Source organism: Kitasatospora sp. NPDC092948, assembly GCF_044754805.1.
GTDB lineage: Bacteria > Actinomycetota > Actinomycetes > Streptomycetales > Streptomycetaceae > Kitasatospora.
In genome coordinates this window covers 676,703-734,373 of record NZ_JBIVPU010000003.1, presented here as the reverse complement: position 1 = coordinate 734,373, position 57,671 = coordinate 676,703, and the positions used below count along the sequence as shown (strand labels likewise).

The 57,671-nt window shown below is 72.8% G+C and carries 46 protein-coding genes (2 of these 46 running past the window's edge); 24 read left to right on the top strand and 22 right to left on the bottom strand.

Going from position 1 to position 57,671, the window contains the following annotated elements; genetic code table 11:
• Nucleotides 1-1,303, top strand: partial view of an ABC transporter ATP-binding protein gene (locus ACIQF6_RS12805; protein WP_400893605.1) — the 3' portion only. It extends 419 nt beyond the left edge of the window; only the last 1,303 of its 1,722 coding nucleotides appear in the window; its start codon lies beyond the left edge, outside the window; it ends in the stop codon at nucleotides 1,301-1,303.
• Between the two features lie 181 nt (nucleotides 1,304-1,484).
• Here the strand turns inward: ACIQF6_RS12805 and glgP are convergent, their stop codons facing one another.
• Nucleotides 1,485-4,160, bottom strand: a complete 2,676-nt coding sequence (gene glgP, locus ACIQF6_RS12800) for an alpha-glucan family phosphorylase (protein ID WP_400893603.1) — start codon at nucleotides 4,158-4,160, stop codon at nucleotides 1,485-1,487.
• Nucleotides 4,161-5,134: 974 nt separating this feature from the next.
• Here glgP and ACIQF6_RS12795 point away from each other — a divergent pair.
• The 7 genes from ACIQF6_RS12795 to pyk all read left to right on the top strand — a co-directional run bounded on the left by ACIQF6_RS12795 (nucleotide 5,135) and on the right by pyk (nucleotide 18,230).
• Nucleotides 5,135-7,090, top strand: coding sequence for an alpha-1,4-glucan--maltose-1-phosphate maltosyltransferase (locus tag ACIQF6_RS12795; RefSeq protein WP_400893601.1), 1,956 nt, complete (start codon nucleotides 5,135-5,137; stop codon nucleotides 7,088-7,090).
• Nucleotides 7,087-8,805 carry a maltose alpha-D-glucosyltransferase gene (gene treS / locus ACIQF6_RS12790; protein WP_400893599.1) on the top strand — a complete coding sequence of 573 codons (1,719 nt, stop codon included), beginning with the start codon at nucleotides 7,087-7,089 and terminating at the stop codon, nucleotides 8,803-8,805. Before ACIQF6_RS12795 ends, treS begins: the two co-directional genes overlap by 4 nt.
• Nucleotides 8,806-9,075: 270 nt before the next feature.
• On the top strand, nucleotides 9,076-10,563 hold the full coding sequence (locus ACIQF6_RS12785) for a maltokinase (RefSeq protein WP_400893597.1): 1,488 nt from the start codon (nucleotides 9,076-9,078) through the stop codon (nucleotides 10,561-10,563).
• 135 nt (nucleotides 10,564-10,698) lie between these two features.
• The gene (gene glgB / locus ACIQF6_RS12780) at nucleotides 10,699-13,227 is read left to right on the top strand and encodes a 1,4-alpha-glucan branching enzyme (RefSeq protein ID WP_400893595.1); all 2,529 of its coding nucleotides are present in this window, start codon (nucleotides 10,699-10,701) and stop codon (nucleotides 13,225-13,227) included.
• Nucleotides 13,228-13,352: 125 nt separating this feature from the next.
• Nucleotides 13,353-15,482 (top strand): phosphate acetyltransferase, encoded by a 2,130-nt coding sequence (gene pta, locus ACIQF6_RS12775; protein ID WP_400893593.1) that lies wholly within the window; start codon nucleotides 13,353-13,355, stop codon nucleotides 15,480-15,482.
• A complete protein-coding gene (locus tag ACIQF6_RS12770) occupies nucleotides 15,479-16,687 on the top strand; it encodes an acetate kinase (protein WP_400893591.1) in 1,209 nt (402 codons plus the stop codon). Before pta ends, ACIQF6_RS12770 begins: the two co-directional genes overlap by 4 nt.
• A gap of 112 nt (nucleotides 16,688-16,799) precedes the next feature.
• Nucleotides 16,800-18,230: a pyruvate kinase gene (pyk, locus tag ACIQF6_RS12765; RefSeq protein ID WP_400893589.1), complete on the top strand. Its 1,431-nt coding sequence runs from the start codon at nucleotides 16,800-16,802 to the stop codon at nucleotides 18,228-18,230.
• A 65-nt stretch (nucleotides 18,231-18,295) separates the two neighbouring features.
• On the opposite strand, the gene ACIQF6_RS12760 is transcribed toward pyk, so the two are convergent.
• The 4 genes from ACIQF6_RS12760 to ACIQF6_RS12745 all read right to left on the bottom strand — a co-directional run bounded on the left by ACIQF6_RS12760 (nucleotide 18,296) and on the right by ACIQF6_RS12745 (nucleotide 22,442).
• Complete coding sequence (locus ACIQF6_RS12760; RefSeq protein WP_400893587.1) at nucleotides 18,296-19,561, bottom strand: hypothetical protein; 1,266 nt, start codon at nucleotides 19,559-19,561, stop codon at nucleotides 18,296-18,298.
• Nucleotides 19,558-20,139 (bottom strand): DUF6114 domain-containing protein, encoded by a 582-nt coding sequence (locus ACIQF6_RS12755; protein ID WP_400893585.1) that lies wholly within the window; start codon nucleotides 20,137-20,139, stop codon nucleotides 19,558-19,560. Before ACIQF6_RS12755 ends, ACIQF6_RS12760 begins: the two co-directional genes overlap by 4 nt.
• 146 nt (nucleotides 20,140-20,285) lie before the next feature.
• Nucleotides 20,286-20,912 (bottom strand): DUF6230 family protein, encoded by a 627-nt coding sequence (locus tag ACIQF6_RS12750; RefSeq protein WP_400893583.1) that lies wholly within the window; start codon nucleotides 20,910-20,912, stop codon nucleotides 20,286-20,288.
• 552 nt (nucleotides 20,913-21,464) lie between these two features.
• The gene (locus tag ACIQF6_RS12745) at nucleotides 21,465-22,442 is read right to left on the bottom strand and encodes a tetratricopeptide repeat protein (protein WP_400893581.1); all 978 of its coding nucleotides are present in this window, start codon (nucleotides 22,440-22,442) and stop codon (nucleotides 21,465-21,467) included.
• Nucleotides 22,443-22,783: 341 nt separating this feature from the next.
• On the opposite strand from ACIQF6_RS12745, the gene ACIQF6_RS12740 reads away from it, so the two are divergent.
• Nucleotides 22,784-23,440: a TetR/AcrR family transcriptional regulator gene (locus ACIQF6_RS12740; protein ID WP_400893579.1), complete on the top strand. Its 657-nt coding sequence runs from the start codon at nucleotides 22,784-22,786 to the stop codon at nucleotides 23,438-23,440.
• A 7-nt stretch (nucleotides 23,441-23,447) separates the two neighbouring features.
• On the opposite strand, the gene ACIQF6_RS12735 is transcribed toward ACIQF6_RS12740, so the two are convergent.
• From ACIQF6_RS12735 to ACIQF6_RS12720, 4 genes are all read right to left on the bottom strand, one after another.
• Nucleotides 23,448-24,302: a sigma-70 family RNA polymerase sigma factor gene (locus ACIQF6_RS12735; protein WP_400893577.1), complete on the bottom strand. Its 855-nt coding sequence runs from the start codon at nucleotides 24,300-24,302 to the stop codon at nucleotides 23,448-23,450.
• A 99-nt stretch (nucleotides 24,303-24,401) separates the two neighbouring features.
• Nucleotides 24,402-26,087 (bottom strand): methylmalonyl-CoA mutase, encoded by a 1,686-nt coding sequence (locus ACIQF6_RS12730; protein ID WP_400893575.1) that lies wholly within the window; start codon nucleotides 26,085-26,087, stop codon nucleotides 24,402-24,404.
• Nucleotides 26,088-26,267: 180 nt separating this feature from the next.
• Complete coding sequence (locus tag ACIQF6_RS12725; RefSeq protein WP_400893573.1) at nucleotides 26,268-26,600, bottom strand: DUF3817 domain-containing protein; 333 nt, start codon at nucleotides 26,598-26,600, stop codon at nucleotides 26,268-26,270.
• Nucleotides 26,601-26,620: 20 nt separating this feature from the next.
• Nucleotides 26,621-27,160 (bottom strand): MarR family winged helix-turn-helix transcriptional regulator, encoded by a 540-nt coding sequence (locus tag ACIQF6_RS12720; RefSeq protein WP_400893571.1) that lies wholly within the window; start codon nucleotides 27,158-27,160, stop codon nucleotides 26,621-26,623.
• Between the two features lie 460 nt (nucleotides 27,161-27,620).
• Between ACIQF6_RS12720 and ACIQF6_RS12715 the strand changes: the two genes are divergently transcribed.
• The gene (locus ACIQF6_RS12715) at nucleotides 27,621-29,258 is read left to right on the top strand and encodes a M4 family metallopeptidase (protein WP_400893569.1); all 1,638 of its coding nucleotides are present in this window, start codon (nucleotides 27,621-27,623) and stop codon (nucleotides 29,256-29,258) included.
• A gap of 80 nt (nucleotides 29,259-29,338) precedes the next feature.
• Here ACIQF6_RS12715 and ACIQF6_RS12710 read toward each other — a convergent pair whose 3' ends face one another.
• Nucleotides 29,339-29,716, bottom strand: a complete 378-nt coding sequence (locus ACIQF6_RS12710) for a DUF3817 domain-containing protein (protein WP_400893567.1) — start codon at nucleotides 29,714-29,716, stop codon at nucleotides 29,339-29,341.
• 109 nt (nucleotides 29,717-29,825) lie between these two features.
• On the opposite strand from ACIQF6_RS12710, the gene ACIQF6_RS12705 reads away from it, so the two are divergent.
• The 4 genes from ACIQF6_RS12705 (at nucleotide 29,826) to ACIQF6_RS12690 (ending at nucleotide 32,753) form a co-directional block, all read left to right on the top strand.
• The gene (locus ACIQF6_RS12705) at nucleotides 29,826-30,599 is read left to right on the top strand and encodes a DUF2127 domain-containing protein (protein ID WP_400893918.1); all 774 of its coding nucleotides are present in this window, start codon (nucleotides 29,826-29,828) and stop codon (nucleotides 30,597-30,599) included.
• 83 nt (nucleotides 30,600-30,682) lie between these two features.
• Entirely contained in the window at nucleotides 30,683-31,321 is a 639-nt protein-coding gene (locus ACIQF6_RS12700) for an AIM24 family protein (RefSeq protein ID WP_400893565.1), read from the top strand.
• On the top strand, nucleotides 31,321-31,971 hold the full coding sequence (locus ACIQF6_RS12695; protein ID WP_400893563.1) for an AIM24 family protein: 651 nt from the start codon (nucleotides 31,321-31,323) through the stop codon (nucleotides 31,969-31,971). Before ACIQF6_RS12700 ends, ACIQF6_RS12695 begins: the two co-directional genes overlap by 1 nt.
• On the top strand, nucleotides 31,971-32,753 hold the full coding sequence (locus ACIQF6_RS12690; protein WP_400893561.1) for an AIM24 family protein: 783 nt from the start codon (nucleotides 31,971-31,973) through the stop codon (nucleotides 32,751-32,753). The genes ACIQF6_RS12695 and ACIQF6_RS12690 overlap by 1 nt, the downstream gene beginning before the upstream one ends.
• A gap of 186 nt (nucleotides 32,754-32,939) precedes the next feature.
• Here the strand turns inward: ACIQF6_RS12690 and ACIQF6_RS12685 are convergent, their stop codons facing one another.
• From ACIQF6_RS12685 to ACIQF6_RS12660, 6 genes are read right to left on the bottom strand one after another with little or no spacing between them, the layout of a single operon-like run.
• Nucleotides 32,940-34,115, bottom strand: coding sequence for a cytochrome P450 (locus ACIQF6_RS12685; protein WP_400893559.1), 1,176 nt, complete (start codon nucleotides 34,113-34,115; stop codon nucleotides 32,940-32,942).
• Nucleotides 34,112-34,729, bottom strand: coding sequence for a GTP-binding protein (locus ACIQF6_RS12680; RefSeq protein WP_400893557.1), 618 nt, complete (start codon nucleotides 34,727-34,729; stop codon nucleotides 34,112-34,114). The genes ACIQF6_RS12685 and ACIQF6_RS12680 overlap by 4 nt, the downstream gene beginning before the upstream one ends.
• Complete coding sequence (locus tag ACIQF6_RS12675; protein ID WP_400893555.1) at nucleotides 34,707-35,066, bottom strand: DUF742 domain-containing protein; 360 nt, start codon at nucleotides 35,064-35,066, stop codon at nucleotides 34,707-34,709. Before ACIQF6_RS12675 ends, ACIQF6_RS12680 begins: the two co-directional genes overlap by 23 nt.
• Nucleotides 35,063-35,482: a roadblock/LC7 domain-containing protein gene (locus tag ACIQF6_RS12670; RefSeq protein ID WP_043916060.1), complete on the bottom strand. Its 420-nt coding sequence runs from the start codon at nucleotides 35,480-35,482 to the stop codon at nucleotides 35,063-35,065. Before ACIQF6_RS12670 ends, ACIQF6_RS12675 begins: the two co-directional genes overlap by 4 nt.
• On the bottom strand, nucleotides 35,479-36,951 hold the full coding sequence (locus ACIQF6_RS12665; RefSeq protein WP_400893552.1) for an ATP-binding protein: 1,473 nt from the start codon (nucleotides 36,949-36,951) through the stop codon (nucleotides 35,479-35,481). Before ACIQF6_RS12665 ends, ACIQF6_RS12670 begins: the two co-directional genes overlap by 4 nt.
• 43 nt (nucleotides 36,952-36,994) lie before the next feature.
• The gene (locus ACIQF6_RS12660) at nucleotides 36,995-37,987 is read right to left on the bottom strand and encodes an MBL fold metallo-hydrolase (RefSeq protein ID WP_400893550.1); all 993 of its coding nucleotides are present in this window, start codon (nucleotides 37,985-37,987) and stop codon (nucleotides 36,995-36,997) included.
• A 192-nt stretch (nucleotides 37,988-38,179) separates the two neighbouring features.
• Between ACIQF6_RS12660 and ACIQF6_RS12655 the strand changes: the two genes are divergently transcribed.
• Nucleotides 38,180-38,695, top strand: a complete 516-nt coding sequence (locus ACIQF6_RS12655; protein WP_400893548.1) for a MarR family winged helix-turn-helix transcriptional regulator — start codon at nucleotides 38,180-38,182, stop codon at nucleotides 38,693-38,695.
• A gap of 10 nt (nucleotides 38,696-38,705) precedes the next feature.
• Here the strand turns inward: ACIQF6_RS12655 and meaB are convergent, their stop codons facing one another.
• Together meaB and ACIQF6_RS12645 are read right to left on the bottom strand one after the other, a co-directional pair.
• Nucleotides 38,706-39,659, bottom strand: coding sequence for a methylmalonyl Co-A mutase-associated GTPase MeaB (meaB, locus tag ACIQF6_RS12650; RefSeq protein ID WP_400893545.1), 954 nt, complete (start codon nucleotides 39,657-39,659; stop codon nucleotides 38,706-38,708).
• A 91-nt stretch (nucleotides 39,660-39,750) separates the two neighbouring features.
• Entirely contained in the window at nucleotides 39,751-40,941 is a 1,191-nt protein-coding gene (locus tag ACIQF6_RS12645; protein WP_400893543.1) for an acetyl-CoA C-acetyltransferase, read from the bottom strand.
• 253 nt (nucleotides 40,942-41,194) lie between these two features.
• Between ACIQF6_RS12645 and mce the strand changes: the two genes are divergently transcribed.
• The 3 genes from mce (at nucleotide 41,195) to ACIQF6_RS12630 (ending at nucleotide 47,979) form a co-directional block, all read left to right on the top strand.
• Entirely contained in the window at nucleotides 41,195-41,629 is a 435-nt protein-coding gene (mce, locus tag ACIQF6_RS12640) for a methylmalonyl-CoA epimerase (protein WP_400893541.1), read from the top strand.
• Between the two features lie 386 nt (nucleotides 41,630-42,015).
• Nucleotides 42,016-46,941: a hypothetical protein gene (locus ACIQF6_RS12635; protein ID WP_400893539.1), complete on the top strand. Its 4,926-nt coding sequence runs from the start codon at nucleotides 42,016-42,018 to the stop codon at nucleotides 46,939-46,941.
• A 108-nt stretch (nucleotides 46,942-47,049) separates the two neighbouring features.
• Complete coding sequence (locus ACIQF6_RS12630) at nucleotides 47,050-47,979, top strand: cellulose-binding protein (protein WP_014138112.1); 930 nt, start codon at nucleotides 47,050-47,052, stop codon at nucleotides 47,977-47,979.
• Between the two features lie 90 nt (nucleotides 47,980-48,069).
• Here the strand turns inward: ACIQF6_RS12630 and ACIQF6_RS12625 are convergent, their stop codons facing one another.
• The gene (locus tag ACIQF6_RS12625; RefSeq protein WP_400893536.1) at nucleotides 48,070-48,873 is read right to left on the bottom strand and encodes an alpha/beta fold hydrolase; all 804 of its coding nucleotides are present in this window, start codon (nucleotides 48,871-48,873) and stop codon (nucleotides 48,070-48,072) included.
• A gap of 96 nt (nucleotides 48,874-48,969) precedes the next feature.
• On the opposite strand from ACIQF6_RS12625, the gene ACIQF6_RS12620 reads away from it, so the two are divergent.
• Entirely contained in the window at nucleotides 48,970-49,974 is a 1,005-nt protein-coding gene (locus tag ACIQF6_RS12620; protein ID WP_400893534.1) for an ABC transporter ATP-binding protein, read from the top strand.
• Nucleotide 49,975: 1 nt separating this feature from the next.
• The gene (locus tag ACIQF6_RS12615; protein WP_400893532.1) at nucleotides 49,976-50,743 is read left to right on the top strand and encodes an ABC transporter permease subunit; all 768 of its coding nucleotides are present in this window, start codon (nucleotides 49,976-49,978) and stop codon (nucleotides 50,741-50,743) included.
• A 7-nt stretch (nucleotides 50,744-50,750) separates the two neighbouring features.
• Here the strand turns inward: ACIQF6_RS12615 and ACIQF6_RS12610 are convergent, their stop codons facing one another.
• The gene (locus ACIQF6_RS12610; RefSeq protein ID WP_400893530.1) at nucleotides 50,751-51,065 is read right to left on the bottom strand and encodes an ATP/GTP-binding protein; all 315 of its coding nucleotides are present in this window, start codon (nucleotides 51,063-51,065) and stop codon (nucleotides 50,751-50,753) included.
• Between the two features lie 495 nt (nucleotides 51,066-51,560).
• On the opposite strand from ACIQF6_RS12610, the gene ACIQF6_RS12605 reads away from it, so the two are divergent.
• Complete coding sequence (locus tag ACIQF6_RS12605) at nucleotides 51,561-52,682, top strand: LLM class flavin-dependent oxidoreductase (protein ID WP_400893916.1); 1,122 nt, start codon at nucleotides 51,561-51,563, stop codon at nucleotides 52,680-52,682.
• Between the two features lie 67 nt (nucleotides 52,683-52,749).
• Here the strand turns inward: ACIQF6_RS12605 and ACIQF6_RS12600 are convergent, their stop codons facing one another.
• Entirely contained in the window at nucleotides 52,750-53,142 is a 393-nt protein-coding gene (locus ACIQF6_RS12600) for an SCO5389 family protein (RefSeq protein ID WP_400893528.1), read from the bottom strand.
• A gap of 543 nt (nucleotides 53,143-53,685) precedes the next feature.
• Between ACIQF6_RS12600 and nucS the strand changes: the two genes are divergently transcribed.
• From nucS to ACIQF6_RS12585, 3 genes are all read left to right on the top strand, one after another.
• Nucleotides 53,686-54,345, top strand: coding sequence for an endonuclease NucS (gene nucS / locus ACIQF6_RS12595; protein WP_400893526.1), 660 nt, complete (start codon nucleotides 53,686-53,688; stop codon nucleotides 54,343-54,345).
• A 757-nt stretch (nucleotides 54,346-55,102) separates the two neighbouring features.
• A complete protein-coding gene (locus tag ACIQF6_RS12590; protein ID WP_400893524.1) occupies nucleotides 55,103-55,747 on the top strand; it encodes a hypothetical protein in 645 nt (214 codons plus the stop codon).
• A 9-nt stretch (nucleotides 55,748-55,756) separates the two neighbouring features.
• Entirely contained in the window at nucleotides 55,757-56,947 is a 1,191-nt protein-coding gene (locus ACIQF6_RS12585; RefSeq protein ID WP_400893522.1) for a nucleotidyl transferase AbiEii/AbiGii toxin family protein, read from the top strand.
• On the opposite strand, the gene ACIQF6_RS12580 is transcribed toward ACIQF6_RS12585, so the two are convergent.
• Nucleotides 56,944-57,671, bottom strand: partial view of an ATP-binding protein gene (locus ACIQF6_RS12580; RefSeq protein WP_400893520.1) — the 3' portion only. Its footprint extends 1,471 nt past the window's final position; the window shows 728 of its 2,199 coding nt (coding positions 1,472-2,199); the start codon falls outside the window, past its right edge; the stop codon is at nucleotides 56,944-56,946. The genes ACIQF6_RS12585 and ACIQF6_RS12580 overlap by 4 nt on opposite strands.

Here is a 57,671-nt window from a genome sequence, read left to right as displayed (position 1 = left end):
GGACGCCGCGCCGGAACTCTTCGTGGCCGCCGCCCAGACCCTGTTCGTGCTCGGCGCGATCATCACCGTCAGCCCCCTGCTGGGCAGTTGCGGACTGCTCGGCGTCGTCGGCATCTCCCTCGGCGCCCGCTGGTACCTGCGCCGCGCCCGCCCCGCCTACCTCGCCGACCGGGCCGCCAACGCCGGCCTCGCCGAGACCCTCTCCGCCACCGCGAACGGCGCCCGCACCGTCGACGCCCTCGGGCTCCAGCAGCAGCGCCTCGACACCGGCGACCGGGCCATCGACACCGCCGACCGCGCCCGGCGGCGCACCCTGCACCTGCGGCTGCGCTTCTTCGCCGTCATCAACCTCTCGTACACCCTGCCGATGGTCCTGGCCCTCCCGCTCGGCGCCGTGCTGGTCGCCCACCACACCGTCACCCTCGGCGCGGCCGTGGCCGCCGTGCTCTACCTGCGGCGCATCGAAGAACCCCTCGACACCATCGTCGTCCTGCTCGAATCCGTGCAGAGCAGCACCGCCGCGTACGCCCGGGTCGAGGGCCTGGCCGCCGCGCCGGCCCCCGCCCCGACCGCCGACCGCGAACCCGCCGACGACCGGATCCGGGTCACCGGCGTCCGCTACGCCTACCCGGACGGGCCCGACGTGCTGCACGGCCTCGACCTCGACCTGCGCCCCGGCGAACGGCTCGCCGTGGTCGGCCCGTCCGGCTCCGGCAAGACCACCCTCGGCCGCCTCCTCGCCGGCATCGACCGGCCCCGCACCGGCGCCGTCACCGTCGGCGGCGTCCCGCTCGCCGACCTCTCCCCCGAGCGGCTCCGCCGTCAGGTCGTGCTGGTCACCCAGGAGCACCACGTCTTCCTCGGCACCCTCCGCGACAACCTGCGGATGGCCGCACCCGACGCCGACGACCCCGCCCTCACCGCCGCGCTCGACGCCGTCGGCTGGCGCCACGACCTGCCCGACGGCCTCGACACCGACCTCGGCCCCGCGAATCGCCTGGACGGCGCCCAGGCCCAGCAACTCGCCCTCGCCCGCGTCATCCTGGCCGACCCGCACACCCTGATCCTCGACGAGGCCACCGCCCTCCTCGACCCCACGGCCGCCCGCAACACCGAACGCGCCCTCGCCGCCGCCCTCACCGGCCGCACCGTCATCGCCATCGCCCACCGCCTCCACACCGCCCACGACGCCGACCGGGTGGCCGTCCTCACCCACGGCCGCCTCACCGACCTCGGCCCCCACGAGACCCTCGTCCTGACGGACGGCCCGTACGCGAGGCTCTGGAACTCCTGGCAAGGGTGAGCAGCGGGCTCACCACCAGGGGCTCGGGGGAACGGCGGGGCCGTGTCCGCGGAGGGCCGACAGGGCGCTCGGCGTTCCGCCGTTCCTGGTCCCTGTCTTGAGGCCCGCCGCCGCCATGCCCAACCGCTGTCCCCGACCGCCGGCAACAGGACCTCGCCGTTCCCCGAGCCCCTGAATGTCCTCACCGGAGCACGCCGGCCTCCAGACCGCCCAGCTCCACCGGCACCGCCACCAGCCCCAGTTCCGCGATCGAGGCCAGGCCGGCGTGGGCCGGGAGGACGCGGACCGTGTAGCCGAACGGGCCCGTCCGGGAGAGTTCCAGGTAGCCCTCGTAGCGCTGGCGTCCTTCCAGGTCCGGCCCGCCCACGGCCGGCTTCAGGGCCAGGGTGGTCGCCTCGGAGATCCGGTCGCTCTCGTCGACCCGCCCGGAGACGACCTGCACCTCGACGTCCTCGGGCCCGAGTCGGCCGAGCGCGACCTGCACCCGCAGGGCCAGCGTCGCGCCCAGCTCCTGCGCCTCGCCGACCCCCTCCGCCTCGACGTGCTCGACCCGCACCGCCGGCCACGCCTCGCGGACCGTCGCCTTCCAGCTCGCCAGCGCTTTCGCGCCGGCGTAGTCGGAGGCCGTTCCGGCCAGCCGTCGGCGTGCGCCCGCCGCCGGGACATAGAGCCGTTCCACGTACTCGCGGACCATCCGCCCGGCGAGCACCTTGGGGCCCAGCGTCACCAGGGTGTGCCGGACCATGGAGATCCACCGGTGCGGCAGCCCGTCCGCGGCGCGGTCGTAGAAGCGGGCGGCGACCTGGTTCTCGATCAGGTCGTAGAGCGCGGCGGCCTCGATGTCGTCGCGCCGTTCGGCCTCCCGGCTCTCCGGGTCGAGGACGCCCTCGCCGGTGCCGCCGTCGGCGGTGGGGATGGCCCAGCCGTTCTGGCCGTCGTACCACTCGTCCCACCAGCCGTCGAGGATGGAGAGGTTGAGGCAGCCGTTCAGCGCGGCCTTCATGCCGGAGGTGCCGCAGGCCTCCAGCGGGCGCAGCGGGTTGTTCAGCCAGACGTCGCAGCCGGGGTAGAGGGCCTTGGCCATCGCCATGTCGTAGTCGGGCAGGAAGACGATCCGGTGCCGCACGGCCGGGTCGTCGGCGAAGGCGACGAGTTGCTGGATGAGCCGCTTGCCGCCGTCGTCGGCGGGGTGCGCCTTGCCGGCGACGACGATCTGCACGGGCCGTTCGGGGTGCAGCAGCATGGCGCGCAGCCGGGCGGGGTCGCGGAGCATCAGGGTGAGCCGCTTGTAGGACGGGACGCGCCGGGCGAAGCCGATGGTGAGGACGTCGGGGTCGAGGACCGTTCCGGTCCAGCCGAGTTCGGCGTCGCCGGCGCCGCGCTGCTGCCAGGAGGCGTGCAGCCGTTGCCGGGCCTCGTCGACGAGTTGGGCGCGCAGGGTGCGGCGCAGTTCCCAGACTTCGGCGTTGCCGATCCGCTCCAGGCCGGTCCACTGGCCGGTGGTGCCGACCGCCATGGCCTCCTCGGCGCGTTCCTGGCCGATCTCGGTGGCGCCGAGCCGGACCACGGCGGGGTCGATCCAGGTGGGGGCGTGCACGCCGTTGGTGATCGAGGTGATCGGGACTTCGGGCGCGTCGAAGCCGGGCCACAGACCGCGGAACATCTCGCGGCTGACGGCGCCGTGCAGGGTGGAGACGCCGTTGGCGCGCTGGGCGAGCCGCAGGCCCATCGCGGCCATGTTGAACAGCTTGGGGTCGCCGCCGGCCCAGCTCTCGGCGCCGAGTGCGAGCACCTGGTCGACCGGGACGCCGGGGAGTGCGGCGTCGCCGCCGAAGTGGCGGGCGACGAGGTCCCGGTCGAAGCGGTCGATGCCGGCCGGGACGGGGGTGTGGGTGGTGAACACGGTGCCGGCCCGGACGGCTTCCAGCGCGTCGGTGAAGCCGAGGTCGGGGTGGGCGGTGGTGAGTTCGGCGATCCGCTCCAGGCCGAGGAAGCCGGCGTGGCCCTCGTTGGTGTGGAACACCTCGGGTTCGGGGTGGCCGGTGAGCCGGGCGTAGGTGCGGACGGCGCGGACGCCGCCGATGCCGAGCAGTATTTCCTGCAGCAGCCGGTGTTCGCTGCCGCCGCCGTACAGCCGGTCGGTGACGTCGCGTTCGGCGGGGTTGTTGGCCTCGATGTCGGAGTCGAGCAGCAGCAGCGGGACCCGGCCGACCTGGGCGCGCCAGACCTGGGCGGCGAGGGTGCGGCCGCCGGGCAGCGCGAGGTCGATCCGGCAGGGGGTGCCGTCGGCCTCGCGGAGCAGGGTGACGGCGAGCGCGTGGGGGTCGAGCAGGGGGTAGCGCTCCTGCTGCCAGCCGTCCCGGCTGAGCGACTGCCGGAAGTAGCCGTGGCGGTAGAACAGGCCGACGCCGATGATCGGGACGCCGAGGTCGGAGGCGGCCTTGAGGTGGTCCCCGGCCAGGATGCCGAGGCCGCCGGAGTACTGCGGGAGGGCGGCGGCGATGCCGTACTCGGGCGAGAAGTAGGCGATGCCGGCGGGAGCCCCGTCCTCGGGGCCGGTGTCGCTCTGGTACCAGCGCGGTCCGGTGAGGTAGTCGCGCAGGTCGTCGGCCAGGTCGCCGAGCCGGCGCAGGAACCGCCGGTCGCCGGCCAGGGCGGCCAGCCGGGCGGCGGGGACTTCACCGAGCAGTCGGACCGGGTCCTCTCCGACGGCGGCCCAGACGTCCGGGTCGACGGAGCGGAACAGTTCCCTGGTCTCGGGGTGCCAGGACCAGCGGAGGTTCAGCGCGAGCTCGTGCAGTGGCTGCAGTTGTTCGGGCAGGACGGTGCGGACGGTGAACCTTCGGATTGCCTTCACGGCTTGAAGCGTAGACCCGTTCGCGCGCCTGACGAGGCGTCAACTTGCGGTCACCACACCCGTTCGGAGCAGCGTTGAGATCGTTCCGGGCGCGTGGTGGCAAATCCCGGCGCACGGAGGGCGCAGGCTGGGAAAACATGCGCCGTCGGGTGTGAACTCCTGGGAACGGAGGTGTTGCGGGTGTCTGATTCGGCCTTGCATACCGGCTGAAACCGCACGCCTACCCGCCCGTACCTCTTGCCCGCGGTGCGAGGATGCAACAAGGTCGTGGGTGCCGCTGGTGAGCGATCGGACGGTCGTCCCCCCGCTGCCTCCGGCCGGTGCAGGTCCAGTTTTGACGTGCCCTCACACTCTTTAGCCCATTCGGCCCCAGTGGGCGTGTCTCTGCGTGTCCTCGTTCCCCGACCGGTCGTTTTCCGGTGGGCTGGGTCACGCGGGGGCGCGCACCGAGCGACGCGCGCCGGGACACGTGCGTTCGGCGCGGCGGGTCCCGCTGCGGCGGTCGGCGGGCTGGGTGTCCGGGTCCGTCGACACGGGGCCCGCGCGGGCCGCACGTCCTTCCTCACCCAGCAGTCCTCCCGGTACTCTCCCGGCGTCGCCCGCCGGGCAGAGCTGCCGCCGATCTCGGGCAGGAGCTTGGCATGCACGGCGACACGCGGGACCAGTCCACGGTACCGGCGACGGACCACACCCCTGACGGGCCGTCGGCCGGGGAACCCCCGGTACCGGCCCCGCGTACCGCGGCGGCCCGCCGGAGGGCGGCCGCACCGGGCGAGAAACGCGCGGGAACCCCGCGCCGGGCCGCGTCGAAACGGACCACCACCGTCAGGTCCGCCGCCGCCCCGCCCACCGGCGCCCCAGCGGCCACCGCCGCCTCCGAACCCACTGCGCCCACCACCGGCACCACGTCATCCCCCCGCAGGACGCCGGCCCGCCCGGCCCGCCCCACCCGCACGACGACAGAGAGCGACACCGTGATCGGCCGCATCCCCGTGCTTGACGTGACCCCCCTCGTCGACGCCGGCCGGCGTCCGGCCAAGGCCGTGGAGGGTGAACGTTTCCTGGTCTCCGCCACGGTGTTCCGCGAGGGCCACGACGCGGTCGGGGCCAATGTGGTGCTGCGCGACCCGCGCGGCCGCTCCGGGCCGTGGACGCCGATGCGCGAACTGTCCGAGGGCAGCGACCGCTGGGGCGCGTACGTGACGCCGACCGCGCCGGGCCGCTGGTCGTACCTGGTGGAGGCCTGGGGCGACCCGGTGGCGACCTGGCGGGGGCACGCGGCGGTGAAGCTGCCGGCCGGGATCGACACCGCGCTGGTGCTGGAGGAGGGCGCCCAACTGCTGGAGCGGGCGGCGGCCGGGGTGCCGAAGAAGGACGGCCGGGCCCAGGTGCTGGCCGCGGTGGACGCGCTGCGCGACTCCGGCCTGCCCCCGCTGAGCCGCTACGCGGCGGCGCTGGTCCCGGAGGTGACGGCGCTGCTGGACCGCTTCCCGCTGCGCGAGCTGCTCTCGGCGACCCGCCCGCAGCCGCTCCAGGTGGACCGCAAGCGGGCCCTGTTCGGCGCCTGGTACGAGTTCTTCCCGCGCTCGGAGGGCGCGGTGGTGGACCCGAACGGGGTGGAGCCGCCGGTCTCCGGCACCTTCCGGACGGCCGCCGAGCGGCTGCCCGCCCTCGCCGCGATGGGCTTCGACGTGGTGTACCTGCCGCCGATCCACCCGATCGGCCGGGCCCACCGCAAGGGCCCGGACAACTCCCTGGAGGCCGGTCCGCAGGACGTCGGCTCGCCGTGGGCGATCGGCTCCCCGGAGGGCGGGCACGACGCCGTCCACCCGGACCTGGGCACCCTGGAGGACTTCGACCACTTCGTGGCGGAGGCCGGCGCGCTGGGCCTGGAGGTGGCGCTGGACTTCGCGCTCCAGTGCTCGCCGGACCACCCGTGGGTGCACAAGCACCCGGAGTGGTTCAGCCACCGCGCGGACGGCACCGTCGCGTACGCCGAGAACCCGCCGAAGAAGTACCAGGACATCTACCCCGTCAACTTCGACCAGGACTTCGACGGGATCGTCCGCGAGACGGTGCGGATCCTGCGGTTCTGGATGGGCCACGGGGTGCGGATCTTCCGCGTCGACAATCCGCACACCAAGCCGGTGAACTTCTGGGAGAAGGTGCTCGCGGACATCGCCCGCACCGACCCGGACGTGCTGTTCCTGGCGGAGGCGTTCACCCGCCCGGCGATGATGCACACCCTGGGCAAGGTCGGATTCCACCAGTCCTACACGTACTTCACCTGGCGCGACACCAAGGCCGAGCTGACCGAATACCTGACGGAGCTGACCGGCGAGGCCGCCGCCTACATGCGGCCGAACTTCTTCGCCAACACCCCGGACATCCTGCCCGAGTACCTGCAGACCGGCGGGCCGGCCGCGTTCGCGGTGCGGGCGGTGCTGGCGGCGGCGCTGTCGCCGACCTTCGGGGTGTACGCGGGCTTCGAGCTGTTCGAGAACGAGCCCGCGAAGCCCGGCTCGGAGGAGTACCTGCACTCGGAGAAGTACGAGCTGCGGCCGCGCGACTGGACCCGGCCCGACTCCCTCGCACCGCTGCTGACCGCCCTGAACCGGCTGCGCCGCCGGCATCCCGCGCTGCAACAGCTGCGGGACCTGCGCTTCCACGCCGTCGACAACGAGCGGATCATCGCGTTCTCCAAGAGCGCCGTCACCGAGGACGGCCTGGAGGACCAGGTGATCTGCGTGGTCAACCTGGACCCGCACCACGTCCAGGAGGCCACCGTCACGCTCGACGTGCCGGGGCCGCTGACGGTGCACGACGAGCTGACCGGCGCGACGTACGCCTGGGGCCGTCACAACTACGTCCGGCTCGATCCCTCTACCGGGCCGGCCCACCTCCTCACGGTTCGGAGGAACCCTCAGTGACAGTCAACGAGCCCGTCCCCGACACCTTCGCCGACACCCCCGCCCGGGACCGCGACCCCGAGTGGTTCAAACGCGCGGTCTTCTACGAGGTCCTGGTGCGCTCGTTCCAGGACAGCAACGGCGACGGCGTCGGAGACCTCAAGGGGCTCACCTCGCGGCTCGACTACCTCCAGTGGCTGGGGGTGGACTGCCTCTGGCTCCCCCCGTTCATGAACTCCCCGCTGCGGGACGGCGGTTACGACGTCTCGGACTACCAGTCGGTGCTCCCGGAGTTCGGCAACCTGGCCGACTTCGTGGAGTTCGTCGACGCGGCGCACGCCCGCGGCATGCGGGTGATCATCGACTTCGTGGTGAACCACACCAGCGACCAGCACGCGTGGTTCCAGGCCTCCCGCAGCGACCCGGACGGCCCGTACGGCGACTTCTACATGTGGGCCGACGACGACAAGCAGTACCCGGACGCGCGGATCATCTTCGTCGACACCGAGAGCTCCAACTGGACGTACGACCCGGTCCGCAAGCAGTACTACTGGCATCGCTTCTTCAGTCACCAGCCGGATCTGAACTACGACAATCCGCGGGTGCAGGAGGAGGTGATGGCGGCCCTGCGGTTCTGGCTGGACCTCGGCATCGACGGCTTCCGGCTGGACGCGGTGCCGTACCTGTACGCCCGCGAGGGCACCAATTGCGAGAACCTGCCGGAGACCCACGACTTCCTGCGGCGGGTCCGCAAGGAGATCGACGCCAACTACCCGGACACCGTGCTGCTGGCGGAGGCCAACCAGTGGCCGGAGGACGTGGTCGACTACTTCGGCGACTTCGGCTCCGGCGGCGACGAGTGCCACATGGCGTTCCACTTCCCGGTGATGCCGCGGATCTTCATGGCGGTCCGCCGGGAGTCCCGCTACCCGGTCTCCGAGATCCTGGCGAAGACCCCGGAGATCCCGTCCGGCTGCCAGTGGGGCATCTTCCTGCGCAACCACGACGAGCTGACCCTGGAGATGGTCACCGACGAGGAGCGCGACTACATGTACGCGGAGTACGCGAAGGACCCGCGGATGCGGGCCAACGTGGGCATCCGCCGCAGGCTCTCCCCGCTGCTGGAGAACGACCGCAACCAGGTCGAGCTGTTCACCGCGCTGCTGCTCTCGCTGCCCGGCAGCCCGGTGCTGTACTACGGCGACGAGATCGGCATGGGCGACAACATCTGGCTCGGCGACCGGGACGGCGTACGCACCCCGATGCAGTGGACGCCGGACCGCAACGCGGGTTTCTCCTCCGCCGACCCGGGCAGGCTCAGTCTGCCGCCCATCATGGACCCGGTGTACGGCTTTCAGGTGACCAACGTCGAAGCGCAGCAAAGCAGTTCGAGTTCGCTGCTGCACTGGACGCGTCGCATGATCGAGATCCGCAAGCTCAACCCCGCGTTCGGCCTCGGCAGCTACACCGAGCTGCCCTCCAGCAACCCCGCGGTGCTGGCCTTCGTGCGCGAGTACGAGGGCGACCTGGTCATGTGCGTGAACAACTTCTCGCGGTTCGCGCAGCCGACCGAACTGGACCTGCGGCAGTACGGGGGGCGGTACCCGGTCGAGCTGATCGGCGGCGTGCGCTTCCCCACCATCGGCGAGTGGCCGTACCTGTTGACGCTGGCCGGCCACGGCTTCTACTGGTTCCAGCTGCGCCAGTCCCCGGCGAAGGCGTCCGGGGCGAAGTAGCGGCGGGGGCCGCCGCGCCACGCCCGAGCACCGACGATCCGTCAGGCCCCGATCGGGACGCCCCTTCCGCGGGCGCGCGAGTTGCTCCGCGCGCCCCCGGAGGTCTTCGCACCACCGCGTACGGAGAACAGCCCAACGGCCATCCACACGAAGGCGTGACACCGAGCCAGCGGCTCGCGTGCCGTCGCCGCCGCGCCGTCGAAATCCGGAAGAGTGAAGGGCCCGGCCACGACCCGTCGGGCAGCCGCCCGCTTCCGGGGAAAGGGAGTCATGTCCGAAACCTCCCGTTCTCAAGCCCACCTGCACCGTGATCCGACCGCCGCCCCCGGGCCGGTCGGCACGCGGGCGCCGGGGGTCCGGAGAACCGCCGCGGGAGTCAGCGAGCTGGTCCAGGCGGCCCTGCCGCTGATCGCCGAATGGCTTCCCGTCCAGCGCTGGTACGCCGGCAAGGGCCGGCCGATCGCCGCCCTCGTCCCGGTGATCGGCACCCCGCTCCAGGTCGGCGACCCCGCGCTGCTGCACCTGCTGCTGCGGGTGGACCACGGCGGGGCGGCCGCCGGCCCCGGTGACGTGTACCAGCTGCTGCTCGGCATCCGCTCGGAGCGGCCCGCGGCGGTCGGGCAGCGGGCGGTGCTGGGCCGGCTGGCGGGCGGCACCTACGACGGCGCGGTGCTGTACGACGCGGTGCACGACCCGGAGCTGACGGGCCGCCTGCTGGAGCACCTGGCCACCGGCGACCGGTTCGGCTCGCTGTGCTTCCGCCGCACCCCCGGCCCGGGGCTGCCGGGCAACATCCCCGGACGGGCCTCCACCGCCGAGCAGTCCAACTCCTCGGTGATCTACGACACCGCGTTCATCCTGAAGCTGTTCCGCCGGATCAGTCCCGGGACCAACCCCGACCTGGAACTGTCGCTGGCGCTCTCCCGGGCCGGCTCGACCCGCATCCCCCGGGTCGCCGCCTGGTTCGAATGCCGGCTGGAGCGCTCCGAGCCCGCCACCCTGGGCCTGCTGCAGCGCTACCTGCCGGACGCCGAGGACGGCTGGGAGCTGGCGCTCGACCAGGTCGCCCGGCTCAAGGGCGACCCGTCGCCGGGCAACTTCGCGATCGAGGCGCACCGGCTGGGCCGGGCCACCGCCGAGGTGCACCGGGTGCTGGCCCGCTCGATGCCCACCACCCGGCTGGACCGGCCGCGGATCGCCGAACTGGCCGGTGCGATGGCCGACCGGCTGGACGCCGCGGTCACCGCGGTGCCCGGCCTGCTGCGCTACCGCTCGGCGCTGCGCTCCGCGTTCCAGCAGCTGACCGCCGCCCACCTGGACGGGCTGCTGGTCCAGCGGATCCACGGCGACCTGCACCTCGGCCAGGCGATGCGCACCCCGCAGGGCTGGGTGCTGCTGGACTTCGAGGGCGAGCCCGCCAAGCCGCTGGCCGAGCGCCGACTGCCGCAGCCCGCGCTGCGGGACGTCGCCGCGATGCTGCGCTCCTTCGACTACGCGGCCGCCCACCTGCCGGCCGGCGCCCCCGTCCAGGACCCCGAACTGGCCCACCTGGCCTCCGCCTGGGCGGCCCGCAACCGGGCCGCGTACTGCGCCGGCTACACCGCGGGCGGCGGCTCCGACCCGTCCGGGTCGCCGGAGCTGATGCGCGCGCTGGAGATCGACAAGGCCGTGTACGAGGTGGTGTACGAGGCCCGGCACCGGCCGAGCTGGCTGCCGATCCCGCTGGCCGCGATCAACCGGCTGGCCGACACCGTCTGACTCCCCCCGGCCCCGCGAGGGGCCGGGGGGACCCCCACAAGCCCGGCCGCCGCGGCCGGGCGGTCCGCTCTCCCGGCAGTACCCCCGACCGGCAGTAACCCCGACCCGTTCGCAGGAATCCAGGAGGCCTCCGCCGTGACCCCGCTCGGTCCGCTCGACCCGTCCCTGCCGGCCGACCGCCGGCCGGCCGTCCCGGCCACCTTCCGGAACGGCGAGCACGGCAGGAGGGCCGGGCGGCAGCAGCCGCAGCCGGCGCCCGCGCGGCCGTCCGGCCCGACGTCGAAGACTCCGGCGCCGGCCGAGAACCCGGCGACCGCCCAGAACCCGGCGACCGCCCAGAACCCGGCGACCGCCCAGAGCCCGTCGGCCGCCCAGAGCCCGTCGGCCGCGGCGGCCGGGCCGGGCGGGCGGGCGGCGAAGTCCCGCCCGGCGCCCGTCCGGCCCGCGCCGGGCTCGGCGCTGCGCCTGCCGGAGGCGCCGCTGCCGCCCGGCGAGGTGGACCGCCTGGTGTCCGGCGCGCACCACGACCCGCACGCCCTGCTGGGGGCGCACGCGCTGCCGACGGGCACCGCGATCCGGGTGCTGCGCCCGTTCGCCGAGCGGGTGGTGGTGGAGACCGCGCTCGGCCCGGCGGAGCTGACGCACCAGCAGGCCGGCCTGTTCACCGGGCTGTTGACCGGCCGGCGCTTCCCGTCCTACACGCTGAAGGTGACGTACCCGGGCGGTCCGCCGCTGGAGCAGCAGGACGCCTACCGGTTCGCCCCGACGCTCGGCGAACTGGACCTGCACCTGATCTCGGAGGGCCGGCACGAGCAGCTGTGGCACGCGCTCGGCTCGCACGTGCGCACCGTGGACGGGGTGGCCGGCACCTCGTTCGCGGTGTGGGCGCCGAACGCCGTCGGGGTGCGGCTGATCGGCTCGTTCAACCACTGGAACGGCACCGCGCACCCGATGCGCTCGCTGGGTTCGTCCGGCGTGTGGGAGCTGTTCGTGCCGGGCCTCGGCGAGGGCGCGCAGTACAAGTACCAGATCATGACCCGCTCCGGGCGGATGGTCGAGAAGGCCGACCCGCTGGCCCGCGCGGCCCAGTGCCCGCCGGACACCGCCTCGGTGGTGACGGTGTCCCGGTACGCGTGGGAGGACGCCGAGTGGATGGCGGCGCGGGCGCGGGCCGTCCACCACCGGGCCCCGATGTCGGTGTACGAGCTGCACCTCGCGTCCTGGCGGCCGGACCTGACCTCGTACCGGCAGATCGCCGAGGTGCTGCCCGGCTACCTGAACGAACTGGGCTTCACGCACGTGGAGTTCATGCCGGTGATGGAGCACCCGTTCGGCGGCTCCTGGGGCTACCAGGTGTCCGGTTTCTACGCCCCGACGGCCCGGCTCGGCAGTCCGGACGACTTCCGGTTCCTGGTCGACGCCCTGCACCGGCACAACATCGGCGTCCTGGTCGACTGGGTGCCCGCGCACTTCCCGAAGGACGACTTCGCACTGGCCCGGTTCGACGGCGAGCCGCTGTACGAGCCGGCCGACCCGCAGCGCGCCGAGCACCCGGACTGGGGGACGCTGGAGTTCGACTACGGCCGCACCGAGGTGCGCAACTTCCTGGTCGCCAACGCGGTGTACTGGTGCGAGGAGTTCCACGTCGACGGCCTGCGGGTGGACGCGGTCGCCTCGATGCTGTACCTCGACTACTCCCGGGAGGGCGGCGACTGGTCGCCCAACCAGTTCGGTGGGCGGGAGAACCTGGACGCGGCGTCCTTCCTGCAGGAGATGAACGCCACCGTCTACCGGCGCTGCCCGGGCGTGCTGACCGTCGCCGAGGAGTCGACCGCCTGGGACGGCGTCACCCGGCCCACCGACTCCGGCGGTCTGGGCTTCGGCCTGAAGTGGAACATGGGCTGGATGCACGACTCGCTGGTCTACATGTCCAAGGAGCCGGTGCACCGCAAGTACCACCACAACGAGATGACCTTCTCGATGGTGTACGCGTACTCGGAGAACTACATCCTGCCGATCTCGCACGACGAGGTGGTGCACGGCAAGCAGGCGCTGGTCTCCAAGATGCCCGGCGACTGGTGGCAGCGACGCGCCAACCACCGCGCCTACCTGGGCTTCATGTGGGCCCACCCGGGCAAGCAACTGCTGTTCATGGGGCAGGAGTTCGCGCAGGGAGCCGAGTGGGAGCACGAGCGCGGCCCGCAGTGGTGGGTGCTGGACGAGGCGTGGGAGGCGCACGCCGACCACCGGGGCGTGCAGCGCCTGGTCGGCGACCTCAACCGGGTCTACCGCGACACCCCCGCGCTGTACGAGCTGGACACCGTCCCCGCCGGGTTCCGCTGGCTGGACGGCGGCGCGGCCGACGACAACGTCTTCTCGTTCGTCCGGTTCGCCGCCGACGGCAGCCCGCTGGTCGCGGTCTGCAACTTCTCCCCGGTGGTCCGGCACGGCTTCCGGGTCGGCCTGCCCCGGCTGGAGGGCCGGGACCAGCTGTGGGAGGAGGCGCTGAACACCGACGCGGAGCGGTACGGCGGCGGCGGGGTCGCCAACTCGCAGCCGGTGAAGGCGGAGGGCGCGCAGTGGAACGGCCAGCCGCGCTCGGCCGAGCTGGTGCTGCCGCCGCTGGCCACCGTCTGGCTGCGCCCGGCCGGCCCGGACAGCTGACGACCTGTTCAGGACCTCCGGCACCCCGGAGCAGCCCGAACGGCAGTGCCGCACCTCAGTCCGAATGTCATACGAAGGTATGGTCGTGATGACCGGCCCGAGACAGATGGACGGAGAGTTCCACCGTGGCGAGCAGCGTGTACGTGACCGGGATCGACCGGGGCGACGGCCGACAGGCCGTGGAACTCGGGGTCATGGAACTGCTGACCCGCCAGGTGGACCGGGTCGGGGTGTTCCGGCCGCTGGTGCACACCGCGGACGACGGCACGCCGGCCCCCGACCACGTGGTGGAACTGCTGCGCACCCGGTACCGGCTGGACCTGCCGACCACCGAGCTGTACGGCCTGACCTACGACGAGGCCGCGGCGCTTCAGGCCGCCCGCGGCCAGGACGAACTGGTCTCCACCCTGGTCGACCGGTTCCACCAGCTGGAGCGGCGCTGCCAGGCGGTGCTGGTGCTGGGCACCGACTTCTCCGGCACCAACATCCCGGACGAGCTGGCCTTCAACGCGCGGCTGGCGAACGAGTTCGGGGCGGCCGTGCTCCCGGTGGTCGGCGGCCGGCAGGACGACCCGCAGGCGGTGGTCGCGGAGGTCCGCAACGCCCACCGGGCCTACCGCGACCTGGGCTGCTCGATCCTGGCGATGATCGCCAACCGGGTCGCGCCGGGCGCCAAGCAGCAGGTGCAGCGGGCGCTGACCGAGAAGCTCCCGGTGCCGGTCTACGTGATCCCGGAGGAGCCGGCGCTGGCCGCGCCCACCGTGGCGCAGCTGGTCGAGGCGACCGGCGCCGAGGTGCTGCTGGGCGACGCGGCCGGCCTGTCCCGGGACGTGCGGGGCTTCGTGTTCGGCGGCGCGATGCTGCCCACCTTCCTGAACGCGCTGACCGAGGGCGCGCTGGTGGTGATGCCGGGCGACCGCGCCGACCTGCTGATCGGTTCGCTGGCCGCGCACGCGGCGGGCTCCCCGCCGATCGCCGGCGTCCTGCTGACGCTCGGTCAGCACCCGGGCCCGGACGTGATGGCGCTGGCCTCCCGGCTCGCCCCGGGCACCCCGGTGGCGGAGGTGACGGAGGGCTCCTGGCTGACCGCCGCGGCGCTCACCCACCTGGAGGGCCGGATCGGCCCGGGCAACCCGCGGAAGGCCGAGATCGCCCTCGGCCTGTTCGAACTGCACGTCGACACCGCCGAGTTGACCAGCCGGATCGAGCTGACCCGGTCCGAGCGGGTGACCCCGATGATGTTCGAGCACGCGCTGCTGGAACGGGCCCGCGCCGACCGCCGGCACATCGTGCTGCCCGAGGGCGCCGAGGACCGGGTGCTGCGCGCCGCCGAGGTACTGCTGCGCCGCAACATCTGCGACCTGACCCTGCTGGGCGAGCCGGAGACCGTGCACCGCCGGGCCGCCGCGCTGGGCATCGAGTTCCCCCTGGCCGGCGACTCCGGCGCACAGCTGCGGATCGTCGACCCGGCGGCCAGCCCGCTGCGCCAGCAGTTCGCCGAGCTGTACGCCAAGGTCCGGGCGCACAAGGGCATGACGGTGGAGCGGGCGCTCGACGTGGTCACCGACGTCTCGTACTTCGGCACCCTGATGGTGCAGGAGGGCATCGCGGACGGCATGGTGTCCGGCGCGGTGCACTCGACGGCGGCGACCATCCGCCCGGCGTTCGAGGTGATCAAGACCTCGCCGGGCGCGTCGATCGTCTCCTCGGTGTTCTTCATGTGCCTGGCCGACAAGGTGCTGGTCTACGGCGACTGCGCGGTCAACCCGGACCCGGACGCCCAGCAGCTCGCCGACATCGCGATCCAGTCGGCGGAGACGGCCGCCCAGTTCGGGGTGGAGCCGCGGGTGGCGATGCTGTCGTACTCGACCGGCACCTCGGGCTCCGGCGCGGACGTGGACAAAGTCCGCAAGGCCACCGAGCTGGTCCGCGCGCTGCGTCCGGACCTGCTGGTGGAGGGTCCGATCCAGTACGACGCGGCGGTGGACGCCCGGGTCGCGGCGACCAAGCTGCCGGGCTCGCCGGTGGCGGGCCGGGCCACCGTGCTGGTCTTCCCGGACCTGAACACCGGCAACAACACCTACAAGGCGGTGCAGCGCTCGGCCGGCGCGATCGCCGTCGGCCCGGTGCTCCAGGGCCTGAACAAGCCGGTGAACGACCTGTCCCGGGGCGCCCTGGTCGAGGACATCGTCCAGACCGTGGCGATCACCGCGATCCAGTCCCTGACCCAGTCCGCCGAGGGAGACGCGCAGTGACCACCACCGGTACCCGGGTCCTGGTGCTGAACGCGGGATCGTCCTCGGTGAAGTACCAGCTGATCGACATGCTGGACGGCGCCCGGCTGGCGTCCGGCCTGGTGGAGCGGATCGGCGAGGTCGAGGGCCGGCTGCTGCACCTGCCGCTGACCGGGGAGCCGCGCGAGCAGGTGCGGCGGTTCGCCGACCACGACGGGGCGCTGCGGGCGGTCGCCGACGAGCTGGCCGCGGACCTGATGGGCCTGGACTCGCCCGAGCTGGCCGCGATCGGCCACCGGGTGGTGCACGGCGGGCTGCGCTTCACCCGGCCGACGCTGATCAACGACTCGGTGGTGGCGGAGATCCGCCGGCTGATCCCGGTGGCGCCGCTGCACAACCCGGCGAACATCACCGGCATCGAGGTGGCCCGCGCGATGCGCCCGGACCTGCCGCAGGTCGCGGTGTTCGACACCGCCTTCCACTCCACCCTGCCGGAGTACGCGGCCCGGTACGCGATCGACCGGAAGACCGCCGAGGAGCACCGGGTGCGCCGCTACGGCTTCCACGGCACCTCGCACCAGTACGTCTCCCGGGCGACCGCCCGGCTGCTCGGCCGCGACCCGGCCGAGCTGAACGTGATCGTGCTGCACCTGGGCAACGGCGCGTCGGTGTCGGCGGTGGCCGGCGGGGTGTGCGTGGAGACCTCGATGGGCCTGACCCCGCTGGAGGGCCTGGTGATGGGCACCCGTTCCGGCGACGTGGACCCGGGCCTGGTGTTCCACCTGCACCGGGTGGGCGGCCTGAGCGTCGATCAGATCGACGACCTGCTGAACCGCCGCAGCGGCCTGCTCGGCCTGTGCGGCGACAACGACATGCGCGAGGTGGTGCGCCGCGCCCAGGGCGGGGACGAGGACGCCAAGCTGGCGTTCGACTCGTACGTGCACCGGATCCGCCGCTACCTGGGCGGCTACTACGCGGTGCTGGGCCGGGTGGACGCGGTCGCCTTCACCGCGGGTGTCGGGGAGAACTCCGCGGAGGTCCGGGCGGCGGTCTGTGCCAATCTGGAGGAACTGGGCATTTCGGTGGAACCGGAGCTGAACGCGGTGCGTTCGCGCCGGGCCCGGACGATTTCGCCGTCCTACGGCCGGGTGACCGTCGCCGTGGTGCCCACCGACGAGGAACTGGAGATCGCCCAGCAGACGTTCGCGCTGGTCCATGAGGTGTAGGGCCGACGCGAGCTGACTACCCGTCAGTATCCCATCCCTCGGAATGTTCGTTGGCGATATCTGGCGATTCGAGTCGAATGCATCGATAACACGAACGGATAGACTGACGGATATGCGCCGAGCGAAAATTGTCTGCACCCTGGGTCCTGCCACGGACTCCTACGAACAGCTGAAGGCCATCGTCGAAGCGGGCATGAACGTCGCCCGACTGAACATGAGCCACGGCTCCCACGCCGAGCACGAGGACCGGTACCGCCGCGTCCGCCAGGTGTCGGAGGACACCGGCCGCACCATCGGCGTGCTGGCCGACCTGCAGGGCCCCAAGATCCGTCTGGCGACCTTCGCCAACGGCCCGGTGACCGTTGACAACGGCGACACGTTCACCATCACCACCGAGGACGTCCCCGGTGACCAGCACATCTGCGGCACCACCTACAAGGGCCTGCCCGGCGACGTGAAGCCCGGCGACCCGATCCTGATCAACGACGGCGTCATCGCCCTGGAGGTCGTCAGCGTCGACGGCCCGCGGGTGCGCACCGTGGTGGTCGAGGGCGGCGTGCTCTCCAACAACAAGGGCATCAACCTGCCCGGCGCGGCGGTCAACGTGCCCGCGCTGTCCGAGAAGGACAAGGACGACCTGCGCTTCGCCCTCCGGCTGGGCGTCGACATGGTCGCGCTGTCCTTCGTCCGCAACGCCGCGGACATCGACGACGTCCACAAGGTCATGGACGAGGTCGGCATCCGGGTGCCGGTCATCGCCAAGATCGAGAAGCCGCAGGCCGTCGAGGCGATGGAGGAGATCGTCCTCGCCTTCGACGCGATCATGGTGGCCCGCGGCGACCTGGCGGTCGAGTACCCGCTGGAGAAGGTGCCGCTGGTCCAGAAGCAGCTGGTCACCCTGGCCCGCCGGAACGCCAAGCCGGTGATCGTCGCCACCCAGATGATGGAGTCGATGATCCACGCCTCGCGCCCGACCCGCGCCGAGGTCTCCGACGTCGCCAACGCGATCCTGGACGGCGCGGACGCGGTGATGCTGTCCGCCGAGTCCAGCGTCGGCAAGTACCCGGTCGAGACCGTCAAGACCATGAGCAAGATCGCCGAGAAGGCCGAGGAGGAGCTGCTCTCGCAGGGCCTCCAGCCGCTCAACCCGGGCCGCAAGCCGCGCACCCAGGGCGGCTCGGTCGCCCGCGCCGCGTGCGAGCTGGGCGACTTCCTCAACGGCCAGGCACTGATCGCCTTCACCAAGTCCGGCGACACCGCCCGCCGGCTGTCCCGCTACCGCTCGCCGATCCCGGTGATCGCCTTCACCCCGGACGTCGCCACCCGCAACCAGCTCTCGCTGAGCTGGGGCGTCGAGGCGTACGTCACCGAGCAGGTGGCCACCACGGACGCGATGGTCGAGCAGGTCGACCGCGAGCTGCTGAAGCTGGGCCGCCTCGCCGAGGGCGACACCGTGATCGTCACCGCCGGTGTGCCGGTCGGCATCCCCGGCACCACCAACATGGTGCAGGTCCACCACCTGGGCACCCGCGGCGGCCGCTGACCCGGCACAGCGGAGGGCCCCCGACGGTTCGCCGTCGGGGGCCCTCACGTTCTTCTGACGAAGGATCAGCCGTCGTACGGCTCCTTGTCGTTGAACAGCCGCATGCCCGGGATCTTCAGGTCGCCGCCGAACTGGCCGGCCTGCACCGCCTTGGCGTCGGTGAGGGTCAGGTCCAGCGGGATCGGCACCGCGCCCAGCAGGTCCCACAGCCACTTCGGCAGGGTGTCCGGGGTCAGCGTGATCTGGCCCAGATCGATCGGTATCGGCAGGCCGTAGACCTCCGCCAGGTGCCCGGACAGGCTCTCCACGTACATGGTGACCGGGCCGCTGCGCATGGTGGAGGTCGATCCCGGGCGGCTCTTCACGTGGAAGGTCAGGCCCGGGATCTGAATGGTCGACATGTCCAGGTTCTCGATGTCGACGCTGTCGGTGGTGAACTTCAGCACCCGCTTGGTGCCGCTCGGCGTGGTGACGTCGTAGACGCCGTTGAACACCGAGCCGTGCAGCGCCAGCCGGGTCGACTTCAGCACCCAGTTCTGCTCCGGCACCACGTGGCCCTTGGGCGCGGCCTTCGCCGCCAGGCCCCGGGTGCTCACCAGGCAGTTCGGGTCCTCGGAGGCCGAGGCGGACGCGGACGGCTTCGGCGCCCTGGTCGACGGGGCCTTGGTGGACGGCGCCTTGGTGCTGCCGCCGGCCGGCTGGGACGGCCCGGCCGGGGTGTCCGGGGCGTCCGGCGTGGCGGGCGCCCCGGTGGCCGGCTGTCCGGTGGCCGAGGGGCTCGGCTCGGCGGGCGGCTTCGGGGCGGTGCTCGGGCTCGCGGTGGGCTCGGCCGTCGCGGCCTTCGGCGCGGCCGACGGGCCGGTGGCCGTGGCGGCGCCCGGGTGGATCAGGTTGTTCCACCAGTCGTCGATCACCCCGGCCTGCTGCACCCCGCCGCCCGCCGGCGCGTTGTTCGGCGTCACGTAGGCGGCGGACTGCACGCCGGTCGAGCCGGCGAACACCGCCGGCACCGCGGCGGCACTGCCCGCGGGCGCCTGCCCGGACTGCGCGGACTGCGCAGCGGGCGCCTCGTCCGCCGAGGAGTCCGGCTGCACCGCGATCTCGCTCTTCGGGACGGGCGTCTCCTTGAGCACCGTGTCCGGGCTGCTCGCACAGGCGCCCGACTGCGGGTCGGCGGCGACCGCCAGGGTCGGCGCGTAGGCGGCGCCGACCAGCAGCGCGGTCGGCACGGCGGCGATCGCCAGCGCCCGTCCGCGCAGCCGGGAGCGCACGCCCTCCCGTGGCACCGCGTGCCGCGGGCCGGGAACGGCCGACTTCTCCGAGTCCGTCACCGCTGCTCCCCTTCCGCGTTCGCTGTCGGTGCGGCCTCGTACGCGGGCGGCTGCGCGGCGGCGGCCTGCGCGGGCAGCTGCGCGGTCGGCGCGGCGACGGCCTGCGCGGTCGGCGCGGCGTCCTGGACGGCGGCCTCGGCGGCGGCCGGGTCGGCGGTCTCGGGGGCGGCCGGGAGCGGCGCCCAGGAGACCAGCAGGCCGCCGGCGATCAGGCCGGGGATCGCGCCCATGCCGAAGCCGCCCAGGTTGGAGACCGGGATGGAGATCAGCGCCAGGATGGTGGTCGCCACACCGCAGAAGACCCGCACGATCGGCTGGCACCAGGCGGTGATGCCGAGCAGGATCATCAGCAGGCCGATCAGCAGCGAGCCGGCGCCGGCGGTGGTGGCCATCGCCACGGTCAGGCCGCCCAGGCTGAGCTTGGCGTAGGGGAAGTACAGGATCGGGAGGCCGGCGATCACGGCCAGCAGGCCGCCCCAGAACGGCCGGGTGCGCCGCCAGGCGCGGAACCCCCGCCGACCTCGGGTGGCCAGGCCGGCCGGGCCCTCGGGCCAGGCTTCGACGGTTGCGCTGGACATGGTGCGACTCCTCGATGGTGGGTCCGAGGGGAAATACGGATGGCCCCGGGGTGGCCCGGGGTGCGGCCCGAGGGAGCGGCGTGTCGCCGCTCCCCCGGGCCGGTCAGTCCGTCGTCCGACCCGACTGACGGGCCGTCAACTGCGGACTAGTAGCACTCGTTGACGCCCTGGGTGAGGTTCAGCTTCAGGCCCGGGAGCGTGAAGGTGCCGGCCGAGGTGGCCCAGGCGGTCTGCTGGACGCCCGACAGGTCCGCCGTCTCGGCGGACTGCGAGAAGCCCTGCGCGCCCGACGGCAGGGTGCCGCCGTCCTTCTTCAGCTTGTCGATGCCGGTGCCCTGGAGGGTGCTGGCCTCCTGGCCGATGTTGATGTTGTGGAACTCGGCGTCGGCGTTCAGCTGGTTCATGTCGATCAGCAGCTGCTTGGCGTCGACCGGCTTCTTGTCGCCGGCCTTCAGGACCAGGGTCCACTTGCCGAGCGGGCCGAGGTCGGTGACGACCGACTGGCACAGGTTCTGCAGGGTCGCGTGGTCGAACGCCGAGATGGCGACCGGGTGCGGGGTGTGGTTGGCCTCCATGTCGACGCCGCCGAACTGCGAGAAGTTCTCGCCGTGCAGCTGGTCGACGGTGACCTTGAACTGCTGGCCGGAGACCGCGAACGAGGCCGCGAGCGCGGAGTTGGCCAGGGAGACGCCGATCGCGGCGGTGGCCGCGATGCTCGGCACCATCACCAGGGCGAAGCGCTTCCAGCGGGTCTTGCCGTAAGACGTGGACATGCGAGTCCTCCTTCTAGGACGTACATCTCCGGCCGTTCCGGTGCGTCCCGCACCCGGTTCGGCCCGAAATGGGAGAGAGCTACGTCCTCGGTAGCGGAGAGCGCCTGATGCCGTGGGGACGGCGTCGGCGATCACCCCGAGCGACAACCGTGCGGGCGCGCGGGCTGCGCGACCGCCGAGGCCAGGAACCGCCGCGTGGGATCTGCGGTTACCCCCCTGCCCTCACCCGGTGGGGACCCTCACGGTGGAGGGACCGGGCGTCGCCGATCGTGCTCGAATACCGGGCGGAGCACAAGGGGTGCGTTACTGACGGGTAATCCAACGGTGAACGCGTTCGCTCAGAGGATCGAAAGCGCAACTACGCAGTGTGACGAACGGGCCGGGCCGCCGGGGCCGCGACCGCCGCAAACGCAGACGAAAAACCCCTCCTCCGTCACACAGGGCGACGGAGAAGGGGTGTTATCAAGATTTGGTAAACCTGCCCGGATTACCCGCGAAAGTCGTCAAATCACCGACGACACCGCAGGTCATCCGACGTGTCACCCAGTGCCGTCAGAACAGCACCCGGGCCAGGGCCTGACGGGCCGCCACGGTGCGCGGGTCCTCCGGGCCGATCACCTCGAACAGCTCCAGCAGCCGCAGCCGCACGGTGTCCCGGTCGTCGCCGAAGGTCTTCGCCACGGTGTCGACCAGCCGGCCGAACGCGTCCTCGACGTGCCCGCCGACCAAGTCCAGGTCCGCCGCCCGCAGTTGGGCCTGCACGTCCTTCGGGTCGGCCGCCGCCTCGGTGCGCACCTGCTGCGGGTCGAGCTTCTCCACCCGCTGCAGCAGCTGCGCCTGGGCCAGGCCGAGCTTCGCCTCGACGTGGCCCGGCCGGTCGCTCAGCACGTTCTGGTACGCCTGCACCGCGCCGCCCAGGTCTCCCCGGTCCAGCGCCTCGTGCGCGGCCTCCAGCGCCGGGTCGACCGGCACCCGCGGGGCCGCCTCCTCGGTCGCCCCACCGGCGGCGGTGCCGACGATGCCGAAGCGCTGCTCGGCGACCGCGATCAGCTGGTCGAGCACCTTGCGGACGTTCGACTCGTTCTCGGCGCCCTGGAACAGCGGCACCAGCTGGCCCGCCACCACGGCCATCACGGCCGGGATGCCCTGGATGCCGAACTGCTGGGCGATCAGCGGGTTGGCGTCCACGTCGATCTTGGCGAGCACGATCCGGCCCGCGTACTCCTCGGCGAGGCGCTCCAGGATCGGGCTCAGCTGCTTGCACGGGCCGCACCACTCGGCCCAGAAGTCGACCACCACGGGGACCTCGGTCGACCGCTGGACCACCTCCGACTCGAAGGTGTCCTCGGTGACGTCCAGCACCAGGGGGTGGTCCGCGAGCGCCGGGCCGTCGCCCGCCGCCGCCTGCCGGGCCCGCTCGGCCCGGGTCTGCTCCGCCTTCTGGGCGGCCTCTCCGGCCGCCTTCACCGCGGCGAGGTCCACCGCACCGCGCAGGGCGGAGCTGTTGAGACGCGAATTCCGTGACTGCATGGCTCTATCCTCCCCCGCCGGAGCCGGTACCGGACGCCATCCGCCCGGAAATGCCGAAACCCGGACGGCCCGCCTCACTCGGCGGGGCCCGACCGTTCGGACGCGGATCCCCATCCACGCCCCGCGCCCGCCCGATCCCAGAGGGCAGGGCGCGTTGGTTGTCGCTCTTTCGCTACTGGTCGTAGCGTATCTGCCCCCCGGGCTCCCCCCGCAAGCCCCAACCGCCCTCCGGGAGCGTGAGCTGTCCCACTTTCCGACCCGGGGCGGGTATCGGGCAGCGCCGCAGGTCGCTACCGTGGGGCCAACAAGTTACTTCTGAGTAAATTCGCTGAGGAGGCGCGGTGGCCCCCACCACCAGGCAGCCGGACCCACCGGCCGCCGACACCCCGCCGCCCACCCGCGGCAAGGGCCGCCCCCGCAGCGCCGCCGCCGACCAGGCCATCCTGGACGCCACCCGCGAGGCCCTCGCCGAACTCGGCTGGGGCGGACTCACCATGGGCGACGTCGCCCAGCGCGCCGGCGTCGCCAAGACCACCCTCTACCGGCGCTGGCCGTCCAAGAGCGAACTCGTGGTCGACGCCATCGCCAGCCTCTTCGACCAGCTGGAGTGCGCCGACCGCGGCAGCCTCCAGGCCGACATCGAAGCCGTGGTCGGCCGGTTCGCCGAACTCCTCACCCGCCCCGAGACCCAGGCCGCCCTGCTCGCCCTGTTCGCCGAGGGCACCCGCGACGTCCACCTGCGCCGCCGGATCCGGGAACGGATCGTCCAGCCGCAGAAGGTCCTGGTCCAACTCGGCCTGGCCAACGCCCAGGCCCGCGGCGAAATGGATCCCGACCTCGACCCGGCCGACGCCGACGAGGAGATCGACATCATCTTCGACACCATCGCCGGCACCGTCGAACACCGCCTGCTGGTCAGCGGCGAACCCGTCACCCCGGACTGGATCCGCCGCTTCACCACGCTGCTGCTCAGTCCCTTCCCGGGACTGCTGCACTGACGGTCCGTCAGTCGGGCAGCTTCAGGGCCGCCAGCCGCTCCGGGTCGTTCAGCACGTCGATCCGCGCCACCCGGCCGTCCACCACGGTGAACGCCATCACCGACACCGGACGGCCCTCCCGGACCGTCAGCACGCCGTAGGCGCCGTTCACCAGCACCGGCCGGGCGAACGGCGCCAGGCTCCGGAACCCCGCCGCCGAGGACGCGATCGCCGCCCCGCCGCGCAGCACCCGGGACAGCTCCGCCACCGCGCCGCCGTCCGCACGCAGCACCGCGTCCGGCGCCAACACCCGTACCAGGCCCTCGAAATCACCCTCCCGGGCCGCCGCCAGGAACGCCTCCACGGCCTCCCGCTGCGCCGCCAGGTCCCGGTCCGGCTCCGGCGTCCGCTCCTTCACCCGCCGACGCGCCCGGCTCGCGAGCTGCCGCACCGCCGCCGGGGACTTCTCCAGCAGCGGCGCGATCTCCTCGAACGGCACCGCGAACAGGTCGTGCAGCACGAACGCGAGCCGCTCCGCGGGGCCCAGCGTCCCCAGCACCACCTGCAGCGCCATCCCGACCCGGTCCCCCAGCAGCGCCGCCGCCTCCGGATCGTCCCGCTCGGGCGCCGCCAGCACCGGGTCCGGCACCCGGGCGTCCAACTCCTCCTCCCGGCGCCGGCCCCGACTGCGCAGCTCGTTCAGGCACACCCGCGACACCACCGTGGTCAGCCACCCGCCGAGGTTCTCCACCTCCTCCGCGTGCCGGTCCAGCCGCAACCACGCCTCCTGCACGGCGTCCTCGGCCTCCCCCAGCGACCCCAGCATCCGGTACGCGACGGCCCGCAACCTGGGCCTGTGCGACTCGAACTCCTCCGCGAGCACGGCTCCCCCGCTCCTTTGTCGGATCCTTCCGAAGGCAACAGGAGCACAACCGGGGGCGCCGGGGATACCCCCGGCGCCCCCGTTCCCGCACCCGTCCGCTCAGAAGCTGGCGTTCTCGCGGTACGTGCCCCACTCGTCGCGGAGCGCGTGGCAGATCTCGCCGAGGGTGGCCTCCGCGCGGACGGCCCGGAGCATCGGCTCGATCATGTTGGCGCCCGAGCGGGCGGCGTCGAGCATCTCGTCGAGACCGGCCCGGACGGCGGCTTCGTCGCGCTGCGACTTGCGGGCGGCGAGGACCCGGACCTGCTCGCGTTCGACCTCGTGGCTGACCCGGAGAATTTCGAGCTCGGGGGTGACGCTGCGGGGGTGGCAGTTGACGCCGACCACGCGCTTGTCGCCCTTCTCCACGCCCTGCTGGTAGCGGAAGGCGGCCTCGGCGATCTCGCCGGTGAACCAGCCCTCCTCGATGCCGCGCAGGATGCCGGAGGTCATCGGGCCGATCGGGTGGTCGGCGGCGCCCTTGTCGAGGATCCGCCGGAAGATCTCCTCGACCTGCGCCTCGATCTTGTCGGTGAGCGCCTCGACGTACCAGGAACCGCCCAGCGGGTCGGCGACGTTGGTGACGCCGGTCTCCTCCATGATCACCTGCTGGGTGCGCAGCGCGATCTCCGCGGCCTGCTCGCTGGGGAGCGCGAGGGTCTCGTCCAGGGCGTTGGTGTGCAGCGAGTTGGTGCCGCCGAGGACGGCGGACAGCGCCTCGACGGCGGTGCGGACCACGTTGTTGTACGGCTGCTGGGCGGTGAGCGAGACGCCGGCGGTCTGGGTGTGGAAGCGCAGCCACTGCGCCTTCTCGGTCTTGGCGCCGAAGTGGTCGCGCATCCAGCGGGCCCAGATCCGGCGGGCGGCGCGGAACTTGGCGATCTCCTCGAAGAAGTCGAGGTGGGCGTCGAAGAAGAACGACAGGCCGGGGGCGAAGACGTCCACGTCGAGGCCCCGGGAGAGGCCGAGTTCGACGTAGGCCAGGCCGTCGGCGAGGGTGTAGGCGAGCTCCTGGGCGGCCGTGGCTCCGGCCTCCCGGATGTGGTAGCCGGAGACCGAGAGCGGCTTGTAGGCGGGGATGCCGTGGGCGCAGTGCTCCATCAGGTCGCCGATCAGGCGCAGGTGGGGCTCGGGGGCGAAGAGCCACTCCTTCTGCGCGATGTACTCCTTGAAGATGTCGGTCTGCAGGGTGCCGTTGAGGACGGCGGGGTCGACGCCCTGGCGTTCGGCGGCGACCAGGTACATGCAGAAGATCGGGACGGCGGGGCCGGAGATGGTCATCGAGGTGGTGACCTCGCCGAGCGGGATGCCGGCGAACAGCACCTCCATGTCGGCGGCGGAGTCGATCGCGACGCCGCAGTGGCCGACCTCGCCGAGCGACTTGGCGTCGTCCGAGTCGTAGCCCATCAGGGTGGGCATGTCGAAGGCCACGGAGAGGCCGCCGCCGCCCGCGTCGAGGATCATCCGGTAGCGCTCGTTGGTCTGCTGCGCGTTGCCGAAGCCGGCGAACTGGCGGATGGTCCAGGCGCGGCCGCGGTAGCCGGTGGGGTGCAGGCCGCGGGTGTAGGGGTACTCGCCGGGCCAGCCGATCCGCTCGAAGCCCTCGACCGGCTGGCCGGCGGGCGGGCCGTAGACGGGCTCGACGGTCTCGCCGCTCAGTGTGGTGAAGTCGGCGTCGCGCTTGCGCGCCTTGTCGTACCGCTGCTGCCAGCGCTGCCGGCCGGCTTCGATCTGCTCGGCGTCCATCGGCTCCGACTCCGCTCCGTGCGGCCGCCCCGGTGGGTGGGCGGCACAACTACTTGGATGTCCTACTAATTTACTCGGACGTCCTAGTACCTGTCGATGCCCGTCGCCTTCGAGTCGAACATGCGAAAGGCGCCCCTCCCGACAAGGAAGGGGCGCCCGGCAGAGTAGGCGAGCGGCAGGTCAGGCCGCGGCCGGCTCCGGAGCGGTGATCAGCGGGGCGACCTCGCGGCTGACCTTGCGCTCGACGAAGAACACGGCGGTGGGGATGGTGCCGGCCAGCAGGACCCAGGCGAGCTTGCCGATCGGCCACTTGGCCTTGGTGCCGAGGTCGAAGGCGAGCACCAGGTAGATCACGTACAGCCAGCCGTGCGCGATGCCGACCGCGGTGGTGAAGCCCGCGGCGCCCGAGATGTCGAGGACGTACTTGGCGATCACCCCGGCGGTGAGCAGGATCAGGAGGACGCCGGTGATGTAGGCCATGGCGCGGTAGCGGGTCAGCACACTCTGCTTCATGCCATCGAGAGTAACCGGCCCTACGCGCGTTCCCGGCCGGGCCCCTCCTGGTGCGGCAGCTCGAAGTCGCCGGCCGCGACCCGCAGCGGGCGGAGCAGTTCGAACACCTCGCGGCAGGCGTCCTCGTCGTAGCCGTCCAGGCCGAATTCGACGGCCATCAGCTCGCGGGTGGCGCGTTCGACGACCTGCCGGCCGCGGTCGGTGATGGCGGCGAGGACGCCGCGGCCGTCGAGCGGATTGGGGCGGCGGGCGACCAGTCCGGCGCGCTCCAGGCGGTCGACGGTGTTGGTGACGCTGGTGGGGTGCACCATCAGCCGCTCGCCGATCTTGGACAGCGGGAGTTCGCCGGAGCGGCTGAAGGTGAGCAGCACCAGGGCCTCGTAGCGGGCGAAGGTCAGGCCGTAGGGCTTGACCACCGCGTCGACCCGGGCCAGCAGGATCTGGTGGGCGCGCATCACCGAGGTGATCGCCGCCATGGACGGCACGCTGCCCCAGCGGCGGGTCCAGAGCTCGTCGGCGCGGGCGATCGGGTCGAAGTCGAGAGCGAGGGGCTTGGGCACCACCCCACCGTACCCGCGGGGCGGGGCGGGGGTAGCAGGTGTCCACGATGGTGGACAAGGCCCGCCAGTTGGCGGGTTCGCGCCAAACAGACAACCGCCATCGGGCGTCGGCCTTTTACACCGGATATTCCGTCACTATTCAGTGAAAACACCGGAGTTGGGTCGAGGCCCAGCCAGTGCCGCATGGTTCGCGGTGAAACCTCCGATTTCCTGACCGTTCCATTGCCGGAGCGCTGGCGAGAGTTTGCCAATAGTTGCCGGGGTCCTGTTCCCGGATTTGAACGATTGTCATGCTTCTGCCCAGCCCCGTTCGACACGCCGGCCCCACCCCACCGGCGCCGTCGTTCAGACCGCACGGAGCTGCACGTCAGCACCCGTATCCGCCCCAGCAGGCACTGACCCCCGGTGCCCCGGAACGTGGTGCGACCGCGCACGCGGTTGATCCGGAAGGAACCCGTACGTGAAGCGAAAGCTCGCTGTCGGAGCCGTTCTCTCTGCCTCTGCCCTGCTGGCCGGCGCGATCCAGGTCAGTGCCGGGATCGCGCAGGCCGCCCCCAACCCGGCCGCCGCCGGTCACAGCCGCGGCGACTGGCTGGCGCTGGCCGCCGGGCAGGCCCCCTCCGCCGCCAAGGCCCTGGGCCTCGGCGCCCAGGAGAAGCTGGTGGTCAAGGACGCCATCGTCGACGCCGACGGTACCCGCCACTTCCGTTACGAGCGCACCTACAACGGACTGCCCGTGCTCGGCGGCGACCTGGTCGTCCACCAGGACGCCAAGGGCCAGGTCCGCTCCTCCGACAAGGCCGTCAACGGCAGCCTGGCCCCGGCCTCGCTGACCCCGAAGCTGACGGGCGCCCAGGCCGCCGGCAAGGCGACCGGCGCGGTGCAGGCCACCGTCGGCATCACCAAGGACGCCGAGGCCGCCCTGACCTCGGTCTCCGGCGCCACCGGCAACGCCGAGCTGGTGATCTGGGCCGCCGACGGCTCCCCGCGGCTGGCCTACCGCACCACCGTCGAGGGCATGCGCGCCGACGGCACCCCGAGCCGCCAGAAGCTGGTCACCGACGCGAACACCGGTGAGGTCCTCTCCACCCACGAGGAGATCGAGACCGCCAACGCGACCGGCACCGGCAACGGCGTCTTCGTCGGCAGCGTCTCGCTGACCACCACGCTGACCGGCAGCACCTACACGCTGAAGGACGCCACCCGCGGCAACCAGTACACGACCACCCTCGCGGGCAAGACCTCCGGCACCGGCACCCTCTACTCCAAGACCACCAACAGCTGGGGCTCCGGCGCCGCCTCCAACGGCGAGTCCGCGGCCGTGGACGCCCAGTACGGCGCTGCCGTCACCTGGGACTACTACAAGAACACCTTCGGCCGCAACGGCATCCGCAACGACGGTGTCGGCGCCTACAGCCGGGTCCACTACGGCAGCAACTACGTCAACGCGTTCTGGGACGACAGCTGCTTCTGCATGACCTACGGCGACGGCGCGTCCAACACCCACCCGCTGACCGAGCTGGACGTCTCGGGCCACGAGATGAGCCACGGCGTCACCTCCAACACCGCCGGCCTGAACTACTCGGGCGAGTCCGGCGGCCTGAACGAGGCGACCTCCGACATCTTCGGCAACATGGTCGAGTTCTACGCCAACCTGGCGAAGAACCCGCCGAACTACTGGGTCGGCGAGCTGATCGACATCAACGGCAACGGCACGCCGCTCCGTTACATGGACAAGCCCTCCAAGGACGGCGCGTCCGCCGACTACTGGTCCTCCACGGTCGGCAACAAGGACGTCCACTACTCCTCGGGCGTCGCCAACCACTTCTTCTACCTGCTGGCCGAGGGCAGCGGCGCGAAGACCATCAACGGCTTCAGCTACAACTCGCCCACCTACAACGGGGCGACGCTGACCGGCATCGGCCGGGCCCAGGCCCAGCAGATCTGGTACCGGGCGCTGACCGTCTACATGACCTCCACCACCAACTACAAGGCCGCGCGCACCGCGACCCTGAACGCGGCGAAGGACCTGTACGGCGCGACCTCCACCCAGTACAACGCGGTGGCGGCGGCGTGGACCGGCGTCAACGTCAACTGACCCCCGCCGGGTAGCAGAAAAGCTCGCGGCGGTCGGGCCTCCCACGAGGAGGCCCGACCGCCGCGCACCACGTTGTGGAGTCAGGCCGTGGCCGGCTCGGCCGCGGCCGGCTCGCCGCGCTCCTCCTTGGCCAGCATCCGCTCGGCGAAGAAGCCGCCGGTCGGCAGCACCGACAGCACGAACATCACCGCCGTGCGCTTCGGCTCCCAGCGGCGGGCCCTGGACGCCTGCGCCAGGAAGACCACGTACAGGATGAACAGCACGCCGTGGACCGCGCCCATGACGGGCACGCCGTTGAAGCTGGTGGTGCGCTTCAGCACCGAGCAGATCAGCAGCAGGATGAACGACAGGCCCTCAGGGCCGGAGACCAGGCGCAGGCGGTGGACGGCGGCGATGCTCTTCACGGGATTCCTCACAGGGCACGGACGACGGGGTTTGTGAACGGATGCACAAACCATGCCTATTATCACCGACCGCCCACCGGGGCCGACCCCGGACCCCCTATCCTGCTGTGCTGCGCGCGGCCTGACCGGCAGGCCCGCAGACCCACGGGGGAAGCACGACATGCTGAGGCGAGACTGGGACCGGCACACCTGTGCCCGGCGCGGCCACATCACCTACGCACCCGACGAGACCGACCTGCGCGAGCGGCTGCACGCCACCACCGCTCTCGGCACCGCCTGGCGCTGCCTGCGCTGCGGCGACTTCGCGCTCGGCGAGCCGCACGGCTCCGGCCCCGCCGGGGACGCGCCGCTGGTGCCCCGCGGCAAGGCCCTGCGCGACCTGTTCATCCTGCGCTTCCTGGCCGTCGAACGGCTGCTGCGCGGCCTGCTGATCGTGATCGTCGCCTGGGCGGTGTGGAAGTTCTCCAACAGCCAGGACGCGGTGCACCGGATCTTCGACGAGAACCTCACCGTCTTCAAGCCCGTCACCGACCACTTCCACTACGACGTCGAGCACTCGCCGATCGTCGACACCATCCGCAAGACCTTCGACTACAAGCACAACACCCTGATCTACGTCGCCGTGGCACTCGTGGTGTACGCGCTGATCGAGATCGTCGAGGCGTTCGGCCTGTGGTGGGGCCGCCGCTGGGCCGAGTACCTCACCGTGGTCGCCACCGCCGCGTTCCTGCCCCTGGAGGGCTACGAGCTCAGCGAGCACGTCAGCGTGCTGAAGATCTGCACGCTGCTGCTGAACATCGCCGCGGTGCTCTGGATCATGCTCTCCAAGCGGCTGTTCGGCCTGCGCGGCGGCGTCGCCGCGTTCGAGGCCGAGCGGCACTCCGCCTCGCTGCTGGAGGTGGAGACCTCCGCCGGGGCGCTGCCGCAGGCCGCCTGACGACGCATCCGATGTACGGGTTCCGTACCGACCCGCGCCGGCCCTCTCCCCACATCGGGGCGGGGGCCGCTACATTCCGGAACGTGGCACAGTTCCGACTCCAGGGGTCCAGGGTCCTCGCCGTCGATCTCGCCGGGGACACCGTCAAGGCCCGCAACGGCTCGATGGTCGCCTACACCGGGCAGATGGGCTTCAAGAAGCTCACCGGCGGCGGTGACGGCCTGCGCGGCATGGTCACCCGCCGACTCACCGGCGAGCGCATGGAGGTCATGGAGGTGAAGGGGCAGGGCACCTGCTACTTCGCCGACAAGGCCACCGAGATCAATCTGGTCCGGCTGAACGGCGAGACGCTGTTCGTCGAGTCCGACAACCTGCTGTGCACCGAGGCGACGCTGCGCACCGGCACCTCCTTCACCGGGCTGAACGGGATGGCCGCCGGCAACGGCCTGTTCACCACCAAGGTCGAGGGCCACGGCTGGGCCGCCGTCACCTCGCACGGCCCCGCGGTGATACTCCGGGTCGGCCAGGGCCTGCCGCTGCGGGTCGACCCCGGCGCGTACATCGCGCACACCGGCAACCTGAACCGCGCCCTCAAGTCCGGCGCCGGCTGGACCACGCTGATCGGCGAGGGCGGCGGCGAGGCCGTCCAGGTCGAGTTCACCGGTGAGGGCCTGGTCTACGTCCAGCCCTCCGAGCGCCTCACCTTCGGGGGCGACGTCTGATGGCCTTCACCCGGATCAACCACAAGATGATCTCCGCCCAGGTGCTCCCCGGCCAACGGATCCTGTCCCAGCGCGGCGCGATGCTCGCCTACACCGGCGACGTCACCTTCCAGCCCAACCTGATGGGCGGTCAGGGCGGCGTCATGTCGATGATCGGCCGCCGGGTCGCGGGCGAGGACACCCCGCTGATGACCGTCGAGGGCCACGGCACCGTGATGTTCGGCCACGGCGGCCACCACGTCCACGTCGTCGACCTGGCCGGCGACACCCTCTACGTCGAGGCCGACCGGCTGCTCGCCTTCGAAGGCAGCCTCCAGCAGTCCACCATGTTCATGGGCCAGCAGGGCGGCCTGATGGGCGTCGTCCGCGGCCAGGTCACCGGACAGGGCCTGTTCACCACCCAACTCAGCGGCAAGGGCGCGGTCGCCGTGATGGCCCACGGCGGCGTCATCGAACTCCCCATCACCCCCGGCCTCCCCGTCCACGTCGACCCGCAGGCCTACGTCGCCCACCGCGGCCAGGTCACCAACAAGCTTTCCAGCGCCCTCGGTTGGCGCGAGCTGATCGGGCGCGGCTCCGGCGAGGCCTTCCAACTCGAACTCTCCGGACACGGCATGGTGTACGTCCAGGCCAGCGAGGTGAAGCTCTGATGACCCACCCACCGCTGTTGCAGACCCCCGGTGACGACGCGCCCCGGGTCTGGGACCCGTACACGCTGCCCGTCAACGACAACGTCAACCCGTACTGCTTCTCGGTGGACCTGAACGGCGCGTACTACCTCCAGAAGGGCAAGATGATCGCCTACTACGGCGAGATGCGCTTCTCCGGAATCGGCCGCGGCGTCCTCGACCGGGTCCTCGAACAGAACTTCAACTCCCCGCTGCACGCCGCGGACTGGGTGGTCGCCCAGGGCCGCGGCAGACTCCTGCTCGCCGACCGCGCCTACGACCTCAACTCGTACGACCTGGACGACGGCAACCTGACGGTCCGCTCGGGCAACCTGCTGGCGTTCGAACCCTCGCTGCGGCTCAAGCAGTCGATCATCCCCGGGTTCCTCACCCTGATCGGCACCGGGAAGTTCGTGGCGGCCTCCAACGGCCCGGTGCACTTCGTCGAACCCCCGATCCGGGTCGACCCCGAGGCGCTGGTCGGCTGGGCCGACTGCCCCGCGCCCTGCCACCACTACGACCACAGCTACCTGCACGGCGTCCTCGGCGGCATCCGGCAGCTGACCGGGATCGGCGGCGCGAGCGGGGAGGAGCACCAGTTCGAGTTCATCGGGGCGGGGCAGGTGCTGATGCAGTCCTCGGAGACGGTGATGCCCGAGAAGTCGGTGGGCGTCGTCGGCGAGAGCACGGGCGTGCCGCACCAGCAGCCGACCACGCAGGCGATTCCGAATTTGGGAGAGCTCGGCCGGAGGTTCGGGCTGTAGCGGGCGCGCAACCAGGGAGCGCACACGACCAGGGGCGCGGGGAACTGCGCGAAGCGGAAGGCACCCAACCGCAAGATCGCGACGCCGGGGAATGACCTGCACTTGATCGCGACCTTGCGGACGGGCTTTGCGCCTGTCGCGCAGTTCCCCGCGCCCCTGGTGGTGCGCTCCCCGGCCTCGTGCCCGCTACAGCGCCGTGAACGTCACCGGGAGGGAGACCAGCGCCCGGTGGACCGGGCCCTGGCGCCAGTGGATCTGGTCGACCGGGACGGCGAGCCGGAGGTCGGTGAGGCGGCTGATGAGGTATTCGATCGCGGTGACGGCCATCAGGACCGCGGGCTGGCGGGCCGGGCAGCGGTGGGGGCCGGCGCCCCACGCGAGGTGGGCGTAGGAGCCGCCGAGGGACTCGCTCTCGGAGTCGGGCAGCGCGGCCTGCGCGTTCGCGGAGGCGTACGAGATCAGCACGGGCTGGTCGGGTGCGATCGGGGTGCCGTGGAAGACGAGGTTGTGCCGGGCGTAGTGCGGCGCGAAGTTGGAGAGCGGGGGGTCGGTCCAGAGCACTTCGTTGACCGCGTCGTGCGCGCTCAGCGCGCCGCTGTGCAGGGAGCCGGCGTAGCGGTCGTCGGAGAGCATCCGCAGCAGCGCGTTGGCGGTGAGGTTGGCGGTGGGTTCGTGGCCGGCCATCAGGGTCAGGGTGATGTGCCGGACGACCTCGTCGTCGCCGAGCTTCGCGGGGTGGTTGATGAAGGCGGAGATCAGGTCGTGCCGGGGGGCGGTGCGGCGTTCGGCGACCAGGCCGGTGATGACGGCGACCAGGTCGGCGTACGCGGCGATGGCGCCGGTGGAGGATTCGAAGGACCGGTTCATCGCCTCGCTGATCCGGTCGAGGTCCCGGTCGGGGACGCCGTACCAGGAGCAGAGGATCAGCAGCGGGATCCGGTAGGCGTACTGGGCGAGGATGTCGGCCCGGCCCGCGTGAACGAACTCGGCGATGAGCTGTTCGGCGACGGCGGTGGTGTCGCGTTGCAGCAGGTGGGGTTCGAGGATGCCGACGCTGTCGGTGATGACCTGGCGGTAGCGGGCGTGGACGGCGCCGTCGTTGAAGAGCGCGGTGGGGCGCCAGCCGAGCATCGGCATGATCGGCGAGTCGGCGGGCTGGGTGGCCTGCCAGGCGCGCGAGTCCCGGGTCCAGGTCTCGGTGTCGCGGAGGACTTCCAGGGCGACGTGGTAGTCGGTGACCAGCCAGGCGTCGACGCCGGGGGCGAGTTCGACGGGGGCGAGCGGTCCGCGGTCGCGCAGCCGGGCGTAGTGGGCGTGCGGCTGGGCGGCGAACTGCGGGCCGTAGAGGGCGGTGCGGGTCATGGGGCGGTCTCCTGGGGGAAGCGGTCCAGGACGTGCTCGGTGAGGGCGATCAGGGCGTCCAGGCAGCCTTCGCGTTGCCGGGCGTCGCATTCGATCAGCGGCGTGGCGGGGTCGAGGTCGAGCGCGGCGCGGATCTTGTCGAGCTCGATCGGCGGGGTGTCGGGGAAGCGGTTGACGGCGACCGCGTAGGGCAGGCCGGCTTCCTCGATGAGGTCCATCGCGTCGAAGGCGTCGGCGAGGCGGCGGGTGTCGGCGAGGATCAGCGCGCCGAGGGCGCCGCGGGCGAGGTCTTCCCAGAGCGGGAGGAAGCGGCGCTGGCCGGGGGTGCCGAACAGGTAGAGGACGAGGTCGCCGGCGGGCAGGGTGAGCCGTCCGAAGTCGACGGCGACGGTGGTGGCGGTCTTGCCGGGGATCCGGGCGGTGTCGTCGACCGGAATGCCCTGGGCGGTCATGGTCTCCTCGGTGTGCAGCGTCGGGATCTCCGACAGCGAGCGCACGAAGGTGGTCTTCCCGACCCCGAACGGCCCGGTGACCATGAGTTTCATCAGGATCGGGTCGGTGGCGGGGAGATAAACGGGGCTGCTGCCCGTGCTACTTGAGGGCGCGAAGTCCACTGAGGAGCCTTTCGGCGAGGTCCCGGTTGACCGGCTGGGCGGAGGGGATCGGCGCGCGCACCTTGAGGGCGCCGCGCTCGGCCAGGTCGGCGGCGATGAAGACGGTCGCGCTGACCGGGAGCCGGAGGTGGGCGGCCGCCTCGGCGACGGTCAGTGCGCCGGGGCGGACCAGCTCCCATAACTGGCGGTGTTCGCCGCCGAGTCCGGCGGGGAGGTCGGCGGCGGCGTGCAGAATGCTGAGCCGGTCCAGGCTGTGCTTGCCGGGGGCCAGTTCGCGGCCCTGGGTGGCGAGGTAGGCGGGGACGAGTCGGCGGCGCGGTCCGCTGGGTGTGGTCATGTCCCGCTCGCCTCCCGGGCGGGGCTGGCGAGGGCTCTGGCGAGCGCGGCGACCTGGACCTGCATCTGGTAGGCGATGGTGCCGAGGTCGGCGCCGGGGAGGGCGAACACCGCGAGCGAGGAGTTGGCGCCGGCCGGGGTGACCACGGCGTAGCCGAGGTCGGACTCGACGACGGTCTGGGTGAGCCGGACCTGCTCGGCCTCGGTGAAGGCGACGGTGAAGGCGCGGGCGGCGGCGTGCAGCGAGGCGGTCATCGCGGCGACCCGGTCGGCGTTGTCCCGGCCGAGGTCGGCGGAGTGGCCGGTGACCAGGCCGTCCCCGGTGGCGATGACGGCGTTCTGCACGCCGGGCAGGTCGAGCAGCGGCGTGAGGACCCAGGAGAGGTCCTCGGTGTGGCGGCGGAGCTGGGTGGTCACGGGGTTTCGACTCCTTCGGGTGCGGCGGGTCCCTCGGGGCCCGGGTTCCGGTGGACGGCGCTGCGGCCGGCGAGGGTGCCGGACTGCAGGGCCGACCATGCGGAACGGGCCCGGTCGGGGGTGCTGCCCGCCGGGGACGGGAGAGCGGACGGCGCGTCCTGCTGCGGGACGCGCGGGCTGCGGCGCTTGCGGGTGGGCAGCGCGTCGCCCGCGTCGAACACCGGTGTGGTCTGGGTGATCGGCCGCGGGGCGAGTGCGGAGAGCGGGGCGACCGGGTCGGTCAGCGTGAGCAGGTCGGCGGGCAGGCGCAGGATGGCCCGCACGCCGCCGTACGGGGACGGCTCGACCCGGCAGCCGAAGCCGAACTGCCGGCAGAGCAGCCCGATCACGGCGAAGCCGGCCTGCGGCGGGTCGCCGAGTTCGGTGAGCAGCACCTCGGCCTGCCCGCCGAGCAGGTCGGCGGTCCGTTCCAGCTGGTCGGGCTCCATGCCGACGCCCATGTCGTCGACCACCACCAGGGCGCCGGAGCTGCCCTGTTCGATGGAGACCACCACGCGGGTCTCGGGGTGCGAGTAGGCGGTGGCGTTGCCGAGGATCTCGGCGAGCGCGATGGCGACGGGTTCGGCGGCCCGGGCGGCCACCGCGAGGCGCGGCTCGCGCAGGTGGTTGGTGATCTCGATGCGGGCGTAGCCGGACACCCGGGACTGGGCGCCGACGCAGAGTTCGGCGAGCGGCGAGTCCTCCCGGGTCATGCCGGGCCAGGCGCCGGAGAGCACCGCGAGGGACTGCACCCGGCGCAGCGTCAGTTCGTTGCGGAAGTCCAGCGCGAGCAGCCGCGGGTCGTCGACGCTGAGCTGGATCTCCTCCAGCAGCGAGCGGACCTGGATCAGCAGCGCCTGGATCTTGGACGCGGCGCCGCGCAGCGCGGCCCGGGCGGCGGCGTCGGTGCGGTCGCGTTCGGCGAGCACGGCCCGGACGGCGGCGGTGAGCGTGCTCTCCAGGGCGTGGTGGAGCTCCTCGGTGCCGCCGGTGGCGTCCAGCGGCCCGGGGACGGGCGTCCGGGGGTGGGTGAGCGCGGTGGTGGTGGCGGGCAGCCGCTCGTGCGCGAGGTGGGCGAGTTCGCGCACCGCGGCGGTGTACCGGGTCTCGGCGACGGTGCGGTGGGCCTCCGCGGCGCGGGCCGAGGCGTCGGCGGCGCGGGCGCGTTCCTCGGCGGCGTCGGCCCGGGCGTCGGCCGCGCCGGCCCGATCCTCCGCCGTGCGGGCCGCCGCCTCCGCGGCGTGGGCCGTGCCGTCGGCGGCCCGGGCGCGCTGCTCGGCGGCGTCGGCCCGGGCGTGGGCGGCGCGGGCCGAGGTGTCGGCGTCGGCGGTGCGCAGGTCGGCGGCCCGGGTGGCCCGGGCGGCGCGGCGCAGCAGCCACAGCAGGGGTACTGCGGCCAGGGCGGCGCCGGCCAGGACGTACACGATCACGACCATCGGGTCCTCGGGGGGTGTCGTCGTCGCGGGGCGGGGGTCAGACGGTGCCTGCGGCGGTCTCGGCGCCGCGCTGCCGGGCGAGGCCGGCCATCCGGCCGAAGACCTCCATCATGGCGGGCGGCTCGCTGCCGTCGAGGTGCCGGTACTCGGTCGCGATGGTGATCAGCAGCCGCTCGGGCAGGCCGAGTTCGGGGTAGCGGCGTTCGTCGATGACGGTGCGCGCGGCCTCGGCGGCCGGGACGCCGGCGGCGTGCAGGGCGTGCGCGCGGTCGCGGACGTGGCCGAGGTACTCGGCGTGTGCGCGCAGGTCGTAGCGGGTGAGCAGCGGGCCGTGGCCGGGGACGATCGTCTCGGCGCCGGTGGCGAGGATGCGTTCGACGGCGTCGATGACGTTGCCGAGCGGGCCGGCCCAGTGCACGGGGTGGTCGCCGGGGCGGTCGGCGGTGGAGCCGAAGACGATGTCGCCGGTGAACACGGTGGAGCGGGTGGGCAGGTGGACGATCAGGTCGCCGCTGGTGTGGGCCGGCGGGAGGCTGCTGACCTGCACCGGGATGTCGCCGACGCGCAGTTCGAGTTCGCCGGTGAAGACGGTGTCGGGCTGGATCGGCGGGGTGTCGGCCCAGTCGAAGCAGCCGAAGTGCTCGTGCAGGTAGGAGCCGGTGTCGGTGGCCGGGTCGAGGCTCTGCAGCAGGGCGTGCTGCTGCTCGGGGGTCGGCTCGTAGGCGATGTGGTGCAACGCCTCGTGGGTGGTGATGAGTTCGGCGTCGGGCAGGACGCCCGCGCCCCACATGTGGTCGCCGTTGGCGTGGGTGACGACGATCCGGTCGACGGTGACGCCGCGGGGCAGGACGGCGCGGGTGCGGGCGAGGAACTGCCCGGCCAGCGTGCGGTCGTACGGGGTGTCGATCCACAGCGCGGTGCGGCCGGAGGCGACCAGGCCGCAGTTGGCCAGGCCCCAGCCGCGCTGCTCCGGCTGCCAGGCGTACACGCCGTCGGCTATCGAATGGAAGTTCGCGCTCCGCGTCGTCATGGGCGCGATTATGCCTAACATGCCGTCACCGGCCGAGTGCACCCCGGTAATTGGGCATGCTCGTTTCAATGTCGCCAGGCGGGAAGGCGGTTGTGCGGATACGGAGCAACCCGGGCGGCGACCGCTGGACCCTACACCCTCGCCATCGGTGAACTTGTACAACATTGAACAACATCGGCTATACTCGGACGCATGGATACTCCTGTGACCGAAGCGCCGGCGGTCCCCGCCTCCCCCACGGAGGAGGACGCGCCCTGGCTCGACGCGCGTGAACAGCGGTTCTGGCGCGCCCACCTGGAGGTCGGGAAGCTGCTCGAACACCAGCTGAGCCGGGAACTGCAGGCGCACAACCTCGCCATCAACGACTACGAGATCCTCGTGGTGCTCTCCGAGTCCCCCGAGCGCCGAATGCGGATGACCGACCTGGCCACCGCCACCATGCAGTCCAAGAGCCGCCTCTCCCACCAGATCACCCGGATGGAGACGGCCGGCCTGGTGCTGCGCCAGGACTGCCCCGGCGACCGCCGCGGCCTCTACGCGCACCTGACCGACCTCGGCTGGCAGACGCTGCAGCGGGTCGCCCCCGACCACGTGCGCAGCGTCCGCGAGCACTTCGTCGACCGCCTCACCGACGAGCAGCTGGACGCCATGTACGACGCCCTCGCCCCGATCGCCGAGCACCTGCGGGCGCTGCGCGGCCGGAGCTGAACACCGCCGCTCAGCCGGTGAGTTCGGCGACCAGCCGGTCCGCGGCGGTGTACGGGTCGAGGCTGCCGTCGGCGACCTGCCCGGCCAGCACGTCCAGGTGCCGGTCGCCGCGCAGGTCGCCGATCCGGGCGCGCAGCGCGGCCAGCGTGATCGCCTCGACCTCCTGGGCGGCCCGGCGCCGGCGGCGGGCCGCGAGCTCGCCGGTTTCGGCCAGCCAGCTGTGGTGCTTCTCCAGCGCCTCGACCAGCTCGTCCACGCCCTCGCCGCGGGCGGCCACGGTCTTCACGATCGGCGGCCGCCAGTCTCCGGGCTGCCGGGACTCGCCCAGGCCGAGCATGTGGTTGAGCTCCCGGGCGGTGGCGTCCGCGCCGTCCCGGTCGGCCTTGTTGACCACGAACACGTCGCCGATCTCCAGGATGCCCGCCTTCGCGGCCTGGATGCCGTCGCCCATGCCGGGGGCGAGCAGCACCACCGAGGTGTCGGCCTGCGCGGCGATCTCCACCTCGGACTGGCCGACGCCGACGGTCTCCACCAGGATCACGTCGCAGCCCGCCCCGTCCAGCACCCGCAGCGCCTGCGGGGCCGCCCAGGACAGGCCGCCCAGGTGGCCGCGGGTGGCCATCGAGCGGATGAACACCTCCGGGTCGGTGGCGTGCTCCTGCATCCGCACCCGGTCGCCGAGCAGCGCGCCGCCGGAGAACGGCGAGGACGGGTCGACGGCGAGCACCCCGACCCGCTTGCCGAGCTTGCGGTAGGCGGTCACCAGCGCGGACGTCGAGGTGGACTTGCCCACGCCGGGCGAGCCGGTCAGGCCCACCGTGTACGCCCGCCCGCTGTACGGGGCCAGCGCGGCCATCACCTCGCGCAGCTCGGGCGCGGCGTTCTCCACCAGGGTGATCAGCCGGGCCACCGCCCGGGGGCGGCCCTGCCGGGCCTGCTCGACCAGCGTCGCCACATCGGCCATCGGGTTGCTCCTCGCAGCAGAAAAGACGGGAGCCCCGTGCGGCGGCCGGCCGGGGCTCGGCCGCCTCACGGGGACTTGACGATCGGTCGGGTCAGCCCTGCGCGGGGACCTTGACGATCAGGGCGTCGCCCTGGCCGCCGCCGCCGCACAGCGCGGCCGCGCCGACGCCGCCGCCGCGGCGCTGGAGCTCCAGCGCGAGGTGCAGCACCACCCGGGCGCCGGACATGCCGATCGGGTGGCCCAGCGCGATCGCGCCGCCGTTGACGTTGACGATCTCGTCGCTGACGCCCAGGTCCTTCATCGACTGGTGGGCGACGGCGGCGAACGCCTCGTTGATCTCGATCAGGTCGAGGTCGGCGACCTCCAGGCCCTCCTTGCCGAGGGCGTGCTTGATCGCGTTGGACGGCTGCGACTGGAGCGAGTTGTCCGGGCCGGCGACGTTGCCGTGCGCGCCGATCTCGGCGATCCAGGTCAGGCCCAGTTCCTCGGCCTTGGCCTTGCTCATCACCACGACCGCGGCGGCGCCGTCGGAGATCTGCGAGGAGGTGCCGGCGGTGATCGTGCCGTCCTTGGCGAACGCCGGGCGCAGCTTGGCCAGGCCCTCGACGGTGGTGTCGGCCCGAATGCCCTCGTCCAGGCTGAACAGCACCGGGTCGCCCTTGCGCTGCGGGATGGCGACCGGGACGATCTCGGCCTCGAACACGCCGTCGGCCTGCGCCTTGGCGGCCCGCTGGTGCGAGGCGGCGGCGATCGCGTCCTGCACCTCGCGGCCGATGCCGAGGCGGGTGTTGTGCTTCTCGGTGGACTCGCCCATCGGGATGTTCTCGTAGGCGTCGGTCAGACCGTCGTACGCCATCGCGTCGAGCATCTCGATCGCGCCGTACTTGTAGCCCTCGCGGGACTTCGGCAGCAGGTGCGGGGCGTTGGTCATCGACTCCTGGCCGCCGGCCACCACGATCTCGAACTCGCCGGCCCGGATCAGCTGGTCGGCCAGCGCGATGGCGTCCAGACCGGACAGACACACCTTGTTGATGCTCAGCGCCGGGACGTTCATCGGAATGCCGGCCTTCACCGCGGCCTGCCGCGCCGGGATCTGGCCCGCGCCGGCCTGCAGCACCTGGCCCATGATCACGTACTGGACCTGCTCGCCGGTGACACCGGCCCGCTCCAGCGCCGCCTTGATCGCGAAACCGCCCAGTTCGGCGGCGGTGAAACCCTTGAGCGAGCCGAGCAGCCGACCCATCGGCGTGCGCGCACCTGCGACGATCACAGAAGTAGTCATGGACGAGCCCCTTCGCGCGTCGGACCAGAGGGTATGGGGATGCGGTCAATGTACTGATCCGTTACCTCCGCGTCACCGCCGCGAGGATGTGATCAGCGCTACTGGCACCTTCCAGTGAACACCGTGCCAGTTCCGGGAAGTTCCACCACGGGAAACTCCGATGTGAGCAGGCTCGCAAGGCGCGCCGCTGGCGCCCGGTCGCCGCGATGCGCTGCACTGAGTGCCACCCCTTCACCCGGCTTCGGAGGCCCCTGTGCTGACCCGCATCGACCACATCGGCATCGCCTGCTTCGACCTGGACCGGACCGTCGAGTTCTACCGGAACACCTACGGGTTCGAGGTGTTCCACTCGGAGGTCAACGAGGAGCAGGGCGTGCGCGAGGCCATGCTGAAGATCAACGACACCGGCGACGGCGGGGCGTCCTACCTCCAGCTGCTGGAGCCCACCCGGGAGGACTCGACGGTCGCCAAGTGGCTGGCCAAGAACGGCGAGGGCGTGCACCACATCGCCTTCGGCACCGCGGACGTCGACGGCGACTCCGAGGCGATCAGGGGCAAGGGCGTGCGGGTGCTGTACGACGAGCCCCGGCGCGGTTCGATGGGCTCGCGGATCACCTTCCTGCACCCCAAGGACTGCGGCGGCGTGCTGACCGAGCTGGTCACCGCCGCGGAGCCGGGCGAGCACTGACCGCAGGCCGTACGGGCCCCGAACGGGGCCGGTACGGGGGCGAACAGGGCACGAACAGAACCCGACCGAAGTCCGGCCGAGCAGTAACGAACTGGGCGGTAACTTCCGAAAACGACCTCGCCCCCATTCCCCCCGGCACGGCTCCCACTACAATGCCCAGGTGCGCAGGTGCCTCCGGTCCGCGCACCACAGGGGAGTCCACGACGCGGGCACGGCCGAACGGTCGCCGTTCGGATCTGTCACCATTCTCCAGAGGCAACAGATCGCTCAGGAGTCCACCCGGACGGCGGAGCGATGGCAAGGACCGCCCGGTCCGGCCCCGGCACCTGCCTGGGGGCGGAACGGACCGGTCGAGGACGCGACCAGGAGATGGGCGGGACCGCGGAGTGCGGGGCTACGACCGCGTTGAAGATCACCTCTCCAAGTTCGAGGCCGAGCTGGAGAAGGCCCGCAAGGAGCGGGACAAGACGATCGAGCACGCCGACGACCTCGCCTACCAGGTCGAGGTGCTCCGGGCCAAGCTCCACGAGGCCCGCCGGCAGCTCGCCCAGCCGCGTGCCTTCGACTCCGTCTCCGGCCAGGCCGAACAGCTGCTCCGGAACGCCGAGATGCAGGCCGAGGCGCTGCGCGCCGACGCCGAGCGCCAGCTCCGCGAGTCCCAGGCCGCGACCCAGCGGATGATGGCCGAGGCCGCCGAGCGCACCGCCCAGCTGGAAGCCGAATTCAACGCCCGGCGCCGCCGGTTGGAGGAGGAACTCGCCGAGTTCCGGGCCGCCGCCGAACGCCACGTCAACGAAAACGTCAACTGGGCGGAGCAGACCCGCGCCGGAACCGAGCAGGAGGCCCAGCGCCTGCTCCAGGAGGCCCGCGTCGAGGCCGAGCGGATGATGGCCGCCGTCCGCGCCGAGGCCACCGCGCTCGCCGACCAGGCCCGCGCACAGACCGCCGCCGACGTCGACGCCGCCCGCGGCGAGGCCCGGGCCCGGGCCGAGGAAGCGCTGCTGCGCGCCCAGTCCGACGCCGAACGTCTGCTGCGTGCCGCCTCCGAGCAGGCCCAGCAGACCGGCGCCCAGGCCGAGGAACACCGCGTCGCCGCCGCCACCGCCGCCCAACAGCAGCTGGCCGAGGCGCACGCCGCCGCGGAGCAGAAGCTCGCCGCCGCCGAAGCCGAGATCACCGCCCTCAAGCGGCAGGCCCTCGCCGACCAGGAGCGCGCCGAAGCCGCCCTGGTCGGTGCCCAGACCGAGATAGAGCGGCTGCGCGCCGAGGCCCTCGCCGAGGCCGAGCGGGCCCGCACCGAGGCCGCCCGGATGCGCGAGCAGGCCCTCGCCGCCGCCGAACGCCTGCAGGCCGAGGCCGCCGCCGAGGCCGAACGCAAGGTCGCCGACGGGGACGCCGCCAGCGAGCAGCGCTCGCAGACCGCCCGCGCCGAGATCGCCAAGATGGTGGCCGCCGCCACCCGCGAGGCCGAGCTGATCAAGGCCGCCGCCTCCACCGCCCAGGCCGAGGCGGAGGCCGCCAGGGCCGCCGCCGCCGAGGAGAGCGAACGCCTGCGCGGCGCCGCCGAGTCGGTCGCGGGCGAGCTGCGCGCGGACGCCGAGAAGGAGATCGCCGAGCACTGGACCGCCGCCGAGCGCAAGGCCTCCGAACTCCGCGAGCAGGCCGCCGCCGAGGCCGAACGCCTGCGCGCCGAGGCCGAGGAGACCGGCCGCGCCGAGGGCGCCAAGGACGCCGCGCTGCGCCTGGCCCGCGCAGCCAAGCAGGGCGAGGAGGTGCTCGCCCGCGCGACCGCCGACGCCGAGGCCACCCGCGGCGAGGCCGCCGCCGAGGCCGAACGCCTGGTCGAGCACGCCAAGTCCGAGGCCGGCACGCTGCTGGAGCAGGCCCGGGAGGCCGTCGAGCAGGCGCAGAACGCCGCCATGGAGGACGCCGCCTCGATCCGCGAGCAGCTGGAGCGGATGCAGTCCGAGGCCGCCCAGGCCCGCGAGCAGGCCGAGGAACAGCGCTCCGCCGCCGAGGCCGAGGCCGAACGGGTCCGCGCCGAGGCCCGCCGCCAGGCCGCCGTGAAGATCGAGGAGTCCGCCAAGCAGGCCGAGGCACTCCTGACGAGCGCCAAGACCGACGCGGACACCCTGCGCTCCGGCGCCGCCGACGAGGTCGAACGGCTGCGCACCGAGACCCGCGAGCAGGCCGCCGCCATCCAGGGCCGGGCCGAGCAGACCCTGACCCGGGCCCGCGCCGAGGCCGAGAAGCTCACCACCTCCGCCGCCGAGGCCCGCGACGAGCTGCTGGCCGCCGCGACGGCATCCGCCGAGGAGCACCGGGCCGCCGCCGAGCGCGACGGCGCCGAGGTCCGCGAGCAGGCCGAGGCCGCCGCCGCGACGCTCCGCGCGGAGGCCGACGCCGCCGCCGAGACCACCCGCGCCGAGGCCGACGCCGCAGCCGAGGCCACCCGTACCGACGCCGCCCAGTGGGCCGAGCAGCACCGCGGCGAGGCCGAGGAGGCCGGCCGGGCCGTGCGCGAGGCCGCCGACCAGGCCGCCCGCGCCGTCGGCGAGCAGGCCGAGGCCGCCGCCCAGGCCCTGCGCGACGAGGCCGTCGCCGCCCGCGAGGCGGCCCGCGAAGGCCTGGAGCGCGACCGGGCGCTGACCGCCGAGAAGCTCGCCGAGGCCACCGCGATCCGCGAAGCCGCCGACGGCGAGGCCGAATCGGTCCGCACGGCCGCCGCGCAGGACGCCCAGCAGGTCCGCGCCGAGGCCGACCGGCAACTCGCCGAAGCCCGCACCGAGGCCGACACGCTGGCCGCCGAGGCCGCCGCCGACCGGGCCGAGGCCGCGCAACTGCGCGAGGACGCCGACGCGTACGACCGCGAACTGCGCGACACCGCGGACCGCGACACCGCCGCACTCCGGGCCACCGCCGAGCAGGAGACCGGCGAACTCCGCGCCGCCGCGGAGCAGGAGACGGCCGAGCTGCGGGCCGCCGCGGAGCAGGAAGTCGCCGAACTCCGCGCTGTCGCCGACCGCGAGACCGCGGACCTGCGCACCGTCGCCGAGCGGGACACCACCGCGCTGCGCGAGGCCGCCGACGCCTACGACCGGGAGCTGCGCGAGCGCACCGACGCCGACACGGCCGAGCTGCGCGCCGTCGCCGAGCTGGAGGTCGCCGAGCTGCGCGAGGTCGCCGACCGCGAGACGACCGCACTGCGCGAACAGGCCGACGCCTACGACCGCGAACTGCGCGACACCGCCGACCGCGACACCGCCGAGCTGCGTGCCCTCGCCGAGCAGGAGGTCGCCGAACTCCGCGCCACCGCCGACCGCGAGAGCATCGCACTGCGCCGGGACGCCGCACAGGCCTCCGAGGAGCTGCGGGCCGAGGGCGCGGCGCAGGCCGCCGAGCTGGTCGCGCAGGCCGAGCAGGACGCCGCCGAGGTCCGCCAGTCGGTGGCGGGCCTGCACGAGACCGCGACCAAGCAGATCACCGAGCTGCGCGCCGTCGCCGAGCGGGAGACCGCCGAGCTGCGCGAGGTCGCCGACCGCGAGACGACCGCACTGCGCCAGCAGGCCGACGCCTACGACCGCGAACTGCGCGACACCGCCGACCGCGACACCGCCGAACTGCGCGCCCTCGCCGAGCAGGAGGTCGCCGAACTCCGCGCCACCGCCGACCGCGAGACCACCGAGCTCCGCAACACCGCCATCGCGTTCGACCACGACCTGCGCGCCGGCGCCGCCGCGTTCGACCGCAAGCTCCGGGCCACCACCGAGCGGGAGACCGCCGAGCTGCGCGCCGCCGTCGAGCAGGAGGTGGCCGAACTCCGTACCACCGCCGACCGCGAGACCACCGAACTGCGCCAGCAGGCCGACGCCTACGACCGCGAACTGCGCGACACCGCGGACCGCGACACCGCGGAGATCCGCGCCGTCGTCGCGCAGGAGGTGGCCGAACTGCGCGCCGCCGCCGACCGTGAGATCGCCGAACTGCACGCTGCGGCGGCCGAGTTCGCCGAGCAGCAGCGGGCCGCCGCGGAGGCCGGGGCGCAGCGCACGCTGGCCGAGGCGGACGAGCTGGCGGCGGCGGCGCTGAACGACGCCGAGGAGCGGTCGGCGGCGCTGCGCGCGGACGCCGAGGAGTACGCGTTGGCGACCCGCACCCTGGCGGAGGAGTTCGACGCGGACGTCCGGGCCCGTGCGGAGTCCTTCGACGCGGAGCTGCGGAAGGCCGCGGAAGCGTACGACAAGGCGACCCGCGAGCAGGCCAAGTCGGTGCTGGAGAAGGCGTTCACGGACGCCGAGCAGCTCGCCGAGCAGGCCCAGACGGAGGCGCTGGCGGCGGCCGCGGCGGCCGAGGAGCAGGCCGACGCGCTGGTGACGGCGGCCCGCAAGGAGGCCGAGCGGCTGGTCGCGACCGCCGAGGCGCAGGGCAAGGCCGAGGTGGAGAAGGCCCGTTCGGACGCGGACGCGCTGCTGAAGGAGGCCCGCCGGGACTCGACCGCGATCCGCGATCGGGCGGAGGAGCTGCGCGAGCGCACCGACTCCGAGATCGAGGCGCTGCACGAGCGGGCCCGCAAGGAGAACGCGCAGGCGATGAAGTCCGCCGGCGAGCGGGTGGACGCGCTGGTGACGGCGGCCCAGGAGCAGCTGACCGAGGCCGAGGAGCAGGCGCAGGCACAGGTCGCCGAGGCCGAGGAGCGGGCGGCGAAGCTGATCGAGGCGGCCGAGACGCGGGCCTCGGACCTGACGTCGGAGGCGTCGGCGGAGGCCGGCCGGGTGCGGATCTCGGCGGTGCGCAAGGCCGAGACGCTGCTGAAGGAGGCGGAGAACAAGCTCGCCGACTCCACCACCCGGGCCGAGGCGCTGATCATCAAGGCGGAGGCGAAGCTGAAGGCCGCCGAGATGGAGTCCGAGGAGCAGCTGGAGGCGGCGGCCGACGAGGCCGCGTCCCGGCTCAAGCGCGCCGACGAGGAGTCGGAGAAGCGGATCCGGCGGGCCGGTTCGGATGCCGAGGAGCAGTTGCGGCTGGCCGCCGAGGAGGCGGAGCGGCTGCTCGCGGAGGCAAAGGCCGAGGCAAAGCGCGTGACCGACGAGGGCCAGCGGGAGTTGGACGAGTTGGTGCGCCGCCGCAAGGACATCAACACCGAGATCTCTCGGGTCCAGGACGTGCTGTCGGCGTTGGAGGCGTTCGAGGCGCCCGCGCCGACGGTCCACAGCAACGGGGGCAACAAGAAGGACGGAGGGCCCAAGGCCGGTGCCGGGGTGGGCTCTCCCCGATCGGGAGGCAATCGCTCCGGGGGCGCGCCACCCGATTGAGCGGACATTGTCCGCGAACCAACGGCGTTTCGTCGTTGACACTCCGGTACCGTGTCAGGATTCCCTCAACCATCTCAGCGGTTTGACGACAGGAAGCCCAGAAATCCCATGAGCGACAGTCACTCCCCGCACGGCTTCGACCTGGTACGCCGTGGGTACGAGCGCGCCCAGGTCGACGAGCGGATCGCCAAGCTGGTGGCCGACCGCGACAGTGCGCTTTCCCGGATCAGCGCGCTGGAGAAGCGCATCGAAGAACTCCACCTGGAGACCCAGACCGCGCAGGCGGCGGTCACCGAGGCGGAGCCCTCCTACGCCGGTCTCGGTGCCCGCGTCGAGAAGATCCTCCGCCTCGCCGAGGAGGAGGCGAAGGACCTGCGCGACGAGGCGCACCGCGCCGCCGAGCAGCACCGCGAGCTGGCCGAGGCCGCGGCGCAGCAGGTCCGCACCGAGGCCGAGAACTACGCCAAGGACCGCAAGGCCAAGGCGGAGGACGAGGGCCTGCGGATCGTCGACAAGGCCAAGTCGGACGCGGCGCAGCTGCGCGCCGAGGCCAACAAGGACGCGCAGAACAAGCGCGAGGAGGCGGACGCCCTCTTCGAGGAGACCCGCACCAAGGCCGCGCAGGCGGCGCTGGAGTTCGAGACCAACCTGGCCAAGCGCCGGGAGCAGTCCGAGCGCGACCTGGCGGCCCGTCAGGCCAAGGCGGAGAAGCGGCTCGCCGAGATCGAGCACCGCGCCGAGCAGCTCCGCCTGGAGGCGGAGAAGCTGCGCACCGACGCGGAGCGCCGTTCCCGGCAGACCATCGAGACCGCGCAGCGCCAGGCCGAGGACATCGTCGCCGACGCCAACGCGAAGGCCGACCGGGTCCGCAGCGAGTCGGAGCGCGAGCTGGCGGCGCTCACCAACCGCCGCGACTCGATCAACGCGCAGCTGACCAACGTCCGCGAGATGCTGGCCACACTGACGGGTGCGGCGGTCGCCGCGGCCTCGCTGCCGACCGACGACTCGCTGGGCGTCCCGGCGCAGCAGTCCCGCTGACGAAGGCCCCGCGAGGGGCAGGCACGGCCCGCTGAGGTCAGAACGTCACGGAAGGACCCGGAGCTTGACGCTCCGGGTCCTTCCGGCACATCAGGAGCCGTGCTGCTTCAGGCGCTTGAGGAAGGCCCGGACGGCGGCGTTGAAGGTCTCGGGGGCCTCCAGGGAGGCCAGGTGGCCGACCGCCGGAATGACCGTCAGTTCGGCGTCCTGCAGGGCGTCGGCCATCATCCGGGCCTCGTCGAGCGGGGTGACGGTGTCGAGTTCGCCGACGATGACGGCGGCGGGCACCTCCAGGGCGGCCAGCACCTCCAGCGAGTCGGGGCGGGCGGCCATCGCGCGCTGCGCCCAGGCGACCGCGGCCGGGTCCGCCTCGGCGATCATCCGGCGGACGGTGTCGGTGAGTTCGGGGTCGGTGCCGGGGGCGAGCAGGTTCTCCGCGGTGTTCTCCTCGATCAGCAGGTCGACGTTGCCGCGGTCGAGGACGGCGGCGGCGATGCGTTCGCGGTTGGCGCGGGCGGCGTCGGTGTCGGGGGTGGCCCTGGTGTCGGCGAGGACCAGGCCGAGCAGTCTTTCGGGGTGCCGGCGGGCGAAGGCCATCGCCACGTAGCCGCCCATGGACAGCCCGCCGATCACAGCCTGTTCGATTCCGAGTTCGTCCAGCAGGTCGGCCAGGTCGTCGGCGGCGGTGTCCAGGGACGGCGGCCGGTCGCCGAGCGGAGCCGCCCCGAAGCCGCGCTGGTCCGGGGCGATCACCCGGGCATCGTCCCCGGCCGGACCGGGTACGCGTTCCAATTGTCCTTCCCACATGCGCGCGGAGAGCGGGAAGGCGTGCAGCAGGACGAGCGGGGTACCGGTGCCGTTCTCGCGGACGGTCGGCGCGCTGGGGAGGGTCATGGCTCCACCGTAGGGCCCGGGGGCCGCGCCCCGGATGGCGTTCGTCCGATTCATCCTCTTTTTGTCCTACTCTGTCGACAGACCTAGGAGCCGCACATGATCGAGTTGCACCACCTGACGAAGCGTTATGGCGACAAGTTGGCCGTGGACGATCTGAGCTTCCGGATCCCGGAGGGCGTGGTCACCGGTTTCCTCGGCCCGAACGGCGCGGGCAAGTCCACCACCATGCGGATGATCCTCGACCTGGACCGGCCGACCGCCGGCAAGGTCACCATCAACAACCGCGGCTACGCGGACATCCAGGACCCGCTGCGGGAGATCGGCGCGCTGCTGGAGGCGAAGGGCGCGCACCCCGGGCGGACCGCCTACGACCACCTGCTGTGGATGGCGCAGTCGAACCGGATCCCGCGCGAGCGGGTCGACCAGGTGCTCGACGTGGTCGGCCTGACCGCCGTCGCCAAGAAGCGCGCCCGGGGGTTCTCGCTGGGCATGGGCCAGCGCCTGGGCATCGCCTCGGCGCTGCTCGGCGACCCGAAGATCCTGATGTTCGACGAGCCGGTGAACGGGCTCGACCCCGAAGGCATCGTGTGGATCCGGAAGTTGATGAAGGCGCTGGCCGCCGAGGGCCGCACGGTGTTCGTCTCCTCGCACCTGATGAGCGAGATGGCGCTGACCGCCGACCACCTGGTGGTGATCGGCCGCGGCCGACTGCTGGCGGACCTGCCGATGGCCGAGTTCATCCGGCAGAACTCGCGCTCCGCGGTGCGCCTGCGCACTCCCCAGCGGGAGCAGCTGCTGGACGCCCTGCACGGCGCCGGCCTGACCGTCGAGCCGGGCCCGGACGGGGCCCTGGAGGTGATCGACGGCGACCTGGCGCAGCTCGGCGACCTGGCCGCCGCGAACGGCGTCACGCTGCACGAGCTGAGCCCCCAACAGGCCTCCCTGGAGGACGCGTTCATGCAGATGACCGCGGAGTCCGTGGAGTACCGCACCGATGTCGCCACCAGCACCGGCGCCACCGGCGCCACCGCCCCGCAGCAGCCGGCACAGCCCGAGTGGGGCGCCGGCTGGGACGCCCGCAAGACCGGAAAGGAGAGCTGAGATGGCCGCGTTCCCCGCCGTCCTGCAGTCCGAGTGGACGAAGGTCCGCAGCATCCGCTCCACCGTGTGGACGCTGATCGTCACGTTCCTGATCGTGGTCGCCATGGGCTTCGCGATCTCGCTGCTGACCAAGCTGAACTACGCCCAGTTCACCGAGCACAACACGGCCCCCTTCGATGCGACGTCCACATCGCTCTCCGGCATCTCGCTCGGCGAGCTGGCGATCGTCGTGTTCGGCGTGCTGGCGGTCGGCAACGAGTACGCCAGCGGCATGATCCGGGTGTCGCTGGCCGCCGTCCCGCAGCGCGGTGTCCTGATGGGGGCGAAGACGGCGGTGCTGGGCGTCCTGGCGCTGCTGGTCTCGCTGGTGACGGTGTTCGTCGCGTTCTTCCTCGGGCAGGCGGCGCTCGGCCAGTACTCCACCGGCCTCGGCGAGCCGAACGTGCTGCGGGCGGTGTTCGGCGCGGCCTGCTACCTGACCCTGCTGTGCCTGTTCTCGATCGGCGTCACCATGATGCTGCGCAACCAGGTGCTGTCGCTGGGCATCCTGATCCCGTTCTTCTTCCTGGTCTCGCCGATCCTGTCGATCGTCCCGAAGGTGAAGGACGTGGTCCGCTACTTCCCGGACCGGGCCGGCTCGGCGGCGCTCCAGGTCTACCCGACCGGGGACCACCCGTACGGGCCGTGGACGGGCCTGCTGATCTGCGCGGGATGGGCGGCGGCCGCCCTGATCGGCGGCTACCTGGTGCTGAAGAAGCGCGATGCCTGACCCGCCGTCAGTACTTCGGAGCGCCGCGGCCCCGCAGCAGGTTGGAGCCGCGGCGCTCCCGCGCTCCCCAGCACGCCCGGTGCCAGTGCCGCCGGTCGTCCACCCCGCTGCCGTGGTCCGGCCACGCCACCACGTGCCCCACCCCCGGCGGAATCTCCTGGTCGCACCCCGGACACCGGTAGAACCGCCCGGCCGTCCCGGCCACGGTCTGCACGATCCAGTCCTCGCCCCGGTACGACTCCACCCGCCGCAGCCCCCCGCCCATCGGCGCGGCGCTCTCGTGTTCCTCGGACTTCTGGATCCGATTGCGTCGCGGTGACACGTGACTACCCCTCGTTCCGGCGCGTTGTCCTTCCAGGGTACGGGCCGCCGCCGCCCGGGGCGGGCCCGCGGCAGCAACCCGGGCCGCGAAGACGGTCCGGCCGACCGCCGGTACCGCCGCGCCCACCACCCCGACCGCCGCTGCCGGTGTCCGGACGGACGCCGTCGCGCCGGTTCTCCGGGGGCCTCAACAGCCCCACCAGCCCCATCCGCGCCACTAGCATGGATCCCCGTCCGGCTTCAGCGATTCGACGGTAATCCACCCTTCCCTTGGGCAAATTGAGGGTTCGGCGTGCCATTGGCACATGACATGGGTTACTCACGAGGTGACACGGCGGGGCTCGCGAACCCTGCGCGCACCGAGGAGGCACGCCCCATGACGAAGACCACCGCCCGCCCGCACGCCCGCTCCGCCGAGCGGCGGGCGGCCCGCCGCGGAGTGGCGCCGGCCACGCAGCCCGAACCGGAGCAGACGCCCGGGGCCGACACGGACGCGATCCGGATCGGCGCCTTCCTGCTGTCCGCGCAGTTCCCCGGACAGAGCCACGGCGAGACGCTGGAACGGACCGTCTCGGCGGCGCTGGCCGCGGAGCGGGTGGGCCTGGACGCGGTGTGGCTGGCCGAGCACCACTTCGTGCCGTACGGGGTGTGCCCGGACGCGGCGACGCTGGCCGGGATGCTGCTGGGCCGCACCCGCCGGATCGGGGTGGGCACCGCGGTCAGCGTGCTGAGCACCCGGCACCCGGTGGCGCTCGGCGAGCAGGCGGCGCTGCTGCACCTGACCTCCGGCGGCCGGTTCACCCTCGGGGTGGGCCGCGGCGGGCCGTGGATCGACCTGGCGGTGTTCGGCGGCGGCCTGGAGGCGTACGAGCAGGGCTTCCCGGAGCGGCTGGACCTGCTGCTGAGCTGGCTGCGCGGGGCCCGGGTGGGCGGTTCGGGGCCGCAGTTCGACTTCCCGGAGGTCGCGGTGGTCCCGCGGGCCGCCGAGCCCCGGCGGGCGGACCTGACGGGCTGGCTGGGCCTGGACGGGCCGGCCCCCGCGACCGCGGTGATCCCGAGGCAGCGCCAGGAGCCCTCCCAGCAGCCGCAGTCGGGCCCGCCGGTGGTGATGGCGTGCACCTCGCCCGCCGGGGTGCGGACGGCCGCGGAGCGGGGCCTGCCGATGCTGCTGGGCATGCACTCGGGCGACGAGGACAAGCGGGAGATGCTGGCCGCCTACCGGGCCGCCTGGCGGGCCGCCGGGCGCGGCGAGGAGCAGCTGGCCCGGGTGGAGCGGGAGCACGTGGCGGCGGGCGTGGTGCAGGTCGACGACCGGGCCGGGGCGGCCCGGGACAGCCTGCTGCGGACGATGCCGGACTTCTTCGCGTACGGGCTGGGCGCGCACCGCACGGTGGACGGCCGGGAGCGGTCGATGCGCGACCCGCGGGCGTACACCGAGCTGCTGTGCGACCTGCACGCGGTGGGCACGCCCCGGCAGTGCGCGGACCGGCTGCTGGCGACCGCGGAGAGCACCGGGATCCGGCGCTTCGCACTGCTCGCCGAGGGCTCCGGGGAGACCGCGGCGACGCTGCACAACCTGGACCGGATCGGCGCCGAGGTGTTGCCGCAGCTGCGCTGAGCGCGCGCCCGCGGGCCGCCCCGTCCCATCCGGGCCCGGGGCGACCCGCGATCGGGCCTGTCGAAGCTCAGCAGTCGCGCAACTCCGGCGACTGATTGAGCAGTTGGGCACGGACCGAGGTGAATCGGGCGTGCCGCTCGGCAGTGTCGGGGCCGGGGGCGAAGACCGCGACCCGGTGGCAGTTCTGGAAGGCCAACTGGACGCCGAAGTGGCGCTGCAGGGCTCCGCGGATGGCGTCACTGGCCATCGCCCGGAGCAGCTGTCCGCGCTCCTGCTCGCTCGGCGGGGGGACCTCGTTGTCGGCGAAGTCGGTTCCGTCGACCTTGAGTTGGGCGACCAGCGAGCTGATCATCTCCCAGGCGTAGGGCAGCGAGGTGCGGACACAGTCGACGAACTCCCGCTCGTCGACCTCGCCTCGTTCGGCCTTCTCCAACAGGGCCGGTGAGACGTCGAGCGACATGGGTTCTCCTCTCGCGGTCCGCCCCGACGGATTCGACGGGGCGGTCTTACCGGTGTGCTGAGGGTGCGTTGGACGTGCGGTGGACCGCGCGCGATGTTCGAGTGTCGACGGCGCGGCGGGCTGGGGGATGAGCCGCGTACGTCGAAGTCCTGGCCAGGGGTTCAGACCAGCGTGTCAGTCCTTCCCGGACCCGGCTGGAGAATCCGGGGATTGCCACCCGAATCGCCGCGCCGGGGCCGAGATTGGCCGGAATCAGTTGTGCACCGACCTGTGCACCGACCTGTGCGCCGAGCTGCCCGGCTCACTGCGGGTGGCCGGGCGGTCACCATGTTTCGCCCCTCCCGGCCGGCCCACACCCGTTCTGCGGACACTCGTTTCAAACGGCCCCCGGGCCCGCCTCCGAACAGCCGCCTGTCTCGCGAATCACGCCCCCTCGACCCACTGCACTCCGGCGCACCTCTCCCGGCCGCACGCCCCCTCCCTGCGCCCCTCCGGAATCGAACAGGGACGGGGGCACTCCCGGCGGGCCGTAGGCTTGTCCCCATGCGTCTTGTAATCGCCAAGTGCACCGTGGACTACGCGGGCCGCCTCGCTGCACATCTGCCCTCCGCCGTGCGCCTGGTGATCGTGAAGGCCGACGGGAGCGTCAGCATCCACGCCGACGACCGCGCCTACAAGCCGCTGAACTGGATGTCCCCGCCGTGCTCCCTGAAGGAAGCCGAGGGGGTGTGGACGGTCACCAACAAGGCCGGCGAGAAGCTGATCATCAACCTGGAGGACGTCCACCACGACTCCAGCCACGAACTCGGCGTCGACCCCGGCCTGGTGAAGGACGGCGTCGAGGCCCACCTTCAGGAGCTGCTCGCCGACCGGATGGAGGTCCTCGGCGCCGGCTGGCAGCTGATCCGCCGCGAGTACCCCACCGCGATCGGCCCCGTCGACATCCTGTGCCGCGACTCCGACGGCGCCACCGTCGCCGTCGAGATCAAGCGCCGCGGCGAGATCGACGGCGTCGAGCAGCTCACCCGCTACCTCGACCTGCTCAACCGCGACCCGCTGCTCGCCCCGGTCAAGGGCATCTTCGCCGCCCAGGAGATCAAGCCCCAGGCCCGCGTGCTGGCCACCGACCGCGGCATCGGCTGCGTCGTCCTCGACTACGACGAGCTGCGCGGCATCGACGACGACAAGCTGAAGCTGTTCTGACCTCGACGACGACAAGCCCTCGGCAGCGGCTCGGGCTGCTCCCGCCCTCGGCGATGCCGAGCTGAGGCTGTGCTGCCCGGACAGCGACAGGCCGGGGGTGCCCCGGCGGCGCCGAGCCCGCCGACAGCGGAAGGCCGAGCCCGCCCCGGCCCGGCAACGACAGACCAGGACCGTCCTGCCCCCGGCAGCAACGAGCCCGGGCCGTTCAGTTCCCCCGGCGGCACCGAGCCCGCCGGCAGCGGAAGGCCGAGCCGGTTCCGGCCTGACAGCAACGAGCCAGGGCCGTTCAGTCCCCCCGGCTACGGTGAGCCCGCGACAGCGGAGGCCGAGCCCGTCCCGACCCGGCAACGACCGGCCAGGCAGCGCCGAGCCAGGACCGCCCCGCCTCCCCCGCGGCGCCGAGCCCGCCGTCAGCGGAAGGCCGAGCCGGTTCCGGCCTGACAGCAACGAGCCAGGGCCGTTTCGCCTCCCCGGCTACGGTGAGCCCGCGACAGCGGAGGCTGAGCCCATCCCAACCCGGCAACGACCGGCCAGGGCCGCACTGACCCCAGCAGCACGAGCCAGGGCCGTTCAGTCCCCCCGGCAGCACCGAGCCCTCGACAGCGGAGGCCGGGCCCGTCCCGACCCGGCAACGACCTACCCGGCAGCGCCGAACCAGGGCCGCCCCGCCTCCCCCGCGGCGGCGAGCCCGCGGCGCCGAACCCGCGGCGGCGAAATCGGTTGGCTGCCACCTGCGCCCCGCTGCCACACTCGCCGTATGCCCGTTCGAAGCGCTGAACCGGTCGGCCGGTACGAGACCCATCTCACCCTGGCCCCGGCCGAGATCGACGCGCTGGCCGAGTGGGCGGCGGCGCGCGGCCTGGAGTTCACCCACATCCTGCTGGCCCGGGGCCGGCACCCCTCGCAGCCGATGCTGTCCTGGCAGAGCGACGGCACGCTGGCCGCCCAGCACCGCCGCGCCGCCACCGAGGCGGCCCGGCTGCGGGCCGCCGGGTTCACCCCGGTCCGGGTGAAGATCGAGGCCGCGCCCTGGACGCCGGGCGTCCCCGGCACCGACGCGGAGGCCGAACAGGCCGACGCCGCCTGCTACTTCGAACACCACGTGAAGGTCCGACTGGCCCCCGGCGTCCCCCGTGACGCGCTGGCCCGGGCCGCCGACGGCCACCACGCCCACGTCTCCTGGAACGCCCGCCGCACCGAACCCGACGGCCACCGCCAGTACTTCGTCACCCAGCGCTGCCACCGTCTCGGCCTGGCCGGCGCCGGCGCCCGGCTCGACCGCCTCACCGCCGCGCTGACCGCCGCCGGCTTCCCGCCGCTGAAGGTCACCCGCGAGTACGTGGTCCACGACTCGGCCCTCGCGCTGGACTCCGGCTGGCTCGACGACGCCCCGACCACCTGAGGAGCCACCGTGCCCGACCACCGCCTGCTGCCGCAGGACCACCGCGACCGTCCTCGCACGTTCCAGCCGATCGACGACCCGCGGGCCGACCAGCCCGAGATCTTCGACCCGGCCCTGAAGCAGTTCGACCACGCCTTCCGGGCCGGCGAGCCACGCTTCACCGACCCCGGCCTCTCCGCCGCCTGGTTCGCGGCCCGCCGCAGCGCGATGGACACCGTCCTGACCGCCGTCGCCGACTCCGGCTGGGTCGACCACCTGGTGCTGCGCGGCTCCGTGGTGCTGAAGGCCTGGTTCGGCGACGCCGCCCGCGAACCGGGCGACCTGGACTTCGTCGTCACCCCTGTCGACCGGATGCTCGACGACCCGCGCACCGACGACCTGTTCCACGACCTCGTCCGCGCCGTCTGCGCCACCGCCGGCCCGGTCCGCTTCCTGCCCGGCCGGGTCGTCACCGAGGACATCTGGACGTACGAGCGCGCCCCCGGCCGCCGGCTGATGCTCGGCTGGGAGGCCGACGGCCTGCCCGGCGGCACGGTGCAGCTGGACTTCGTCTTCAACGAGGAACTGCCCGTCCCCGCCGAGCCGTTGGAGGTCGCCCCCGGCGCGGTGCTGAACGTCGCCGGGCGCGAACTGTCGCTCGCCTGGAAGCTCCTGTGGCTCGTCACCGACTTCTACCCGCAGGGCAAGGACCTGTACGACGCCGCCCTGCTGGCCGGCTCCACCCGGCTGCGCTACCAGGTGCTGCGGGACGTGTTCGTCGCCGGCGACGGGGGCTACGCGACGGAGCCGGTCGGCCCGGACAGCCTGCCCTTCGACACCGACTGGCAGGGCTTCGCCACCGAGTACCCGCAACTGGCCGGCGACGAGGCCGACCACGCCCGCCGCCTGGCCGACGCCCTCGCCCCGACCTTCGCCGAAGTCCCCGACGCCGAACGCGCCGCCTGGTGGCGCGAGGGCTGGCTCGCGCACCTGCGCCGCCTGCACGCCGAGGAGGGCTTCGCCGCCACCCAGTCCTGGCTGGTCGCCCACCAGGCCCCGCTCCAGCACGCCTACCGTCTCACCGCCGAAGCCCTCGGCCCGGCCGCCCCCGAACACCTCGGCGCGGCCATGCTCACCTGCCCGGCCTGGTCCTGGTACACCGACCAGGTCGCGAGCGGGCACCTGACCCCGGAGACCATCGAGGCCTGGCTCCGGTCCTAACCCGTCGGGCTGTCCGACGGGGACGGGCTGCTCGACTGCGTGGCACTCAGGGAGGGGCTGGGCGACGGGGAGCCGGCCGGCTGACTGGACGACTTGCCGGGCTGAGGGGCCGAACTCGACGGCGTGGTCGACGACTTGGAAGCACTCGGCTTCGTGCTGCTCGGGCTGCTGCTCGGCCGGTGGGTGGCGGACGGGCTGTCCTCGGCCGTCTCCGTCGGGCTCTGGGACGGCGTCGCGCTGTCGCTCGCCGACGCCTGCGGGCTGCTGCTGGGCCGGGGGCTGGTGGTGGCGTCCGGCGCCGGGGTGATGTCGTCCGCGGAGGTGCCGGGCTGCTTGCCCGCGGGGGTGTCCTCGTTGCTGACGGCCACGCCGATCGCGGTGCCGAGCACACCGAGCGCCATCACAGCGGCGCTCGCCGCCAGCACCGTCTTCCGGGCCCCGGCGGGCGCCCGCTTGCGCAGTCGGGCCGGCACCTGGGCGATCGCCCGGATGGTGCGCCGTCCGCGGACGGGCTGGCTGTCGTCGGCCCCGGCGGCGAGCGCCGCGGTCTCCTCCAGCCGGATCATGTCGAGCATCCGCCGGGCCACCGTGGCACCGCGCTGGTCACTGGCGGCGGCCCGCAGCGCGAGTGCTGCCTCCAGTTCGCCGACGGCCCGCTGCGCGCTGCCGACGCACAGCGCGTACACGCCCAACTCGTGGTGGAACCAGGCCTGTTCGGCGGTCG

Bases quoted from the DNA above. Each gene is read 5' to 3' on its own strand.
- ACIQF6_RS12785 (WP_400893597.1), top strand. From the start codon at position 9,076: ATGTCCGAAACCTCCCGTTCTCAAGCCCACCTGCACCGTGATCCGACC.
- pyk (WP_400893589.1), top strand. From the start codon at position 16,800: ATGCGCCGAGCGAAAATTGTCTGCACCCTGGGTCCTGCCACGGACTCC.
- ACIQF6_RS12755 (WP_400893585.1), bottom strand. From the start codon at position 20,139: ATGTCCAGCGCAACCGTCGAAGCCTGGCCCGAGGGCCCGGCCGGCCTG.
- ACIQF6_RS12750 (WP_400893583.1), bottom strand. From the start codon at position 20,912: ATGTCCACGTCTTACGGCAAGACCCGCTGGAAGCGCTTCGCCCTGGTG.
- ACIQF6_RS12745 (WP_400893581.1), bottom strand. From the start codon at position 22,442: ATGCAGTCACGGAATTCGCGTCTCAACAGCTCCGCCCTGCGCGGTGCG.
- ACIQF6_RS12730 (WP_400893575.1), bottom strand. From the start codon at position 26,087: ATGGACGCCGAGCAGATCGAAGCCGGCCGGCAGCGCTGGCAGCAGCGG.
- ACIQF6_RS12725 (WP_400893573.1), bottom strand. From the start codon at position 26,600: ATGAAGCAGAGTGTGCTGACCCGCTACCGCGCCATGGCCTACATCACC.
- ACIQF6_RS12710 (WP_400893567.1), bottom strand. From the start codon at position 29,716: ATGGTTTGTGCATCCGTTCACAAACCCCGTCGTCCGTGCCCTGTGAGG.
- ACIQF6_RS12695 (WP_400893563.1), top strand. From the start codon at position 31,321: ATGGCCTTCACCCGGATCAACCACAAGATGATCTCCGCCCAGGTGCTC.
- ACIQF6_RS12690 (WP_400893561.1), top strand. From the start codon at position 31,971: ATGACCCACCCACCGCTGTTGCAGACCCCCGGTGACGACGCGCCCCGG.
- ACIQF6_RS12685 (WP_400893559.1), bottom strand. From the start codon at position 34,115: ATGACCCGCACCGCCCTCTACGGCCCGCAGTTCGCCGCCCAGCCGCAC.
- ACIQF6_RS12675 (WP_400893555.1), bottom strand. From the start codon at position 35,066: ATGACCACACCCAGCGGACCGCGCCGCCGACTCGTCCCCGCCTACCTC.
- ACIQF6_RS12660 (WP_400893550.1), bottom strand. From the start codon at position 37,987: ATGACGACGCGGAGCGCGAACTTCCATTCGATAGCCGACGGCGTGTAC.
- ACIQF6_RS12655 (WP_400893548.1), top strand. From the start codon at position 38,180: ATGGATACTCCTGTGACCGAAGCGCCGGCGGTCCCCGCCTCCCCCACG.
- meaB (WP_400893545.1), bottom strand. From the start codon at position 39,659: ATGGCCGATGTGGCGACGCTGGTCGAGCAGGCCCGGCAGGGCCGCCCC.
- ACIQF6_RS12645 (WP_400893543.1), bottom strand. From the start codon at position 40,941: ATGACTACTTCTGTGATCGTCGCAGGTGCGCGCACGCCGATGGGTCGG.
- ACIQF6_RS12630 (WP_014138112.1), top strand. From the start codon at position 47,050: ATGAGCGACAGTCACTCCCCGCACGGCTTCGACCTGGTACGCCGTGGG.
- ACIQF6_RS12625 (WP_400893536.1), bottom strand. From the start codon at position 48,873: ATGACCCTCCCCAGCGCGCCGACCGTCCGCGAGAACGGCACCGGTACC.
- ACIQF6_RS12620 (WP_400893534.1), top strand. From the start codon at position 48,970: ATGATCGAGTTGCACCACCTGACGAAGCGTTATGGCGACAAGTTGGCC.
- ACIQF6_RS12615 (WP_400893532.1), top strand. From the start codon at position 49,976: ATGGCCGCGTTCCCCGCCGTCCTGCAGTCCGAGTGGACGAAGGTCCGC.
- ACIQF6_RS12600 (WP_400893528.1), bottom strand. From the start codon at position 53,142: ATGTCGCTCGACGTCTCACCGGCCCTGTTGGAGAAGGCCGAACGAGGC.
- nucS (WP_400893526.1), top strand. From the start codon at position 53,686: ATGCGTCTTGTAATCGCCAAGTGCACCGTGGACTACGCGGGCCGCCTC.
- ACIQF6_RS12590 (WP_400893524.1), top strand. From the start codon at position 55,103: ATGCCCGTTCGAAGCGCTGAACCGGTCGGCCGGTACGAGACCCATCTC.